Origin of the sequence: Streptomyces sp. NPDC026589 (genome assembly GCF_040638385.1) — a bacterium.
In the GTDB taxonomy this organism is placed as follows: domain Bacteria; phylum Actinomycetota; class Actinomycetes; order Streptomycetales; family Streptomycetaceae; genus Streptomyces.
This window is the reverse complement of sequence record NZ_JBEZYG010000034.1, coordinates 1-55389: the sequence shown is the minus strand read 5'-3', so window position 1 is coordinate 55389 and position 55389 is coordinate 1. Positions and strand designations below refer to the sequence as shown.

The 55389-nt window shown below is 69.8% G+C and carries 64 protein-coding genes and 3 pseudogenes; 33 read left to right on the top strand and 34 right to left on the bottom strand.

Annotation, left to right across the window (positions count from 1 at the left end):
• Positions 1-258: 258 nt before the first annotated feature.
• The 26 genes and pseudogenes from AB0F29_RS37565 (at position 259) to AB0F29_RS37440 (ending at position 23990) form a co-directional block, all read left to right on the top strand.
• Positions 259-1386, top strand: a complete 1128-nt coding sequence (locus AB0F29_RS37565; RefSeq protein ID WP_361882273.1) for a C40 family peptidase — start codon at positions 259-261, stop codon at positions 1384-1386.
• A 90-nt stretch (positions 1387-1476) separates the two neighbouring features.
• The gene (locus AB0F29_RS37560; protein ID WP_030578070.1) at positions 1477-1785 is read left to right on the top strand and encodes a DUF6112 family protein; all 309 of its coding nucleotides are present in this window, start codon (positions 1477-1479) and stop codon (positions 1783-1785) included.
• Positions 1785-2471 (top strand): hypothetical protein, encoded by a 687-nt coding sequence (locus AB0F29_RS37555; protein WP_361882270.1) that lies wholly within the window; start codon positions 1785-1787, stop codon positions 2469-2471. The genes AB0F29_RS37560 and AB0F29_RS37555 overlap by 1 nt, the downstream gene beginning before the upstream one ends.
• Positions 2472-2498: 27 nt before the next feature.
• The gene (locus AB0F29_RS37550) at positions 2499-3881 is read left to right on the top strand and encodes an ATP-binding protein (RefSeq protein ID WP_361882268.1); all 1383 of its coding nucleotides are present in this window, start codon (positions 2499-2501) and stop codon (positions 3879-3881) included.
• 144 nt (positions 3882-4025) lie between these two features.
• Positions 4026-5498, top strand: a complete 1473-nt coding sequence (locus tag AB0F29_RS37545; protein WP_361882265.1) for an SCO6880 family protein — start codon at positions 4026-4028, stop codon at positions 5496-5498.
• A 36-nt stretch (positions 5499-5534) separates the two neighbouring features.
• Positions 5535-5987, top strand: coding sequence for a DUF6238 family protein (locus AB0F29_RS37540; RefSeq protein WP_361882262.1), 453 nt, complete (start codon positions 5535-5537; stop codon positions 5985-5987).
• A gap of 25 nt (positions 5988-6012) precedes the next feature.
• Positions 6013-7518, top strand: a complete 1506-nt coding sequence (locus tag AB0F29_RS37535; RefSeq protein WP_361882260.1) for an ATP-binding protein — start codon at positions 6013-6015, stop codon at positions 7516-7518.
• A 338-nt stretch (positions 7519-7856) separates the two neighbouring features.
• Positions 7857-8489 (top strand): hypothetical protein, encoded by a 633-nt coding sequence (locus AB0F29_RS37530; RefSeq protein ID WP_339154642.1) that lies wholly within the window; start codon positions 7857-7859, stop codon positions 8487-8489.
• A gap of 133 nt (positions 8490-8622) precedes the next feature.
• Complete coding sequence (locus AB0F29_RS37525; protein ID WP_361882257.1) at positions 8623-9774, top strand: hypothetical protein; 1152 nt, start codon at positions 8623-8625, stop codon at positions 9772-9774.
• 101 nt (positions 9775-9875) lie between these two features.
• Complete coding sequence (locus AB0F29_RS37520) at positions 9876-10643, top strand: hypothetical protein (protein WP_361882254.1); 768 nt, start codon at positions 9876-9878, stop codon at positions 10641-10643.
• 26 nt (positions 10644-10669) lie between these two features.
• Entirely contained in the window at positions 10670-11167 is a 498-nt protein-coding gene (locus AB0F29_RS37515; protein ID WP_361882251.1) for a hypothetical protein, read from the top strand.
• Positions 11168-11371: 204 nt separating this feature from the next.
• Complete coding sequence (locus AB0F29_RS37510; RefSeq protein WP_361882248.1) at positions 11372-12646, top strand: hypothetical protein; 1275 nt, start codon at positions 11372-11374, stop codon at positions 12644-12646.
• 187 nt (positions 12647-12833) lie between these two features.
• Positions 12834-14619 (top strand): annotated as a pseudogene (locus tag AB0F29_RS37505) (TraM recognition domain-containing protein).
• Positions 14620-14847: 228 nt separating this feature from the next.
• Positions 14848-15105: a hypothetical protein gene (locus tag AB0F29_RS37500; protein ID WP_361882245.1), complete on the top strand. Its 258-nt coding sequence runs from the start codon at positions 14848-14850 to the stop codon at positions 15103-15105.
• On the top strand, positions 15102-16271 hold the full coding sequence (locus AB0F29_RS37495) for a DnaB-like helicase N-terminal domain-containing protein (RefSeq protein WP_361882242.1): 1170 nt from the start codon (positions 15102-15104) through the stop codon (positions 16269-16271). Before AB0F29_RS37500 ends, AB0F29_RS37495 begins: the two co-directional genes overlap by 4 nt.
• Before the next feature lie 40 nt (positions 16272-16311).
• Positions 16312-16893 carry a hypothetical protein gene (locus tag AB0F29_RS37490; protein WP_361882238.1) on the top strand — a complete coding sequence of 194 codons (582 nt, stop codon included), beginning with the start codon at positions 16312-16314 and terminating at the stop codon, positions 16891-16893.
• Between the two features lies 1 nt (position 16894).
• A pseudogene (locus AB0F29_RS37485) lies at positions 16895-17077 on the top strand (DNA cytosine methyltransferase); the annotation flags it as partial.
• Positions 17078-17198: 121 nt separating this feature from the next.
• Positions 17199-18095, top strand: coding sequence for a DNA cytosine methyltransferase (locus AB0F29_RS37480; protein ID WP_361882282.1), 897 nt, complete (start codon positions 17199-17201; stop codon positions 18093-18095).
• Between the two features lie 93 nt (positions 18096-18188).
• Positions 18189-18788 (top strand): DUF4913 domain-containing protein, encoded by a 600-nt coding sequence (locus AB0F29_RS37475; protein ID WP_361882235.1) that lies wholly within the window; start codon positions 18189-18191, stop codon positions 18786-18788.
• Complete coding sequence (locus AB0F29_RS37470) at positions 18785-19552, top strand: glycosyl hydrolase (protein WP_361882233.1); 768 nt, start codon at positions 18785-18787, stop codon at positions 19550-19552. Before AB0F29_RS37475 ends, AB0F29_RS37470 begins: the two co-directional genes overlap by 4 nt.
• On the top strand, positions 19549-20019 hold the full coding sequence (locus tag AB0F29_RS37465; protein WP_266399237.1) for a hypothetical protein: 471 nt from the start codon (positions 19549-19551) through the stop codon (positions 20017-20019). Before AB0F29_RS37470 ends, AB0F29_RS37465 begins: the two co-directional genes overlap by 4 nt.
• Entirely contained in the window at positions 20016-20684 is a 669-nt protein-coding gene (locus AB0F29_RS37460; RefSeq protein ID WP_361882230.1) for a hypothetical protein, read from the top strand. Before AB0F29_RS37465 ends, AB0F29_RS37460 begins: the two co-directional genes overlap by 4 nt.
• The gene (locus AB0F29_RS37455; protein ID WP_361882228.1) at positions 20681-21505 is read left to right on the top strand and encodes a large ATP-binding protein; all 825 of its coding nucleotides are present in this window, start codon (positions 20681-20683) and stop codon (positions 21503-21505) included. The genes AB0F29_RS37460 and AB0F29_RS37455 overlap by 4 nt, the downstream gene beginning before the upstream one ends.
• 23 nt (positions 21506-21528) lie before the next feature.
• Positions 21529-22371 (top strand): winged helix-turn-helix transcriptional regulator, encoded by an 843-nt coding sequence (locus tag AB0F29_RS37450; RefSeq protein WP_361882225.1) that lies wholly within the window; start codon positions 21529-21531, stop codon positions 22369-22371.
• Positions 22372-22495: 124 nt separating this feature from the next.
• Complete coding sequence (locus tag AB0F29_RS37445; protein ID WP_361882223.1) at positions 22496-23440, top strand: DUF317 domain-containing protein; 945 nt, start codon at positions 22496-22498, stop codon at positions 23438-23440.
• Positions 23441-23498: 58 nt separating this feature from the next.
• Complete coding sequence (locus AB0F29_RS37440) at positions 23499-23990, top strand: hypothetical protein (protein ID WP_361882220.1); 492 nt, start codon at positions 23499-23501, stop codon at positions 23988-23990.
• Positions 23991-23994: 4 nt separating this feature from the next.
• Here AB0F29_RS37440 and AB0F29_RS37435 read toward each other — a convergent pair whose 3' ends face one another.
• Positions 23995-24285 carry a hypothetical protein gene (locus AB0F29_RS37435; RefSeq protein WP_266399226.1) on the bottom strand — a complete coding sequence of 97 codons (291 nt, stop codon included), beginning with the start codon at positions 24283-24285 and terminating at the stop codon, positions 23995-23997.
• A 215-nt stretch (positions 24286-24500) separates the two neighbouring features.
• On the opposite strand from AB0F29_RS37435, the gene AB0F29_RS37430 reads away from it, so the two are divergent.
• From AB0F29_RS37430 to AB0F29_RS37405, 6 genes are all read left to right on the top strand, one after another.
• Positions 24501-24848, top strand: coding sequence for a DUF317 domain-containing protein (locus tag AB0F29_RS37430; protein ID WP_266399223.1), 348 nt, complete (start codon positions 24501-24503; stop codon positions 24846-24848).
• A 111-nt stretch (positions 24849-24959) separates the two neighbouring features.
• Positions 24960-25304 carry a winged helix-turn-helix domain-containing protein gene (locus tag AB0F29_RS37425; RefSeq protein WP_266399220.1) on the top strand — a complete coding sequence of 115 codons (345 nt, stop codon included), beginning with the start codon at positions 24960-24962 and terminating at the stop codon, positions 25302-25304.
• Positions 25305-25436: 132 nt separating this feature from the next.
• A complete protein-coding gene (locus tag AB0F29_RS37420) occupies positions 25437-25676 on the top strand; it encodes a hypothetical protein (protein ID WP_266399217.1) in 240 nt (79 codons plus the stop codon).
• A gap of 32 nt (positions 25677-25708) precedes the next feature.
• Positions 25709-25921 carry a hypothetical protein gene (locus tag AB0F29_RS37415; RefSeq protein ID WP_032786095.1) on the top strand — a complete coding sequence of 71 codons (213 nt, stop codon included), beginning with the start codon at positions 25709-25711 and terminating at the stop codon, positions 25919-25921.
• Positions 25922-26010: 89 nt separating this feature from the next.
• A complete protein-coding gene (locus AB0F29_RS37410) occupies positions 26011-26340 on the top strand; it encodes an esterase (RefSeq protein WP_266399211.1) in 330 nt (109 codons plus the stop codon).
• Positions 26341-26589: 249 nt separating this feature from the next.
• Complete coding sequence (locus AB0F29_RS37405) at positions 26590-26913, top strand: hypothetical protein (RefSeq protein WP_266399208.1); 324 nt, start codon at positions 26590-26592, stop codon at positions 26911-26913.
• Between the two features lie 324 nt (positions 26914-27237).
• Here the strand turns inward: AB0F29_RS37405 and AB0F29_RS37400 are convergent, their stop codons facing one another.
• The 9 genes from AB0F29_RS37400 to AB0F29_RS37360 all read right to left on the bottom strand — a co-directional run bounded on the left by AB0F29_RS37400 (position 27238) and on the right by AB0F29_RS37360 (position 34268).
• A complete protein-coding gene (locus tag AB0F29_RS37400) occupies positions 27238-27642 on the bottom strand; it encodes a hypothetical protein (protein ID WP_361882213.1) in 405 nt (134 codons plus the stop codon).
• A gap of 106 nt (positions 27643-27748) precedes the next feature.
• Positions 27749-29521 carry a relaxase/mobilization nuclease domain-containing protein gene (locus AB0F29_RS37395; RefSeq protein ID WP_361882210.1) on the bottom strand — a complete coding sequence of 591 codons (1773 nt, stop codon included), beginning with the start codon at positions 29519-29521 and terminating at the stop codon, positions 27749-27751.
• On the bottom strand, positions 29521-30186 hold the full coding sequence (gene mobC, locus AB0F29_RS37390; RefSeq protein WP_361882207.1) for a plasmid mobilization relaxosome protein MobC: 666 nt from the start codon (positions 30184-30186) through the stop codon (positions 29521-29523). The genes AB0F29_RS37395 and mobC overlap by 1 nt, the downstream gene beginning before the upstream one ends.
• On the bottom strand, positions 30183-30407 hold the full coding sequence (locus AB0F29_RS37385) for a hypothetical protein (protein WP_361882204.1): 225 nt from the start codon (positions 30405-30407) through the stop codon (positions 30183-30185). The genes mobC and AB0F29_RS37385 overlap by 4 nt, the downstream gene beginning before the upstream one ends.
• A gap of 80 nt (positions 30408-30487) precedes the next feature.
• A complete protein-coding gene (locus tag AB0F29_RS37380; protein WP_361882201.1) occupies positions 30488-31531 on the bottom strand; it encodes a DUF2637 domain-containing protein in 1044 nt (347 codons plus the stop codon).
• Positions 31528-32094, bottom strand: a complete 567-nt coding sequence (locus AB0F29_RS37375; RefSeq protein WP_361882198.1) for a WhiB family transcriptional regulator — start codon at positions 32092-32094, stop codon at positions 31528-31530. The genes AB0F29_RS37380 and AB0F29_RS37375 overlap by 4 nt, the downstream gene beginning before the upstream one ends.
• A gap of 119 nt (positions 32095-32213) precedes the next feature.
• Positions 32214-32921, bottom strand: coding sequence for an ATP-binding protein (locus tag AB0F29_RS37370; protein WP_361882195.1), 708 nt, complete (start codon positions 32919-32921; stop codon positions 32214-32216).
• Positions 32921-33940: a hypothetical protein gene (locus tag AB0F29_RS37365; protein ID WP_361882192.1), complete on the bottom strand. Its 1020-nt coding sequence runs from the start codon at positions 33938-33940 to the stop codon at positions 32921-32923. The genes AB0F29_RS37370 and AB0F29_RS37365 overlap by 1 nt, the downstream gene beginning before the upstream one ends.
• 1 nt (position 33941) lies before the next feature.
• A complete protein-coding gene (locus tag AB0F29_RS37360) occupies positions 33942-34268 on the bottom strand; it encodes a transcriptional regulator (protein WP_361882189.1) in 327 nt (108 codons plus the stop codon).
• Between the two features lie 388 nt (positions 34269-34656).
• On the opposite strand from AB0F29_RS37360, the gene AB0F29_RS37355 reads away from it, so the two are divergent.
• Entirely contained in the window at positions 34657-35550 is an 894-nt protein-coding gene (locus AB0F29_RS37355; RefSeq protein WP_361882186.1) for a helix-turn-helix transcriptional regulator, read from the top strand.
• A gap of 47 nt (positions 35551-35597) precedes the next feature.
• Here AB0F29_RS37355 and AB0F29_RS37350 read toward each other — a convergent pair whose 3' ends face one another.
• From AB0F29_RS37350 to AB0F29_RS37235, 24 genes and pseudogenes are all read right to left on the bottom strand, one after another.
• Positions 35598-36785, bottom strand: coding sequence for an amidohydrolase family protein (locus tag AB0F29_RS37350; protein ID WP_361882183.1), 1188 nt, complete (start codon positions 36783-36785; stop codon positions 35598-35600).
• Positions 36779-37927 carry an MAB_1171c family putative transporter gene (locus AB0F29_RS37345; RefSeq protein WP_361882180.1) on the bottom strand — a complete coding sequence of 383 codons (1149 nt, stop codon included), beginning with the start codon at positions 37925-37927 and terminating at the stop codon, positions 36779-36781. The genes AB0F29_RS37350 and AB0F29_RS37345 overlap by 7 nt, the downstream gene beginning before the upstream one ends.
• Before the next feature lie 3 nt (positions 37928-37930).
• Positions 37931-38344 carry a hypothetical protein gene (locus tag AB0F29_RS37340; protein WP_361882177.1) on the bottom strand — a complete coding sequence of 138 codons (414 nt, stop codon included), beginning with the start codon at positions 38342-38344 and terminating at the stop codon, positions 37931-37933.
• A gap of 1756 nt (positions 38345-40100) precedes the next feature.
• Positions 40101-40979 carry a glycosyltransferase family 2 protein gene (locus tag AB0F29_RS37335; protein WP_361882174.1) on the bottom strand — a complete coding sequence of 293 codons (879 nt, stop codon included), beginning with the start codon at positions 40977-40979 and terminating at the stop codon, positions 40101-40103.
• A 39-nt stretch (positions 40980-41018) separates the two neighbouring features.
• Positions 41019-41486: a hypothetical protein gene (locus tag AB0F29_RS37330; RefSeq protein ID WP_361882172.1), complete on the bottom strand. Its 468-nt coding sequence runs from the start codon at positions 41484-41486 to the stop codon at positions 41019-41021.
• A gap of 128 nt (positions 41487-41614) precedes the next feature.
• Positions 41615-42268, bottom strand: a complete 654-nt coding sequence (locus AB0F29_RS37325; RefSeq protein ID WP_361882169.1) for a class I SAM-dependent methyltransferase — start codon at positions 42266-42268, stop codon at positions 41615-41617.
• A gap of 88 nt (positions 42269-42356) precedes the next feature.
• Complete coding sequence (locus AB0F29_RS37320) at positions 42357-42854, bottom strand: hypothetical protein (protein WP_361882166.1); 498 nt, start codon at positions 42852-42854, stop codon at positions 42357-42359.
• 83 nt (positions 42855-42937) lie between these two features.
• The gene (locus tag AB0F29_RS37315) at positions 42938-43810 is read right to left on the bottom strand and encodes a hypothetical protein (RefSeq protein WP_361882163.1); all 873 of its coding nucleotides are present in this window, start codon (positions 43808-43810) and stop codon (positions 42938-42940) included.
• Positions 43807-44550, bottom strand: coding sequence for a dTMP kinase (locus AB0F29_RS37310; protein ID WP_361882160.1), 744 nt, complete (start codon positions 44548-44550; stop codon positions 43807-43809). Before AB0F29_RS37310 ends, AB0F29_RS37315 begins: the two co-directional genes overlap by 4 nt.
• A gap of 51 nt (positions 44551-44601) precedes the next feature.
• A complete protein-coding gene (locus AB0F29_RS37305) occupies positions 44602-45015 on the bottom strand; it encodes a DUF6302 family protein (protein WP_361882158.1) in 414 nt (137 codons plus the stop codon).
• The gene (locus AB0F29_RS37300; RefSeq protein ID WP_361882156.1) at positions 45012-45242 is read right to left on the bottom strand and encodes a hypothetical protein; all 231 of its coding nucleotides are present in this window, start codon (positions 45240-45242) and stop codon (positions 45012-45014) included. Before AB0F29_RS37300 ends, AB0F29_RS37305 begins: the two co-directional genes overlap by 4 nt.
• Positions 45239-45464: pseudogene (locus AB0F29_RS37295) on the bottom strand (hypothetical protein). The gene AB0F29_RS37300 and the pseudogene AB0F29_RS37295 overlap by 4 nt, the downstream one beginning before the upstream one ends.
• Positions 45465-45935: 471 nt before the next feature.
• Positions 45936-46415 (bottom strand): hypothetical protein, encoded by a 480-nt coding sequence (locus tag AB0F29_RS37290; protein WP_361882153.1) that lies wholly within the window; start codon positions 46413-46415, stop codon positions 45936-45938.
• 46 nt (positions 46416-46461) lie between these two features.
• Positions 46462-46914 (bottom strand): hypothetical protein, encoded by a 453-nt coding sequence (locus tag AB0F29_RS37285; protein ID WP_361882150.1) that lies wholly within the window; start codon positions 46912-46914, stop codon positions 46462-46464.
• 86 nt (positions 46915-47000) lie between these two features.
• Positions 47001-47837 carry a helix-turn-helix transcriptional regulator gene (locus AB0F29_RS37280; RefSeq protein WP_361882147.1) on the bottom strand — a complete coding sequence of 279 codons (837 nt, stop codon included), beginning with the start codon at positions 47835-47837 and terminating at the stop codon, positions 47001-47003.
• 9 nt (positions 47838-47846) lie between these two features.
• Entirely contained in the window at positions 47847-48578 is a 732-nt protein-coding gene (locus AB0F29_RS37275; protein ID WP_361882145.1) for a DUF6879 family protein, read from the bottom strand.
• 174 nt (positions 48579-48752) lie between these two features.
• A complete protein-coding gene (locus AB0F29_RS37270) occupies positions 48753-49898 on the bottom strand; it encodes a hypothetical protein (RefSeq protein WP_361882142.1) in 1146 nt (381 codons plus the stop codon).
• Complete coding sequence (locus AB0F29_RS37265; protein ID WP_056697600.1) at positions 49895-50800, bottom strand: NAD(P)-binding domain-containing protein; 906 nt, start codon at positions 50798-50800, stop codon at positions 49895-49897. The genes AB0F29_RS37270 and AB0F29_RS37265 overlap by 4 nt, the downstream gene beginning before the upstream one ends.
• Positions 50797-52002: a hypothetical protein gene (locus AB0F29_RS37260; protein WP_210992715.1), complete on the bottom strand. Its 1206-nt coding sequence runs from the start codon at positions 52000-52002 to the stop codon at positions 50797-50799. The genes AB0F29_RS37265 and AB0F29_RS37260 overlap by 4 nt, the downstream gene beginning before the upstream one ends.
• Positions 52003-52136: 134 nt before the next feature.
• Complete coding sequence (locus AB0F29_RS37255) at positions 52137-52559, bottom strand: ATP-binding protein (RefSeq protein ID WP_361882138.1); 423 nt, start codon at positions 52557-52559, stop codon at positions 52137-52139.
• Positions 52560-52648: 89 nt separating this feature from the next.
• The gene (locus AB0F29_RS37250; RefSeq protein WP_361882135.1) at positions 52649-53161 is read right to left on the bottom strand and encodes a hypothetical protein; all 513 of its coding nucleotides are present in this window, start codon (positions 53159-53161) and stop codon (positions 52649-52651) included.
• A 99-nt stretch (positions 53162-53260) separates the two neighbouring features.
• On the bottom strand, positions 53261-53404 hold the full coding sequence (locus tag AB0F29_RS37245) for a hypothetical protein (RefSeq protein WP_361882132.1): 144 nt from the start codon (positions 53402-53404) through the stop codon (positions 53261-53263).
• Entirely contained in the window at positions 53401-53817 is a 417-nt protein-coding gene (locus tag AB0F29_RS37240; RefSeq protein ID WP_361882129.1) for a hypothetical protein, read from the bottom strand. The genes AB0F29_RS37245 and AB0F29_RS37240 overlap by 4 nt, the downstream gene beginning before the upstream one ends.
• Positions 53818-53973: 156 nt before the next feature.
• Positions 53974-55212, bottom strand: coding sequence for a helix-turn-helix transcriptional regulator (locus AB0F29_RS37235; RefSeq protein ID WP_361882126.1), 1239 nt, complete (start codon positions 55210-55212; stop codon positions 53974-53976).
• Positions 55213-55389 lie beyond the last annotated feature (177 nt).

The window sequence follows — 55389 nt, the reverse complement described above, 5'->3', positions numbered from 1 at the left end:
GCCTGAGATTACGAGCGCGGCTGGCTGCCGCGCTTGACCGGAGACCGGTGTCCGGGAGCTACCAACTCCCCTGACCTGGGCCCGCCCTGAGAGGCGGACGCACATCGGCGCGGTGCCGACGGCTTTGCACGAGAAGTCGGCACCGCGCCTCCTACGAACACGAGGAGCCGCTGCGATGCAGCATGCCCTGATACGCCCGCACCCCTCCACGCCCACGTCGTTCGGCGTACCCCGCCCCGCTGCTGACCGGCGGTCGCGATGAAGAAGGCCCTGGGAGCCGTCGCCGGTCTCTGCGCCACCGGATCTCTGCTGGCCCTCCCGCTTCTCGGCTACGCCGCCAGCAACGCATCGGCGGCAACCTGCCCCGTCGGCGGTGAGCAGTCGGTGGACAGTGCGGCCGTCGCCAAGCAGGTGAAGGCGATTCTGGACGGGGGCGAAAAGGACTCGGTGTCCGTGCCGGGTCTGGACGCGCCCGCCGAGCAGATCCCCCACGCCAAGACCATCCAGGCCACCGGCGTCGCGATGAACGTCCCTCCCCGGGGGCAGGTCGTTGCCCTGGCCACCGCTCTGCAGGAGAGCGGCCTGCGGAACTTGAACTACGGCGACCGTGACTCGTTGGGGCTTTTCCAGCAGCGCCCGTCCCAGGGCTGGGGCTCGGCGACCGAGGTCCTCGACCCGGTCCACGCGAGCACCGCTTTCTACGAGGGGCTCAAGAAGGTCTCGGGCTGGGAATCCCTGTCCGTGACCCAGGCCGCCCAGGCGGTGCAGCTGAGCGGTTACCCCGAGGCGTACGCGAAGTGGGAGCCGCTGGCGACCGCTCTGCAGCGCGCGATCGAGCCTCTGCTCACGAAAGGCGACGACACGTCGTCCGCTCCCTCCGGCCCCGGAGGAGTTCCGGCCGCTGCGGGGGGCTGTACGACCGGTTCGGACGGGAGCGACTTCGGCACCATCCCGCCCGGATCGGTACCCGACGAGTACCAGATCCCGGCGGACGCTCCGGCCAAGGTCCAGACGGCGATCCGCTGGGCTCTGGGCCAGCTCGACACCCCGTACCAGTGGGGTGGGAGCTGCGCCGACTCGCACGGCAAGGACCCGATGGGCCGGTGCGACTGCTCGTCCTTGATGCAGGGCGCCTACAAGGCCGCCGGGGTCTCGCTCACGCGGACGACCTACACGCAGGTCAAGGAAGGCAAGCCGGTAGCGGTCGGCTCCGTACGGGCGGGGGACCTCCTGTTCACCGAGGGGTCCGCCGCCACGCCGGAGCACGTCGGCATGGCGATTGGCCACGGGCTGATCGTGCACGCGCCGAAGACCGGTGACGTCGTGCGCATCACGACCCTCGCCTCCTGGAAGCCGCAGATCCTCGCGGCCCGCCGCGTCGTCTGACCCGGCCTCTCCCTCCCCTCTTCTTCTCCTCTCGCGTCGTCGCTCCACCTCTCGGGCTTCGGCGTGCACTAAATCGAACTGGAGTTCGCTATGTATCTGGCCGACAAGGTCATTCAGCTCGCCTACGACCCCGGCATCAAGCCGAACGAGGGCGGACTTCCCGGCCTTTCCGTCCTCAAGCAGGTGATGGGCTCCATCAACTTGTTCGGGCTCGTGGCCATCGTCGGCGCGCTCGCCGTCAGTGCGGGCGTCTGGGCCTGGGGCCATCACAGCGGTGGACACCAGGCGGAGGCGAACGGGAAGAAGGGCGTGCTGGTCAGCTCTGGAGCGGCCCTCCTGTTGGGGGCGGCGAATGGGATCGTCGCCTTCTTCAGCACGTTGGGAACGCAGGTCCGCTGATGCCTGCCCACTTCTCCAACCCCGGCGGCGCATCTCGCGTGCGCCGCCGGGCGCTGCTCGGCACCGCCGTCCTGGTGGTGCTCGTCGCCCTCGCCGGCCTGCTCGCCTTCCTCACACGCGACGCCAGGGGCCCCTCCACGCCCGCACCACACAGCAGTTCGGCGACACCGCGTCCTTCCAGCGCGGCGCCGTCGGCATCGCCGCCTCCGCAGGAGGATCACCGGGCTCTGCCTCGCCCGCCGAAGACGCACGACCCGATCGCCTACGGGAAGGCGGCGGCAACGGCGCTGTGGTCATACGACACCCGGGCCTACTCCCAGCAGGCGCTGCTGTCCGCGCTGCGCGGGTGGATGACCGGAGAGAAGAAGTACGTCGACACCGCCTCGGTCGCCAAGCTCGTCCCGTCGCCCGCGCTCTGGAAACAGATGGCGGACAACGGTCAGCGCGCCAAGGGGGTTGTGAACGAGGGGCACTTCCCCGACTCGTTTACCCGGGCTCTCCAGGACGATCCCGGAGCGATCACGCAGACCTACCTGTACGCCGTGACGGTCTCCGGCAAGCAGTCGATCGCGTGGAAGGGCTCCCCGGCCGGAGGCGCGGAGAGCCGCGTCACCACCCTCGCGGTCCAGTGCCGCCCCTCCTCTCCCTGCACGCTGGCCGGTGTTCTGCCGGCCGTCGCGCCCTGACCCCACCCTCAGAAAGGAGGTATCGCCATGGGAGTCTGCGACTTTCCGCTGATGGACAAGGTCTGCGGCGCGGTCGATTTCGCCAGCAACCCGGCCGGGGCCGTCACCGACGGCATCGGGGCGTGGATCGCGAAGTCCGCGGGTGAACTCGCGGCGAGCGCGGCGGATCTCGCCGCCGACGCCGTGAACTCGACCACCGCGATCGACCTCAACGCGCAGTGGTTCAGGACCAACTACGAGCTATTGCTTCCGATCGGCCTCGCGCTTACCGTCGGCTTCTTCTGCATCGCCTTGGTGTCCGCCGCCTGGAGGCGGGACGAGCGCGCGCTGGCGCAGGCTGCGGTCGGCACGATGACCGGTGTCCTGTTCAGTTTCTGCGCCGTAGCCTTCACGTCCGTCGCGATCACGGTCGTCGACGTGTTGTCCGACGGTCTGTTCCAAGCCGCGAACACCTCGGTGGACGACGCGATCCGCCGCATCATCAACGTGCAGCAACACGGAGCGATGTACGGCCTGGGCTGGGGCGTCCCGTCCCTGGTGGCGTTCGGCTGTGCCATCGGTGCGTTCATGTACTGGTGCGTGATGGTCGCGCGGAAGGTCGGCGTGCTGATCCTGGTCTCCCTGGCGGTCTTCGCCGGGGCGGGCGGCGGCTGGGAGGTGGCGAAGCGCTGGCGTCGCGGCTGGATCGAGGCCACCGCAACGCTCGTCGTGTCAAAGCTCTTGATGACCGTGGTCTTCCTCATCGGCGTTTCGGCGATGGGCAAGGCCGACTCGCAGGACGGCATGGCCGCGCTCTCCGACGCACTGGCCGGACTCGTCGTCATGATCTTGGTGTTGCTCTGCCCCTACGCGACGTACAAGTTCATTCACTGGGCCAGCGACGGCGGCGGCAACGACGATCTGCACCGCACCGGCGTCGCCGGAGTGGCGGTTGCCGCAGGCGCCGCGAAGACGGCCGGCACCCTCGCGATGCAGGCTGGCACCGGCACTCCCGCCCCGCAGGGGCCCAGCGAGGTTCCCGGCGCGGGGAGCGACGGTGTCACCTCTGGCATCAGCCCCACCGGCGGGAATCTGAGCAAGGAGGGCATCGACTCCGGACCACCGAAGGCACGGACGAACTTCCGGTACGGCGAAGACCCGGACGCCTCCGGTGACAAGGGACGGGCCCTCATCCAGCGGCCCGGCATCCCTCCGCTGATCAACCGGCCCGGCGGCACGGAAGCCGCCGATGGCGAGGACGGCTCAGCAGCCCAGCCCGCTGCGGTCCCGATTCCGGGCGGGAGCATGCCCCGCGTCGGCTCGGCGTCCCCGGGCGGCCCCGGGTCTCCGCCCCCGACCGGCGCCGGTCCATCGCCCACCGGGTCCGAGACGAACTGGGTCTTCCCGACCCGTCCGCCGTCCGGATCCTGACCCGCCACGAGTACGGGGGCGGGCTGCCACCCAGCAGTCCGCCCCCGCCTCCCCCGATCACCACCGAAGGAGCCCTGCCATGTCCTCCAGAAGAGCGCCGCGCCCTCCGCCCTGCCGCACTCGCACCCACTGTCTGGACCCGCCATGTCTGCCCGATCCCAGGCCGAAACCGCCTCGGCCACCGTCAAGTTCCCGCACCGCAGTCGCCGAGGCGTGCTGCTCGGCCTGACCGTCCCCCAGCTCATCGTCGCCGGGCTCACCGGGCTGCTGTTGCTCGCCGTGATCATGACCCGTGGCGTCGTCGGCGCGCTCCAGCTCATCCCGTTGTGGAGCGCCATCGCTCTGCTCGTGTTCGTCCGCAAGCGCGGTCGGTCCCTGGCCGACTGGACTCCGATCGTCCTCCGGTACGCGCTGCGCCGGATGCGGGGCCAGTTGATCTGGCTCGCCCGCCCCTCCCGACGTCCCGTACGCGAGGGGCACCTCAATCTGCCGGGCACCTCCGCCAGCCTGCGTGTGGTCACCGCGCCCGACCGGCGGTACGGCGCCGTGCACGATCCCCACACCGGTTCGCTGACCGCCGTCGTCAAGGTCTCCTCCCGCGCCTACGCGCTCCTCGACCCCGGCACGCAGAACGCGAACGTCGCCGGGTGGGGCCGGGCGCTCGCCGCGCTCGCCCGTACCGGGCACGTCGCCCGCATCCAGGTCGTCGAGCGTACGGTCCCCGACAGCGGGGACGCCCTTCGCCGGTACTGGGAGGAGCACGGCCGGCCCGACACCCCGCTCGCGGGCGCGATCTACACCGAGCTGATCCAGAGCGCGGGCCCCGCCGCCGCGCCGCACGAGGCGTACGTCGCCATCAGCCTGGACGCCAAGGCCGCGCAGCGGCTGATCAACCGGGCGGGCGGCGGCCTCACCGGCAGCTTCAGCGTTCTGGCCCAGCTGACGTCGACCTTCGAACAGGCCGCGCGAACCGCCGGTCTCAACCCCACCGGCTGGCTCACTGCTCGCGAGATAGCGGCCGTCGTGCGCACGGCGTACGACCCCAAGGCCCTGCCCGCGCTGGACCGCTGGTCCGCCTCCGGCCGGCCCGAGGCCGAGCCCGCTGCCGCAGGCCCCGTCGTGGTCGTGGAGAAGGGCGACCACATCGTCTCCGACTCCGCGTTCCACTCCACCTACTGGGTGGAGAACTGGCCCCGCACCGCCGTCGGAGCCGGATTCCTCCACCAGCTCCTGTTCACCGCAGGCGTTCGCCGCACTCTCTCGCTCGCCTACGAGCCGGTGAGCGTGGACGCCGCCCTGCGCGATATCCAGCGCAAGAAGGCGAGCGTGGTCGCGGACGCCGCCGAGCGCGCCCGGCGTGGCCAGGTGGAATCCGAGGCGGACGCGATCGAGTACCAGGACATCCAGGCGCGTGAGCGTCAGCTCATCGCCGGTCATGCGGATGTGGCCCTGACGGGTCTGCTGACCGTCTCCGCCGACTCCGAAGAGGAGCTGCGTACCGACTGCGCGGCGGTGGAAACCGCGGCGGTCGGTGCCGGACTCGACCTGCGTCCGCTCACCTGGCAGCAGGCCAGCGCCTTCACCGCTGCTGCGATGCCGCTCGCGCTCACGGCCTGACGCCCGCGCCTCCCCGCGTCCGGAAAGAGCACCCTCATGTCCCGTAACCCTGCACCGCCCGCGCAGGACTTCGTACCCTTCGCGACCGCCGCGCTCGACTTCCACCGAGCGCTCAACCTCCCCGCCGGCCCGCTCGTCGCGTCCCGGGACGAGCTGGACGCCCTGCACGCCCACCTCGTCTCCCTGCACGGGCTGCTCGACGCGCACACCTCACGCACCGGTCCCCTCGTACCGGTCGAAGGCGACCACCTCCACGGTGCCCGCACCCGCATCTGGCAGGCCGCCGACCACATCCACAGCGCCTACCACGCTTCCCCCCGGCCCGGCTCCGGCGACCTTCCCGCACGGGAGGCGTGCCGGCCCGGCCTGCCCGAAGGCGCTCCGGAACTCACCATCTGCCAGCGCCACCAGCGCACCGCCCGCCTGGTACGGCGCCAGTCCACCCCCGCTGACCTGCGCGCGCCGTTCACCGGCCTGATCCGCCACTGACCACTCACCCTCTGGAGAAACGTTCATGCCTAGGACCCGCGCCAGCGCCTCCCATCTGTTCGTCCCTCGCAAGGCATCCCGCGCCCAACAGCGCGCGGCCCGTGCCGGTTTCGCCGCCGCCCGCCGCCAGGCTCAGCTGGCCGGGGCACCGCCCAAGCACCGCAAGGAGGCAGCCCTCGACCCGGAGCTGCGACCGGTCTACCCGGCGTCGGGGCGACCAGGCCCTGCCTCGGCGCGCGGCAGCAAGCTGCGTCTGCCCGCTCACCGGATGACGACAGCCACGGTCAGCGGCGCTTACCCGTTCTTGGCCGAGGGCGGTCTCGGCTCGTCCGGGATCTTCATCGGCAGGGACGTGCACGCGGAGGCCGCCTTCTGCTACGACCCTTTCGCCCTGTACAACAGCGGGCGGATCGAGGGCTTCACCAACCCCAACGCCGTGCTCGCGGGAATCATCGGCATGGGGAAGTCGGCGCTGGCGAAGTCGATCGCGACGCGGGCCGTCGCCCACGGGTACAAGATCTATGTGCCCAGCGACCCGAAGGGTGAATGGTCGAACGTGGCGCAGGCTCTCGGCGGCCACACCATCGCCCTGGGACCGGGGCTCCCCGGACGTCTTAATCCTCTGGATGCCTCGGCGCGGCCCGCGTCGGTGACCGAAGAGGACTGGTCCGCCGAAGTACGCAAACGGCGTCTCGCGCTGCTGGCCAGTCTTGCCCGCACCGTGCTGAACCGCGATCTGCTGCCGATGGAGCACACGGCTCTCGACCTCGGCCTGGACCTGGTCGTCGCCGAGGCCAAGGTCCGCGGCACGGTGCCGCTCCTCGGCGACATCGCCGATGTCATGGGCTCGCCGGACCGCCTCGGCCGCGGCTTCGGCAGCCCCGCCGACGGGATGGGTCACGCAGCTCAGGACCTTGCCCACGCCCTGCGTCGGCTCGTGCACGGCGACCTCAGTGGGATGTTCGACGCCCCCTCGACCGTCGCCTTCGACCCGACGACGCCGATGCTCTCGATCGACCTCTCCCGGCTCGGTAACTCAGGCGACGACACCGGCCTGGTGCTGGCGATGACCTGCGCCAGCGCATGGATGGAGTCCGCTCTCGCAGACCCTGCCGGCGGACGACGCTGGGTGATCTACGACGAAGGATGGCGCGTCCTGAAGCACATCGCGCTGCTGGAACGGATGCAGAGCCAGTGGAAGCTCAGCCGAGGGCTCGGCATCGCGAACTTGCTGGTCATCCACAGGCTTTCCGACCTGCTCAGCGCGGGCGACGCCGGATCGCGCGGCCGGGTACTGGCCGAGGGGCTCCTCGCGGACTGCAGCACACGCATCATCTACCGGCAGGAGAGCGATCAACTGGCGGCAGCGGCATCGCTGTTGGGGCTGACCGGAGTTGAGACCCAGGCCGTCTCCTCCCTTACCAAGGGCAGGGGCCTGTGGAAGGTCGCCGGACGGAGCTTCGTCACCCAACATCTCCTCCACCCTTCCGAACGCGAACTCTTCGACACTGACGCACGCATGTCGGGATAGCTCAACCGCTGCTGGCCGCAGTCGATTTGCTGACCTCCACGGATCGCCCCCTTCCCGAGGCGGGCTGCACCCCGGCGGCGATTCTCAGGGTCGGCGAACCGCCGGACGACTGGAAAGGGCGGCCCATCCCAGCTCACCACCGGGCCGCCGTGCCGAAGCTCGCGTTCGGACGCGGTTCCGCCGGCCCGCAGAGGAACCCGTCGGCGTCCACCCGCCGCCAACCCCCTTCGCTGCCGCATTCGCGGTGGCGCCGCCACCGGAACCAAGGACTTAACGTGCCCACTTCGTCCAGCTCTCCCTCACCCAACGAAGATCAGTCACCGGCAGGCAACGACCACATGGCGTGGCGGCAACACGTCCCGGCACTGGCCTCCGCTTCTGCCGGAATCAAGCAGGCAGAGGACGCCTGGGACGCCGTCTCGGACTACTTCTGCGACCACGACGGTTGGCCGGTGGACGAGAAGGGCTACGCGGACGGCAAGGTCGTACGCGACGCCCAGGCGTGGAAACACGTCGAGGTCTTCCTCGCTCACGGCCCCGAGGTATTGGCCGGGGTCCGCGCCGCAGCCACCGGTGCCGATTACCTCGGGGGGCCGATCAGCGAGGATCTCCGGCGCCTGAGCAGCATCGATGCCGCCCTGAAACGAGCCGGACAGATCCAGCGCGAGTGGGACGACGTCATGACGATCATGGACGGCTCCCTCCCCGGCACCCGGGCGCTCTACGAGAGCCGGGCCCAGGAAATCCGCAACGCCGAGGGCTGGCACGACGCGCACGAGCTGTCGCTCCACGGTCCGGCGCTGGTGCGGGCCGCTGAATACGTGACCGCTCGGCCGGAACCCGAGCAGCCCTCGCAGACCGAGCGGGCGCGGGTGGCTCTCAAACGATCCGCCTCCGGCACCAGCACAGCTCCATCAACCCCGCCCCCTGTGCCTCCGGCGTCGCCGACGCCTCCCCATCGGTCCCGCTGACGCCACTACCACCGCATTCCGGCTCGGCCAAACCTGCCGATCCCCGGATCCTCATAACACCGGTACCCATACACGCGCCCCTCACGTTGACCCGCGTCGTCGACCATGGGGCGCTCGGCCACGGAGACCATCGATGCCCCCCGATCAGCCCCTGGTTACCCTCCAACGGGAGGGCGCGCGTATCACCGCGCGTACAAGCGGGCCCGCTGCCTCACGGGCGCCGGACAGCACCCCGGAGCACGAACGCGGGTACGGGCACCTCACCTCCCCCCTTCGGCAACGCGGCCTGGTCTGCACCGTCGAGTACGGCCTCAGCGACTACTTCGTCCACGCCTCGCTTCCAGACTGCAGCGACGTGATCATCTCGCCGCCGCAGGAACCGTCCAGCGAGCACCCACCCGGGTATCCCGAGAGCTGGCTCGTCACCCGCCACCGCAGCGATGAGCCAGCAGCCTACGAAGTGATCTACGACTCGGAGCCGGTCGGCCCGCACGCCCGGCACCGCGGCGACGTCACAAGGTTGCTGGCCGCCGTCGACACCCGTCTGGATCAGCTCGGCGTACCTCCACGAACAGAGCCGAAACGGTTCGCTCACGGCGTCGCCTCCGACGCAGTTCTCCACCGCGCAGGCTTTGTCCCCGCCGTCGAGTTCGGCGGTGAGCACTACCACCGGCTGCCCTCGGCCATGACCGACCCGGAGGAGCAGCGGCTGGTGGTGACCCGGGCCTTCGACATGCTGCAGACCGACGGCTTCGATGTCTCGTGCGACCCTGACCTGCTGGAACACAACATGCCTCCCCCCTGGATCCCGGAGACGAGCCTCGGCGACCGCCTCGGGTTTCTGGCCAAACACATCGAGGCGTCGACGCATACGCGCGACATGGTCGCCAACCTGAGCGAAGTGACCGCCCCGGGCGACGGCGTTCTTCAGCGGGTCGTGGAGATCCTCGACACGACGGCCGAGTGGTGGGAAGGGTTCGGCGAACCGGCCGATCACCGGTACGCACAGCGTCTGCGTACCATCGCTGAGAGCCTCGACTCCTACGCGATCGAGCTGCGCGCGATACGCGGCGATCTGGCCGACCGCCATGCCGTGCACCCCAGGAAGAACCGGGTCCCCGAGAACCAGGCCGCTGCGTCGACGCCTGCGCCACCACGGGTACGTGCTGCTCTCGCGCCCTCGCCGACGGCTGCGCAGCGCCGTGCCTCCTCGGCGCTCCCTGCCACGGCGGCGGGCGTTCGTCCCGTACCTCCGCCCCGCCCCTCGTCCGCCCCCGGTCGCTGATCGCCCCCCCCCCCTCTTCTCGGAGTCCTCCGTGCCTCGTACCACCAGAACCATCCCGGACCTGGCCCCTGCCCTGCACGCCCACACCGGATGGATCAGCCATGCCCACCCATTACCAATCACTTCCCGATGTCGCCTTCGGTCACCACCCTGACCACGGCATCGTCGCCGCGAACCCGAAGCAACTCGTCTCCACCGCATGGATGTTGGCTCGGTTCGACTTCCACTCCGTACCGGACCAGCCGACGCTGTACGCACTGGCTGATCAACAGCGTGACGGACCGGGGCGTACCTCCCGGGCAGTCGCGCTGCTGCGCGAGGCCGGCTACCGGGTCGACGTGGACGCCGCGTACGACCCCTCGCTGGCCTCCCGTGCGAATTCCACCCGTGACCGGGCCCCGCGCACAGATCCCGAGGTGGCGTTCGCCGAGCATCCGCAGCTCGGCATCGTTGCGGCCACCAGCGACCACTCCTCGGCGCTCGGCGGCCAGCTCATCCTGGAGGAGCACGGCTGGCGGCTGGACCCGAATCTGGACATCTACACGCTGCCCGTCACCGCCGACCGCACCGAGTCCGTGCAGAAGGTCGCCAGCGCCACGGTGGCGATGCAGCGGTCCGGTCTCCAGGTCGCTGTTCATCCCCGCCTCGCCCACGACGCGGCGCCGCGCCGCGCTCCCGCGCCCACGAGCGCCGAGCGCCTCCTCCCCGGTCAGGGTGCCACGCCCAACAAATCTCGCAACGCCGCCGCGCTCGCAGCGAGCCCAGCGCGCTCGGGCCTCCGGGACAAGGCGCCGACTCCCGCCGCCGCTGCCTCCGGAGCTTCGGGTCGCCCCGTCGACCCGCGCATCGCGTTCTCCCGAAATCGCTAACTCACCTTCCATAAGGAGCAGTTCTCATGGCCGTGAAGACCATCTGGCCCATCACCCACTCGTGCGGCCACCACACCGCGCGCGACCTGTCCGGCCGGGCGGCCGATCGCCGCGCGGGCTTCGCCGAATGGCTCGCCAAGCAGGAGTGCACGGACTGCTGGCGGACCGCTAAGGAAGGGGACGAGCAGGACAAGGCGGCCTGGCTGGAGGCCAAGCGAGCCAAAGAGCAGGCCGAGTCGGAAGCCTGGTCGGAGCAGTACCGGATGCCTCCGCTGGAGGGGACCGAGCGGGCCGTCGCCTGGGGCGTGCGCTGTCGTCACCAGGTCCTCGCCGCTGCCTACACCGCCCTGGTACTCGAAGGGGAAACCGATGAGAGGGAGTGGGAGGCGATCGAGGAGGCCGCGCGCCTCGTCACTCGCGCCGGTTGGTGGATCGACCAGCGCTCCTCCGAGCCCGGAGACCTCGCCGAGCTGCTCCAGGCCGCCACCGAGGCCGACCGGCCGACGGAGAACCCTCACTTCTGACGCCCCCGCCACCGCTCCTCGCCACGTACCAGCGGCAGCCGGGCGCACTCGAACGTGTCGCCTCACGTGGCCCCGATGCCTAGAGATAGGCGGCGGCATCTACCAGCGAACTCCGGCCGGTCCAAATCGCGGTTTCTGCGGATCCTCTTCGTCTGACGGCCCGAACGCCCGGCTCGTGTCCACTACTCCTTCGAGGTAGACGCCGTGATCGCTCACCTGCAGCGTGCCAGCAACACCGTGGGGCTGCTCTCGTACCTGTACGGTCCCGGCGAACGTGGCGACCACGTCAGCCCTCGGCTGATCGCGGGCGAAGGTCACGGAGCCCCGATCGAACTGCTGGCCGAGCCCAGCTCGCTGCCCTACTTGGCGCACGCCCTCGACGCACCCGTCGAACGGCTCGGTACTCGTGTACCCGCGCAGCCGACGTGGATCTGCTCGGTTCGCTCCGATCCTCGGCAGCTGGACCTCACCGACTCGCAGTGGGCCGCTGTCGCCCGGCGATTGGTGGACGTCACCGGGATCGCTCCGGAAGGTGATCCGGATGCCTGTCGGTGGATCGCCGTACGTAACCGGCCACGGCAGGTGCACGTCGTGGCCACCATCGCTCGCGAGGACGGAAGCCTCCACAACGGCTATCGCGACGCCTTCCGTCTGCAATCCGAGTGCCATCTTCTCGCCGCCGAGTTGGGCCACCTGCCCATCGCTCCGCAATCGACGCCCCGCACCCAGGAGCCCCGCATGCCTTCTCCCTCCATCACCATCACCGCCGAGCCCAGCGGCAGCGTCTCGGCCAAGGGCGCCAGCGACGACCTGTCCGCCACGCTCCTCAAGCACGCCGGCTTCCAGCAGATCGACGACTGGTACGGCCGACGTCACCGCCTCCCCACCACTACCCCGACCGATGACCGGGCGGCCATCGCCACCCACGCTGCCGAGATGCTCCGCGCCGCTCGCTACGGTGTCGACCTCACCCCTGCCCTGGACACCACCAAGGCGTTCACCTCGGCGAATCCGCTCGGGCCCTACGCCGCCGGAGCGGAACTCCTCCGGCTCACCGAACAGATCAGGTCTGCCGAGACCGGCGCCGACCTGAAGCAGGCTCTCGACCACCTCCTTGATCCCGAGCACGGCGCGCTGGAGCGCATCCGGGAGGCGCTGGAGGCGGCAGGCGAGCAGATCACCGATCTCGACGATGAGGCGTTCCAGCTCGCCGACCGGTTCGGCTTCGCCGAGGACTTCGTCCACTCGGCGATGTCGGAACTCGTAGATTCGGACGACGAGTTGCTCGGCCTCGGCCATCCGCAACAGCCCTCGGACCAGGCGCAGACGCGCTCTCGATGGCTCCCCCAATTCCGAGGCGCCGCCGTCGCCGCTTCGCCTGCAGCGGCCAAGGCTCAGGTCTCCGCGTCTCCCGACTCTCGATCGACGCAGCCCAGCGCGGCCAGCCTCCCGCCGCGCGCGCCAGGCCCCCGACTGTGACTCAGGTCGTCCTGGCCGACGTCGAGACCAGTGCCCCGGCGCCCGCCACGCCGCCCCCGCCCATGGCACGGCCTGCCAGCCACCAGCGCTGAAACATTCCCCTCCGGCCGTCAAGGAGCAGACCCGCGAACGACACGAGAGCCGAGCGCGCCCCGCCGTCGCCCGCTCGCACCCTCAAGGAACCGCCGTGCCCCCACGTACCAGTGCGCCCTCGACCACCACCGGGTCGGACGCGCTCCTCTATCTCCTCTTCGGCGTCCTCGGCGCCGCCATATCCTTCGGCTCCCTCGCCTGGCTGACCGGCAACGTCACCAACTCCCTTGTCGGCAAAGGGCCGTGGACCCCGTTCCGCGCGACGGACGCCCTGCTGCACCCCGAGATGCTGTGGCCGACCCTGAACACCACAGCGCTGCTGGTCGGCGTGCGCCTCGTCCCCGGCCTGATCACTCTGGCCCTGGCCACCACCGGCCTCGTGCTGTGGATGCGCTGGCCCTCCGGCTCCAGGACCGGCCTCGCCCGGAAGGGCGAGCTGGCACCGCTGCTGGACAAGGAGAGCACCGCGAAGGCGAAGAGCCTCCGGCCCTCCCTCAGCGACCGGGAGCGTAAAAGAGGTCGCGCCCGCCGACCGCGGCATCCTGCTCGGCACCCTCGACCCCGGTCGTGCCGAGGTCCGGGCTTCCTGGGAGGACGTGATCGTCGCGATCATGGCTCCGCGCAGCGGGAAGACGTCCGGACTGGCGATCCCCGCGATTCTCTCGGCTCCCGGCCCGGTCCTGCTCACCAGCAACAAGGCCGCGAACGACGCCTTCACCGCGACGGTGGACGCCCGCGCCGAGGTCGGCACGGTCTGGACCCTCGATCCGCAGCAGATCGCGCACCACCCACGCGAGATGTGGTGGGACATCCTGGCCGACGCCCGCGACCTGGCCGGGGCGAAACGCTTGGCCGGGCACTTCGTCTCCGCGAGCGTGGACGAGTCGTCGGGCTCCGACTTCTGGTCCACCGCCGCGAGCAACACCCTCGGCGCACTGTTCCTGGCCGCCGCCAGCCACCGGCGGCCGATCACCGACGTCCTGGCCTGGCTCGCCACCCCGGCCGACCGCACCCCGGTGGACCTGCTCACCGACGCCGGCCACGACGCGGTCGCCGCCCAGCTCCAGGGCACCGTCTCCGGCGCAACCGAAACCCGCGATGGCATCTTTGAGACCGCGAGGCAGTACGCGAGCTGCCTGCTCGACCCCGACGTCGCCGCCTGGGTCACCCCGAACAAGGACCTCCCCGAGTTCAAGCCCTTCGCCTTCGCCACGTCTCGCGACACGCTGTACCTCCTCAGCAAGGACGGCGGCGGCAGCGCGAGCGCGATCATCGCGGCGGCGGCCGACGCCGTCATGCGCGCGGCGGTCATCGTCGCCGAGCGCTCCGGCGGGCGACTCGACCCGCCTGCACTGTGCGTGCTCGACGAGGCCGCGAACGTCTGCCGCATCTCCGATCTCCCCGATCTCTACAGCCACTTGGGCAGCCGGGGCGTGATCCCGATGACGATCTTGCAGAGTTATCGGCAGGGCCAGCGGTGTTGGGGCGAGGCCGGTATGGACGCCTTGTACTCCGCCGCCACCGTCAAGATCATCGGTTCGGGCATTGATGACGCCGACTTCGCCGACCGTCTCAGTCGGCAGGTAGGTGACCACGATGTCCAGACCACCTCGGTGTCGACCAGCGAGGGTGGCAAGTCCACCTCGGTGAGCATGCGTACCGAGCGGATCCTGCCGCCCGACGCGATCCGCGCCCTCCCGAAGGGCAAGGTGCTGCTGCTGGCCACCGGGATCCGGGTCGCCATGCTCAACCTCAAGCCCTGGTACAAGGAGCCCTCCGCCAAGGTCATCGGGCCGGCCTCCGCCCGTGCCACGAAGGCGATCACCGAGCGAGCCCTCGCCAAGACCATCGGCCACGACGACTTCGAGCTGTCGGCATGATCGCCCCCGTCCCCGAGGCGCTTCTGCATCGCAGTCGGCGGCCTCTGGATCAGGCACCGATCGACCGGGGCACTGTCCACGAGCGGTCGGGGCGACGGTCGACGTCTTCGACGCCGTCGCAGACGCCACCCCGGAGAACAGCAAGCCGGACCGCTGTTCCCTGCCGATCCGGCGCCCTCGTCCAGGCAGTCGGGCGCCCCCCACCTCTCCGCGTTCAGGAGTCCCATCGTGTCCCCGCGCAGTAACTCCTCCTCCGTGCCCTTCTCCGTGCCTCGCTCCGGACGGCTCGCCGGGTCGCCAGCCGTACGGCGTGACGGCAAGTGGTGCCTAGTCTTCGGTTCGGGTTCGGTCATCGCTACCGATCCGGCCTTCACCGGCGAGCTGGACCGCTTCGCCGCGTTGATGGCCGCCGCCGACCAGTCGGTCGCCGTTCTGCGCACCGCGCAGGGCGATCCGCTGGCTTCTCGTAGCCGAGGGCGACGATGAACCCGCTGTTGCGGGCGGAGCAGGCAGTCCTCGGCTCGGTACTGCTCGACCCGAACCAGCTCGCGCACCTGGACTGGCTCGCGCCCGATCACTTCGACCGTCCGGTTCACCGGGCCTTGTTCACCGCGCTGCGGAAGCTCCGACACGACGGTCACCCGGCGGCAGCGGCTGATGGACCGGTGCCGCTGTCGTGGGTGACCGACTCCGTCGTCGAGGCCGACCGTCACGTCCGAGGGCTGACCGCGGTGTACGCCCACACTCTGGTCTCGGCCTGCCCGCGTCCCGAGCATGCACCGGTGTACGGCCGCATGGTGCTGGAGGGGGCGATCCACCGGACCGTTGCCGAGCACGCGATCCGTCTCCACCAGGCGGCTCGGGTCGACGTCCTGCGGGGAGAGGTCGAGGGTGCGCTGCGGTCGGCGGATGTCCTGGCCGGGGTGCTCACCGATCTCGCGCGGCGCTGGGGTACCGAACCGCGTCCGGTCGCGCCGCCTGCCCCGCCGACCACCGTTCCGACCACGCCGACGGTTCAGGCCGACCAAGTTGCCGAGGACGAGCGTTTCCTGCTCGCCGTCCTCGCCGAGCAGCCGAAGGGCATGGAGGAGGTGGTGGGCTGGTTGCGGCCGGGGGACTTCGCCGACCCGGGCCACGGGCGGCTCTACCGGTGTCTCGGTGCCCTGCACCACCGGGGCGAGCCCATCGACCGGATCACCCTGCTCTGGGAGGCCCAGCGGCGGGGCCTCCTGGCGGACGGCACGATGTCGGGCGAGCAGCTCACCGCGATCTGCGACGGCGTAGGCCCCGGCAGCGCGGAATGGCTGGGTGAACGGGTCATGCGGTCCTCCGTGACCCGCACCGCAGCCGCTTCCGCGCGCGCCGTCCGAGCCTTGGCTCAGGACGAGGCCCTGGGCCCCGGGCCACTGATCAACCACGCGCTCTACGTACTCGGTCCGCTCGACGAGGTGCGCACCCGCTGGCAGTTGGCGACCGGCGACCCGCCTCCGGCGCCGAAGACCTCAGCTTCTTCGGACAACGTGCCTCGCCCCGCCCAGGTGCAGGCCGCCCTCGCCCGCAGCTCACCGAGCCTTCCCTCGCCACCCTCGGCACTATCCCAAGGTGCGCCCAGGTCAGCCGCCGTACGACCACGGTCCCTCGGCCCCAGCTGAAGCCTCCCTCCACGTCACTCCCTCTCCACTGGAACTCACCGTGAACACCACCCCCATATCCGACGCCCGAGCCCTGCGCACCGCAGCCGAGAACTTCGACGCCCTACGCGGCAAGCTCCCCTTCCCCGGAGATCCTCACCGCGGACCGGACAGCGTGACGGTCGCCAAGCAGATCTCGGAACTCGGCAAGAGGATCACCGCCCTGGGCGACGAGATCCTCATCCGCACCGTGTCTCCGGACCTGGACGCCCACACGGCCAGGGTCATCAGCGACTTCGCCGCCGCTGTAGAACCCGCCGGGGAGGTGGCCTCCGCGCTCGGCTCGGTGGCCCACCAGCTCTCCTTCCTGGAGCGAACCGAGCGCATGCGCGACCAGCCCGACGCGATGGATGCGCGCGAAGCGGCCACGCTGGTGATAGGTGACGCGCTCGGTCTGGCGGACGCATCCCTCCGGGACGCCTCCTACTCCCTTTACGCTGCGGCAGCAGCGGCGTCGCCTCCGCCCCGGCAGCTCCGGGCCGCCCGCAGCCGGTCCACAACCGCAGCCCCGCTTCCCGCCGCAGCGCCATCCACCGTTCCACCGGCTGCTGCTGCCCCGAGCCGGACCACACGGGGGCGGTGACATGGGGACCACCATCGTGCGCCCTCCGCTCATCGGCTCGCTCTGCTCGGGGTACGGAGGGCTGGACCTGGGCGTGCAGTCCGCCCTCGGCGGGACGCTGGCCTGGCACGCCGAGGTTGATCCGAACGCCTCGCGCATCCTGGCCCGCCACTGGCCGGGCGTCCCGAACCTGGGCGACATCACAGCCGTCGACTGGTCCCTCGTTCCCCGGGTGTGTGTCCTGACGGCCGGCTTCCCCTGTCAAAGACGTCTCCGTTGCTGGCCGCCGGGCCGGACTCAACGCCCAGACCCGCTCCGGGCTCTGGCTGCACGTCGCCCGTGCGGTCAATGCCCTCCGACCCTGCCTGGTTGTGATCGAGAATGTGCGCGGCCTCCTCACCTCACCCGCCGGTTCCCCTGGCGACGTGGAATTCTGCCCGTGGTGTCTGGGAGACACCGCAGGTCAGCCTCCTCTGCGGGCACTCGGTGCCGTACTCGGATCCCTGGCCGACCTCGGGTACGACGCGAAGTGGCTCGTGCTTCGTGCCTCCGACGTCGGGGCCCCGCACCGCCGCGAACGGACCTTCCTCGCCGCCTGGCCCACCGGAGACCCTGCTGAAGACGCCGACCAGCAACATCGGGAAGAACGGCGGCTCGCAGCATCCGTCGAAGCGGAAGAGCGGGGGGCACGGTCCGAACCTGGCCGACGAGGTCGAGTGGCTGCTGTTGCCGACCCCGAAGGCGTCGGACGGAATCAAGGGCTCGCCGCACCAGCGGCACGGCAACGGGGACATGACCCTGCCCAGTGCGGCGGCGTCGCTGCTGCCCACGCCGAGGGCCAGCGACACGGGGACTCCGGGCCGCCGCCCGGGGAAGGGGTGGCGTCCTCCCTTGTCGGCGGTGGTCCTGCCGCTCTGGACGGAGGAGTCGACGGAGTCCGCGGAGCGGACCGGCGATGGGGGCCGTACGCAGCAGCGATCACCCGATGGGAGATGCTCACCCGTCCCGTCCCCGAGCCCACCGATGCGGCCGGTCGGCTCCGTGCCGACTTCGTGGAATGGATGCAGGGCCTCGACGACGGCTGGGTCACCGCCACGCCGGGACTCGGACGACCGGCGCAGCTCACCGCGCTCGGCAACGGCGTCGTCCCTCAACAAGCGACTCGGGCAATGCAGTTGATGGCACCGCCCTTCCCTCGCTGTCCTCGCTGCGCGGGCGGATAGCCCCCTACTACCGGACCTTTCCGGCCGCGCCAAACTGCGGATTCTCCGGATCCTCTCGGGCATGTCGCCGTCTCACAGATGGAGCACGCCCCGATGTCCGACACCAACCCGACCACCCCCAGCCCCGAGCCGTTCCGCATCCCCGACGGGGATCTCGACGACCTTGCCAGCACCCTCGCCAAGACCATGGCCGAGGTCAGGCAGCACGGCGCCCTCCTCGACCGCCTCGGCTCCGACCCCGTACCCGTTGCCAGCCAGCACACGGATGACCTTCCGGAAGCCGAGGCGGCCGACGCCGCGCAGGGGGAGGGCCCCGCCTCGGTGTTCATCCTCGCCCTGGGCGGGGAAGCGTACGCCGCCGAACTCACCGCACTCAGCGACTGGGTGAACTACCTCTTCCTCCCCGTCTACGGCCGAGAGATCAGCTCCTCCCGTCCGTGGTGCGCGCGGTGGGACAAACACCCGGAGGCCGTCGCCCGGCTGCACGCGCTCTGGCTCGCGTGGCAGCAGCTCACTGATACCGAGGCCGGCCTGTCAGGTCCTTCGACCTGGCACCGCGACCACCTGGACCAGGCGCTGGTCCACCTCCGGGCCCCCGACGGCCCCTTCGCCGCGTGTACGACGAGCCCGACCCGGCCGAACCACCGAGTGCTGGTCACCCCGGCGCCCGAACAATCGGGAGCGACGGAATGAGCACGGAACTCGACTTTCACCTCGACGATCTTGCACCCGCCGACGCTGACTCCGAGTACGCGGAGCAACAGTTCTGGTCAGGCGACCTGACGGTCCTGACCGAGCACCACACCGCTCCTCACGGCTCACACTCCTACGTCGTCGCTCACGACGGGTCGGTCACGTGGGGTGTCCCCGGCGAGCCGCAGGTAGCCGCGATCAAGGTGGCGCGGGATCTCAGCCTCAACACGTTCACCATGGAGACGGCCTACCACGCCACGGTCCCCTTCGCCCAGAACTGGTTGATCGAGCACGGCTGCCCACCCGAGCAGATCACCGAAGTAGGCGCCGGATTCTCCACTCCCGCCGACGATCTCACCGTTCGTATCGAGGCACAGATCCGGGAGTCAGGCACGCGGTACGAGGTCATCGAGAGCCAGACCTCAGACTACGACCCGTGCGAAGCATGGACGTTGACCCGTGACGGTGAGGCCGCTCAGGCACCCGTTCGCCTCTTCCTCGAAGAGGGGGACTCCAACGCCCACACGTACACGCTGCGCGAGGGCACCTTCCCCGATGAGGAGACCGCTCTCCGCTGGCTGGACGACCGCAGCACCCCGCTGCCGCAGCCACCGGACCACCTCGGTGAAACTGCCGCTCTCCGGACCCGTGCCGCCCTCGCCCGCTCGGCCGGCAGCTCCGAGATACCGAAGACCGCCCCTGGAGCCCACCAGTCCGCGGCAGCCGTACCGGTACAGCGTTCGGTACAGGGGAGGCTGCTGTGAGCGCACGCTTCGCCTTCGCGGCGCATCCCGACGCCATTGAGGATCTGCGGAACCTCCCCGATCGCATCCGTGATCTGGCGCTGCTGGAGCTGCAGAACCTGGTCCACGGAAGCGACGACTGCCTACCCCTGAAGGGGCGTCTCGCCGGATACCACAAGGTGTACGTGGATCCGTCCGTCGCCTACCGGATGGTCATCCAGTTCCGCCCGGCCCCGCCCAGCTCGAACCACAAGCGCGAGGTCTACCTCGTTGCCGCCGGAAGCCGGAAGGACTACGCGGTCTACCGCTCCGCTCACCTCCGTACCGGCCCTGAGCGAGGTACCGAGGCGGACTCCCGTACGGCGGCCCGGGTGCAGGCCGCCCGCGCCCGCTCGCCCCTTGCGATCCAGTCAACGGCTGCTCCGTCGACCTCTCCAGCAGCAGTCCAGTCTCCGGCCGCTGCCTCTCGAAAGGCTCCCCAGCGATGACATCCGATCACGCCCCGCTCACGCGTACCGAACTGGCGAGCCTGCTCACCGATGCTGCGCACCGCGTCTCCGGGATCCTCACCGCCGACTATCCGACGGCCGCCAGCCGCTCCTACCTGCATCCCGTACTCGGTGCTCTGTCTGCCGGGCCCCAGGTGATCTGCGAGCTGAACGACCGGCTCGAAGAGTTCGTGGCCGACGATCCGCTCCCCACGACACCGGCAGGTCTCTTCACCCTGGCCTCCTACGCCTCCGCCCTGGGATGGCTCACCGAGTCCCTGGCCGAGCTGACCGCTTCGGTCGACCGGGTCTGCACACGCGTCGGCATCCCCACGGAGCCACCGGACTCCGCCTTCTCCGCCCCGGCCAGCATGAAGCAGGGCCATGACTTCGACTTCAGTTTCAGCGCGCTGGAGTTGGAGGCGATCCGTACTGCGGCCGACGCCGCCGGTCTCGCGCCGGACGACTACGTCGAGGTGCTCTCCGAGTCCTTGCTCGCTGCCTCCCGGATCACCGACGCCTGTATGGAAATCTCCGGCGGCCTTCTCGAAGACGCCACGTACGTCCTCGACGAGGTGACTGACCACGTCCGGCTCGGCGACGGTCCCGACAGCCTTCCCACCCTGGTCCGCTCCCTGCTCGCCCGGATGGAGACGGCCAAGTGAACCCCTACGACCCGAACACCGAGCCCGGTACGCACTTCGTCGCCGACGCGCTCGGTATCTCGAACGTCAACATGCTCAACACCACGTATCGTCCTGCCGATCCGCTGTACCGAGCCTCGACTCGGGTGATCACGTCCGCGTACGAGCTGAACGAGCAGCACGACCGGGTGACGGTTGCGGCCAGGGATGCCTTCCCGCTCCTCGAATCCATCGGGCGCGGCGAACTCGGCAGGGCCCGCACTTCGTACGCGTTCCTGCGAACATCGGTCCCGAAGCTCGGAGAACTCCTCACCAAGCAGGATCGGGCATACGACCAGCTCATCGAGGCCGTCTCCGCGTACCAGCGCCTTCTCCCCGGTCCGGATACCGAGCCCTCGGCGACGAAGGCCCACGAGGAGAACCGGGAACAGCGTGTCGGCCGGGACGACGACTGGGCGATAGAGGTGAAGCGCCAGATCAAGGCGCTCGAAGTGGTCGAACTTGGCGATCTACGCCTGTGCCGGACCGCGCTCGGTGAGGAGCCCTTCCTCTCTGACGGGACGGGCCGACGTCCCCAGGTGCTGCCCTCGACCGTCCGGCGGATGATCGCCGACGGGCTACTGCACCAGGACACCAGCGAGAGCCCGTACCGGCCGGGGCAACTCCTCTCGCTCACGTCCCGCGGCGAGGCCGCCCTTGGTGCGGCTCGTACGGCGACGTCGCGTGTGGCCGCTGCCCTCGGCCGCAGCGGTGCCCCGGCGAACCTTGGCCGCCCTGCCCGCCCAGCTGCAGCCCCCACCGCCGGTATCTCCAGCACGGCTTCCCACCCCCGCTCACGATGACCCCTACCGGAGAGAACGCACTCATGCCCAGCCCCACGCAGCCCCCCGCCTTCTCCTTCGACTCGGTCGACCCTCAGCGCATCGACCACGCGATTGCCCGGATCGGGCCAAAGTGGACCACCTGGTCGACGATGATCCTCGCCCAGGAAAACCGCCCCATGCGGGTGCGCGAGATCGCCGCCCAGCTCCCCTTCGTCGGCGAGCAGTCAGTAAGCCAGCGGCTGATGTACATGCACGCCGACGGCTTGATCACCCGTTCCGATGTCCGTCGTCGGGGCACCTACCAGCTCAGCGCGCTCGGCGAATCACTCGCCCCCGTGCACCACACCTTGTCGGACTGGTCCCGGGCCCACTTGCCGCTCCAGACGATGGCCGAAGCCGAACGCGTCGAGGACGCTCTGGGCCGTCTAAACCTTCGGCACACGACCGGCGTTATCCAGGCCCTCGGCACCAACGGCCCTCTGCGGTTCAGTCACATCGCCGAGGAGATCGGCGTGGACCGACCCTCCGCCCGGCAACGGCTTCTGCGGATGCAGGCCGACGGCCTAGTCGGACGCGCCGGTTCGCACCACGGCGCCCCCTACGTCCTGACCGATGCCGGCCAGTCGCTGGGGGCCGTCTACGCAACCATTGAGCACTGGAGCGAACCCTTCACCGCGCTCAAGACCTCGTCGAGCCCCGTCCACGTCGCGGCGGCCACGCGGACTCACACGAATGTCCCGCTGACGGGGGACGGTGCCCGGACCGCAGCGGCCCTGCGCCGGAGTGCCGCCGCGCCGAACGACCTGTTCAGCCACGCGACGCAGCCGCAACCGCGGGTGTCGGCGGCTGTCACCGCCCGGTCGGCCCCGGGCCGGGGGCGGTGAGCCGGGTGGTGGTGCTGAGAGCCAGTGCCGTCTCGCCGCTGCTACCGCGTCCGCGTGCGCCCCAGCACTTCACCCTCCCGCGCACGCGGGCGCGTTCCCCTCCTACGTGCCCGGAGTCTCGACCATGAGCGTCCAGCAGCCCAACGACAACTATCTGTACCAGGAGGTACTGGTCAGCCCGATGTACCTGGCCGGTTCCAACGGAGCCGGAGACGCCGGCTTCGCCCCTGTCGCTCACTGGCCGCACCACTACCTTGATGACGGTCCCTGCCAGCTCCTCGTCACGTCGCCCGACCAGAGGATCCGTATCGGCTGGTTCGGCGACGACTTCGAGCTGTGGAAGATCGCCGCATCCGAGGAAGCCGTCTCCTCACCCCGCTGGACAGCGACCTTCAACCATGTCACCCCGGCCGAGATCGTCGCCGGGCTGACCACCGCTCTCGCTCACGACTACGCCGAAGCCGATGCGTACGAGGGCAACGGGCGCTTTCTGGCGAGCCCCTCATACCGCTGGGCCGACGCCGTCCAGCCGCTGACCGATGCCGGCTGGACCCGCCACGGCGGGGCCGAACTCGGCACCGTCGAGATCACCGCCCCGGACGGACAAGCAGGCGTCCTCATCGACAACCGCCTCTCCCGTCGTGATGACGAAGCCGTCACCCTCTGGTCGGGTCCACCCGGTTGGGGCACCCGTGCGGAGGCCATCTTCTCGGCCCGTACGCCCACCCACTTGATCGCCGCGACGGCAGCCGTCATGGCCGATCCAGCCCCGGTGATACGCGAGCGCCACCAGATCCACCGTGAGGTGGCACACCTGGTCTCGCTCACCACCGTCACTCCGAGCACGCCCCAGGTTCCCCGGGCGCCCACTCCCCTCGACGTACGCCGCACTGCTGTCACGCAGGCCGTCCAACGCGCCGCGCGATTCCCCCGGACGGCCGCTGACCTCAGGGTCATGGCCGCCCGAAGCCGCACGTCGGCTTCGGCCCTGAACCCGTCCGGGAGTCCCGCGCCTGCTCTCGCTGCCAGGCCGTCGGCCAGCGCGTCGCCCCCGCGCCGCAGCCGCTGACCCCTGCTCCTCTTCCGGAACACCGCCTCTCCCCCCTTCGAATACCGGGAGTTCCGCCATGCCCGACGCCACCGCACTCGACCAGGCCACAACCATGATCGAGGAAGCCTGGGGCCGTCCGATCGAAGCTCTGGAGTCGATCGCGGTCCGCCGCCCGACCGCCGACCCTCTCCTACGCTCGGTCATGCACATCCGCTCGGCCCTCCTGGTCACCGCGGACAGCTCCGTGGCCGTGCACCAGGAGCGCCTGCACGCCCTCACCCGTCCCGGCCACGCACCGGCCTTCTACGACCTGCAACGCATCACCAGCTCCGCAGCCGACCTTCGCGTCGCCCAAGCCGAAAGCCGTACGGCCCTTCAGGCGATCAGCCATGTGGTCCAGGCGCGTGAAGCCGCCGCGACGGCGGACCGGGCCCCATCAACCCGGTTGGCTCAGGCCGCTGTTGCCCGCTCCAGGGGCGATCAACACGTCCTCGGCCAGGTACCGGCCCAGGCCGCTCCTTCGGCCGTCGTCGGGCCGCCGGCGCCTGGCCCGGGGCCACGTCGCTGATCGATCAGTCGTGGTCCTCGTCGCGGTGGGCGGGATCGCTCTGGCCCACCGTGCGCATCCAGATGCCGGAGCCCACCGCGCGGGCCAGCTCCTCCACCGTCAACTCGACGCGATATCCGTCAGCGCTGCGGTCCAGAACCACCTCGCCGTCGTCCCACCGCGCCTCAGGCTGGACGCCGACAGCCCACTGGCCATCGGCGACCATCGCGATATCGCCCACCGTCCACGGTCGCCCGGCTGCGCGGACCTTGTGCTCCAGCCCGGTCCCGACCTCGTGTCTGCTCGGCTTCGCCATCCCTACTCCCCCTTCGGCCCCGTGCGGCCCTTTGCCGCAACCCCAGTACGACAACTCCCTTCGCCGTTCCATTCCCGGCGCACGGCCCTGATGGCGTCGGCCAGTTCGCCCACGGCAGACGCCGCTTCCTGGGAATCGACTACGTACTCCGCCACACCTCATGTCAACGTACGGGTGTTGGGAAAACCGCAGGTCAACGAAGGGATCGTTCAACGGTGACCACCTCCGCCACCCTCCTGCCCGCCGTCGTCCGCCCGGCCCAGGAAGACCGCTGCTGGCTCTCCTCCGACCACTGCGCCGGCCCTGTTCTCGACCTCCTCAACAGCCTCGGCTGGGCCGTCGTCGACACCCCGGAGGCCAACGTCCACGCAACCAGCCCGGACGGTCACGTCTACGTCGGCTGGCTCCCCGAAGACCCCGCCGCCTGGAAGCGCGACATCGTCTGGCGCGTCCAGGTGCTGCCCGCCGACGGCGCTCCGTGGGTTCAGGAGTTCGGCATCCACACCCCCTCCGAAGCCGTCGCCGGATTCCTCGCCGCCCTCGTCGCCCACTCCTCGCACTGACCGCCGAACGACCAGAGCGAGCCGACAACGACCCGCCCACCCCGGCAGACCCGCCGATCCTCTTCTTCCTGACCGAAAGGCGTTGAAATGACGTTCTACTCCGATGACCTCGTGAGAATCGCGAACCACATCGTCGGCTCCGGCACCGCCGTCTTCGCGGCGTACGACGCCATCGCGGGGTCCGGCATGGCCTCGCGCGGTATCCCTCAGGTCTGCTGCGGGGTGTTGCTGGTGTACACCGCCGGGATCTTCCAGGACTACCTCCGCCGACGCGACACCCGTGTCGTCGCCTGCCTGTCTGCGAACCCCAACGCACCCCTCTCCAAGATCAGTTCCGCTACTGGGCTGAACCACGATCGCGTCGCCAGCTCGCTTCAGCGCCTGATCACCGACGGCCTGGTCATAGCGGAGACCGGACCCTCCACTCCGGCCCGGCTCTACCGGCTGGCCCACTGACTCCTCCGTCACCGGGCCGCCCATCGCGCCGTGGCACGCCAGCGGCGGCGCGACGCCTTCGCATGACGGCGCGCTCCCCACACCTGTCACTCCGGATGCCCGTCTACACCTCCCACGAGGAGCCGCCTCACCATGACCTTCCGCGCCCCGCTCACCAACCATCACGCCGACGGGACTCTCTGCCCGGCGGACCACAAGCACACCAGCTCCGGCAAGCCACTCCACACCGACTGCCCCGGCCGCGCGTACACCCGCGCCGTCTGCTCCTGCGGCTGGAGGAAGGAGGAGTCCGGCAAGGGCTACGTCAACGAGTGCCGCAAGCGGCACCTCGCCAGCCACGCCGAGGGGCAGAACGCCCCCTCGGCATCCTGACCCCTCATCCCGTACCGCTCTCGGAGGTCCTCTTGCCCCACTACCTGACCGTCGGACACCTGCTTCGCCAGCTCCAAGACCTGGACCCCGGCCTGCCGATCCGCCTCGCCATCAACCCCGACTTTCCTTTCACCCACTACCTGGGAGCCGAGATCGTCGTCCGGGACGGCAAAGCGTTCATCGCCGACGACGGCCAGGAGGACTACCTCCCGCCCTCCGTCAGCGATGCCCTGGCCTGGGCCTGACCGTCACACGAACCACCTCGGAGGCTCATATCCCGTCGCGATCCCGCTCACCGCAGACCCTTCCGCTGCACCGCCTTGCCGTACGCCCGATGCCAGACGACGTGCGCGGTGCGCTCGTCCAACGCGTCTCCGGCCTGCCCGACGGGCCGCTCGACATCTCCTGGCTCGCCGCCGGTACCCCGAGACTCCCTCAGGGCCGCGTGCGCCTGCACTGGGAGCCCGCCTCCCACACAGGTTGGGACGTCACCGCCCACCTGGGCCTGGCCACCACCGAGGTGCACCTCGCTTCCTGGCCCGCCGCCCCGGACGACTGGCCGCACCTGGTCCGCCCCACCCTCCACGAGGTGCTCGGCCTCTGCGCCGCCCTCGCAGTCGCGACCGCCGCCCTCGACCTCTCGCACCGCCTCGCCCACGTCTGACCGAACCGCAGAAGGCCGCCCCACGCCGATCAGGCAGGGGCGGCCTTGCCGTACGCCCAGCCACCTGATGCGTACTCTCGTCCTGACCGACATGGAGGATCCGATGTCCGACGAAAAGCGGCTCTGGGGATATTGAGGAGGCGCTGCCCACCGGGGCATCAGCGTCCGCACCGCCCGGAACCGGAACCGGAACAGCCTGGGCAGCCTGTCTCCCTCTGGCTCAACACCGTCTCCCGCACGAGGAAGCTCATGAACAGGCTGTTCATAGGCTCGGCGCTGCTCAGCGCTGCCGGGGCGGTCACCGCCATCGTCGCCGCTGTCCAGGACAACTACGCCGTCTGCAGCGTCGCTCTGTTCGCCGTGGCGTCCGGTGGCATCGGTGCCTACGTCGTCAGCCGGTACCAGGATGCCGCAAACGACCGCACCGTCCTCCACCGACTACGAGTGTCTCCCCACCAGCCCGTCGACGTTCTCGCGAGCGAACTGGGGCTTCGCCCTGCTGCAGTTCGGCTCAGCATCTACCGCTTGACCAGTTCCGGCGAGCTTCGCTCGAACGCCGGTTCCTCTGAATAGGGCAGGTTGGGCCTCTAGGCTCAGGGCATGACCGCCTCACCCACGCCATCGCCACCCTTCCCCTCACTGGACAGCGCCGTGCTCCGACTGGTCGTCGGCAACGCCATCGCGTCGGTCAGAAGCGGTGAAGCCTCGGTGGAGGAGGCGATCCTGCACGCCGCTGTCCACGGATGGTACGAGGGCCATATTGAGGGCGAGGACGAGTGCCCTGGCTGCAGCTTCCGGGGTCAGCTACCGAGAGACGGAATCGATAGCTGACCAGTTATGACGAGAAGGGGCGACACCCGTCGGTGTCGCCCCTTCTCGTTCTGCGCTCGCGCTCGCCTAGTCGAGGTACGTGCCGGCGAAGGCCCCGTCGAACCCCAAGGCGGCCAGGCCCTGCTCGACGCTGGAGTAGATCGTTCCGTCCGGGATCGCGATTAGGGCGTCGAAGTCGGCGCGGCTGATCTCGGGTTCGAGCCACTGGTTGCTGCAGCGGCAGCAGACCCAGACGTCGCGCCCGTGGTTGATGAGCAGCCAGTCGCGCCGGGCGCGGCAGGCAGTGCACGTCACCGGGATCCCGCGAAGGGCGAGTTCGCGAGGGTGGCTGAGGCAGCGCGTCGCGCCGGGGCCGCTGGGCGGCTGCGTCTCGTATGCGAGTTGCAGCAGGGGATCGGTGCCGGCGGGGAGGACCGGCTGCGCGGGTGTCGACTCCGCGGGTCGGTCGGTGGTTCTGAGCACGAGCGTCATCTCCCGTTCGAGGTCCTTCTGTTTCCATCCGTAACAGCCGGTGGAACCGGTTGTCCAGGGACTTCTCGGTGTCCGGCGGGCCGATGGCCAGCCCGCCGGATCTTCGTCAGCGGCGTGGTGGGCGGTTTCGTGGAGTAGGGGCGACGGGGCGAACTCCGGTCGCTGGTGTCGTTCGGTTGCTGGTGCGGTTGGCCGAGGATTTCGGGTTGCTGGTGCTGTCCTTCGGGCGGCGTGGAGTCGCGCCCGGGTGGGCGGGGAGCTGGGCGATGCGGCGCAGGCGCCAGACCAGGACGTCATTGACGTCTGTGGCGGTGTCGAGTTCGCGCATGTCGATGGCCTGACGAAGGAGAGCTTCGGGGTCGTGGCCTGCCTGCTCGGCCTGGGCGAGGGTGGCGGCCAGGGCGTCGGTCTTCGCCGGTACACCGTCCTCTCGTACGCCATGGTTCGTTAGGGCGGCGCGAATGGTGGCCTCGTACGCCCGCCGTTGGGCGTCGGGGAGGGCGCGGCCTTGCTCGTGCAGTGTTCGCATCGGGGTGGTGGCGGCCTGTCGGTAGGCGGTGCGCAGGTGCTCGGCGGTCTGCCGGGAGGCGTGGGCCTGCTGGGCATGTCCCCGGGCGGAGTGCCAGTGGGCGGCGGCGAGGGTGACCAGGACGAGGGTGGAGAGGAGCATGGCGGTGGTGCCGCCGTCCTCGCCCCGGCCGAGCGCGCCGCCGGCCCGGATGATTCCTCGTGCGGCGGAGCGGAGTGCTCGGGTGTCGGCGCGTTCCGCCTGGACGTGGCTGCGGGTCGCCCGTTCGAAGGTTCGGGCGGCGGCGGCCAGCTCGGTGCGGGTCGCGGCCGGTGAGGTCTGTGCGACGGCGTCGAGGAGTTCTCCGACGCCGACGAGCTGGGCGGCGGCTTCTCCGTCGTCACCCTGGTCGAGGAGGACGGTGGCACGTTCGGCGATGGCGGTGGCGCTGCGTCGTTCTCGGGCAGGTGGGGACGAGTCCGCTCGTCCGCCCGAGGCCGGGGTCGCCGTGTGTTCGACGGTGCCGTCGGCCAGCCTGCGTCGGATCTTGGGGAGGGACAGGTCGGGGGAAAGTTTGGAGCCGGGGTACCAGACCGGTTCGGCGTCGCGGTTGCGGTCGCCGGGCAGGGCGACGTTGTAGCCGAGCGCGTCACCGGATGGGGCGTGGCGCACTTTCACCCGTAGGCCGGCCTCGTGGAGACGGGTGAAGAACTCCTTCTCGTCTTCAGCTCCGGCGAGGGCCCGGCGTACGGCTTCGCGGAGCGTCTCCCGGGGGGTTTCGGGGCGGCCGGTGCGTTCGGCTTTGAACTTCTCGGCGCTGGTGGGGTTCTTCGCTGCGGTGCCGTCTCCGGCGTTGAGGCGCCGCAGGCCCATCTCTTTTTCGATGCGGCGGCATTCGGCCTGGGCCTTGTTGAAGTCGTAGTTCAGGCGTGGGTTGCGCAGGTCTCCTCGGACGAGGGTGGCGACGATGTGGATGTGGTCTGCCGCGTGGCGGACCGCGATCCACCGGCAGCCGTCGGGATCCCCGTCCGGTGCGATGCCGGTGGCGTGGACGATGCGCTGGGCGACGGCGTTCCACTCCTCGTCGGAGAACCGCCGGTCCCCGGGGGCCGTGCGGACCGAGCAGTGCCAGACGTGCTTGGCGGGCGCTCGGTCTCCGGCCTGCTTGACCCGCAGGTCCAAGGCGGCGGTGAGCCGGGCGAGGGTGACCTTCGGATCGGGATCGGGGCTGGTGTCGCGGCCGGGATCCGGGGCGAAGCCGTCCCACGAGCCGACGAGGTGGGCGTCGGTGTGCTCCTCCCGTCGCCCGGGGCCGTACAGGTAGACAAGCAAGCCGTGGGTCCGGGAGCCGCGTCCGATGTCGGGAACCATCACAGCCGCCTGTTCACCAAGTTGTTCGCCGCGTCGTCGACGCGGGCGAGGAGCCGGAGGAGCCTGCTCAGCGCGTGGTCGAGTTCGCCGGGGCGGGGCTGCCCGCCTGCATTGAAGACGTAGGCGATCTGGTTGATGTTGTTGCCGATTCGGGCCAAGGCCGTTCGTAGCGCAGCGAGTTCGTCGATTGCCGCGTCCCAGCGTTCGTTGGTGTGCAGGGCGGTCGAACCGCGGGCGGCGGCGAGGCCGGCACCAGCGAGGAAGCGGGCGACGGTGATGCCGCGCTGCGTGGCAGCGGCGGCGATCTCGGCTTTCTCGGTGTCGGAGAGGCGGGTCGTCGTCTTACGGGTGCGCTCGCTGGGGTTGCGGGTGCGGCGGCGCGGTTTGCGGTCGGGGAAGGTGGGCGTGCTCGGGCTCGGCTGCTCGCGGTGGTCGTCGCGGTCGGCTTCTCCTCCCGTGACCGGCGCCCCCTGGTGCCGGTTGCCCGGCTGGTCCCCGTGCGCCCTCGCTCGGGGACCAGCCGGGCTTCCCCCGCCCTCCTGGGCGGGGGCAAGTGCGTACGACGGGCCGTAGGACCGTCGTACGCGATAGCTTGCTCCGCCAGGAGCCGTGGTGAGGTCACGCTGCTGTCCAGCGGGGGTGGCCACCGGGTCGTTGGTGTTCACCGGCTCGTCTCCGGGTCCTGCTGCTGGATTTCGTGGACGAGGTCCGCGATCCAGTCCATGGCCAGGACCGGATGGTGCAGGGTCCAGGGCCGGTCATTCTGCGCGCGTTGCACGATCCAGGTGGTGTCGGGGCCGGACTGAGCGCGGTGGAGGTGGCCGCGCTGGTGCAGGACGGTCAGCCAGGAGTCGACTTCAGCGGGGGTGGCCGGGTGAGTGCGCATCAGGTGTACACCGCTTCTGCTCGGGGGAAAGGTGGGGCGGCCGGGGTGAGCTGCTCGGTCACCCGCTCCGTGAAGTCCGATCAGGTTCGGGCGGAACTGACCGGCTGACCGTGCTGTTTGCGGAGCTGGGCCATCAGGGTGGTCAGGGTGTCGCTGGAGAGCGGGATCTGCTGACCTCGGATCGCCTCGGCGACCACCTTGCGGGTCAGTTTGTCCTCGGCCCTGACCGCTGACCGAGCGATCTTCAGTAGCTCCTCGGTGTCCGGGTCAGGTCGCCGGTCACTGGCTGTCCGGGCCTGGCGGTCAGTGGCCGACGGGCCGGTCACCGTCGGAGTGACCGGTAGGGCGGCGGCGACCGGCCCCGGGCTGTCCAGGTCACCGGTCACCAAGGTGGTGTCGTCGGAGCGGTCAGTGACCGGCCGCGCAGTGTCCGACTGTCCGGCCAGGTCAGCGGCCTCGTGCGGCTGACTCCGGTCACCGGTGACCGGGGCGCTGCTGTCCGCCGGAGCCCTGTCCCCGCTCAGCGACCGGGAGGCGGAGATCGGCTTGTCCAGGGAGAGCGGCAGCCGGTCGGTCCGGGCCGTGACCGGCTGACCGGCCTCCGGCTGTTGACCGACCCGGTCGGTCCGGGTGACCTCTGCGCCGCTCCGGTTGGCCTGACCAAAGTCCTCGCGGTCACTGTCCTTGACCGGCCCCCGGGCGATGAGGATGTAGAGGTGGACAGCTCCGGCCAGGGCCAGCGGGGCGATGGTGGACAGCACCGCGACCACCGTGTCTCCGAGCCGGAGGCCGGTGCCGGCGACCGCATCCTGGTTGATCCGCACCGCGTGGAGCGCGTTGGCCCAGATGCTGGCGGCGGTGGCCGTGCCGACGAGCGTCCAGACGTAGAGCCGGGCGCGCAGCGGGGCGTCGCGTAGGACCAGGAGCGCGCGGACGCCGTAGGCGATGAACCCATCGATCACCAGCGGGAAGATGAAGGTCAACAGGCCCCGGACGTGGATGGCGACGGCCATCTGCTGGAGGGCGTCGTACGACAGCGCGCACCCCGCGCCACCCAGAGCGATGACCACCGTGCGGTCCCAACCGGATATGTGCGCCGCCTTAGGCGCGCTCGCGGTGCTCATGCCGCCGTCCCGAAGTCGTCGCGGCGCAGGCGCTCGCCGCTGGTCTCGGGTGGCGGGGTGTTCGTGGCGGGCTGGTTCAGGGTTCGGTTGCGCTCGGCCCGCCGGATCTCGCGGTATCGCTTCTTGGCGTGCTCCTCGGTGACCTTCAGGAGCCAGGCCAGGCGCTGCTCGCTCACCCCGTGGCGGTAGGCCGCGTGCTCGACCGCGCGGCGCTCCGTATGGGTGAGGTGCACGTCGCGCCCGGCGATGGTGGCGTTGACGCGACTGTAGTCGAGGCGGCTGGCGAGCTTCTCGTGCAGCGGCCCGCGCTCCTCTTCCGTCAAGCCGCCTCGGATCCCGTCGGTGTCACCCCCTTCGAGAGCGGCGTCCAGGCAGGTTCGGCGGACCGGGCACTGGCCGCACAGGGCCTTGGCCGTGGCGATCTTGGCGGTCTCGTCGGGCTCGGGGAAGAAGACTTCGGGGTCCACCGGGTTGTGCTCGGTGCCCTGACAGACGGCGTCGGCCTGCCAGGTGTGGTCGCCGAGCTGACGGTGGCGGACAGGGCTGTTCATCGTGCTGGTCATGCGGGTTGCTCCGATCGCTCTCCGTGCGCAGGGGCGTCGGCGGAGAGGTGCGCTGGTCGTGAAGTTGCTCGTGGCGGCGCGCAGAGGGGCGCGGCCCGGAAGTGGTGACCTGCGGCAGGTCAGGCTGCTGCGCGGTAGCGTCTGCGGTCGAGCGGCTCGAACTCGACCCGGGTGGTCATCTCCGCGAGTCGGGAGGCGACGCGGTCACCGAGGTAGGAGCGGAGGTCCTTGATCGCCAGGTTGGTGGTGATCAGGGTCGGGAGCATGAGGTTGTACCGGCGGTTGATCAGCCGGTACGTGATTTCCTCGACCCATTCGCTGGCCTTGGCCGCGCCGAGGTCGTCGATGATCAGCATCGGGCAGCGGCTGACGGCCGCCAGCTCCCGCTCGCTGTCGACCCCGGGCCGGGGGCGGAGATCGGCGTAGAGGTCGGCGGCGGTGGTTGCGCGCCAGCGCACGCCGACCCCGCTCTGCACCAGCGCTCGGACCGCGCCGTACGCCTGGTGCGTCTTGCCCGCGCCGACGACTCCGGCCATCAGGAGGCTGGGCCCGGTGGTGACTTGCCGCCGGGCTCCCCGGCTGGGGGCGACGGCCGCCTCGGTGACCTTCCCGACCCAGTCCAGGACTGTTGGGTGGTCGGCGACGGCTGCCTGATAGCGCGGGGGCATCCCGGCCAGGAGGGCGTCGAGCGGGGAGTACGGCTCGGGGTCGTCGGGGAGCGCGGCGGCGTCGGCCGGGTCGATGTTGCGGGCGGCCAGGATGCTGGCCATGCGCTCCAGGGTGCCTTCATTGCCGAGGAGCTGCGGTTCGCGGTGACGGGTGTGCATCACAGCTCCTCGGCGTAGGCGGCGGAAGCGTTGGCCGGGTTGGTCCACGCCTGGTGGGCGGGCACGTTAGGCCGGATTCCCGGCCGCGCCAAACCGCCGGGACGAGCGTTCATCGCCTCGTTGACCATGCTGGTCAGCACGCTCGGGTGCCTCGGGTTGGCCGCGAAGTTCGCCAGCCCGGCCCGGATGTGCTCCGGTGCGATGCCCTCGTCCAGGAGCTTCTTGGTGATCCGCCCAAGGTGTCCGATCACGTCGTTCGGGGGGCGCTGGTCGCACCCGGCGACGTACTCGCCGACGAGGTCCTTGGCGGAGACGCCGGCTGCGGGCGCTGTGCGCCCTGTAGGGACAAGAGATCCAGGATCCAAGATCCTAGATCCAGGCGCCGAACCTTCGGAGAGGCTTCGGGGAAGGCTCGGGGAGCCCTCGGAGAATCCGGTCTGACCTGCACTCTTAGCACCAGCCCGCCCCGCTGTGCCGATCGCGCCGTCGGCAGCCTCCTGTCGGTCGGCGACAGGCTCGTCTGCGTGGTCCGGCGTCGTCGAGGCGGGTACGGCAGGCAGATCGAGGGCTCGGGGTTCCCTCCTGGAGGTCTCGGCGAGTCCTCGGGGAGCCGTGGTCGCCCCCTCGGTCCGCCGGGTACAGGAGCCCTTGCACGGTGCGCACCGGTCGGCAGCCTGGTGCTGCGGGCACGAGGGCAGGCGCGACTGGCTCGCCTTGTCGATCTTCTGGTGCTCGGACCAGGTGACGATGTGGAGGTAGCGGCGGCCGTCGCATCCGGTGTATCGGCAGATCAGACCGGCGTTCGCGAGCTGGTGGAGGTCGTCTTCTACATGGACCGAGGTGTGCTCGGCGCGCAGAGGCCAGAGGAGCCCTGCGATGATCGCGGCGTTGTCCCGGTGGCGACCGTGGTCGTCGGCCTGGGTGAGCATGCCGAAGAAGGTCCGCTCGGCCGTCACGGTCACTTCGGCGAGTGACTCGGAGGTGAACGCCTCCGGCTTGATCGTTCGTATCCTGGGCACGTCAGCGGCCCCGCTCGGCGGCGACCGAGTCGCTGCGGCTGAGGGTCGCGTCGGCCAGGCGGAAGGTGTGCGGGCGGGTCCAGTCCTCGTCGGGCCAGACCCTCAGGATCCAGCGGGCGGCGACCCTGGATGTCGTCCGGCCCAGCTCCATCGACCTACCGGCCTCGTCCTGCACGATCGTGTGCGGGTGGGGCCACACCTGCGCCGGGTCGGTGAGGCTGACCCGGATAGTGGCTGCGCCCGGCATCATGTCGGCGAGTTGGGCGGCAAGGCGGTGTCGGCGGCTGGTGTCCGGGCAGGCCGGGATTCCGCTCGGCATGGCAGGCATGCGATACTCCGTGGTTTGTAGGAGCGCGGCGCGGTGGTTCTCGTGCAAAAGCCCGCCGCCCGCGAGATGTGAATCGGCGCCCTTCGGGGTGCCGGCCCGGCGCTTGGGAGCTGGTAACTCCCGGGCGCCGGTTCTTCGTTGCTTCGTCGTGTTACGGGCCGTTGGCGCGCATCCCCGCCCCCTCCCCGACCCGTGTTCGGTCGGCACCCCCTCGTGCCGGGCGCGCGAAGGAGGTGTTCTCCTCCCCAGCCTCACGCCCTCGGCAGGCACGCAGCCTGGCCGGGAGGGATGCACGGCATCCCGTTTTTCGGTAGTCTGAAGCTATCCCGGTTCGCGCGAAAGGTCAACGAGCCGATAGTTCTTCGACTCGCACGAAAAAGAGGTCTCGATGCCAGCTCGCCACTTCGACAGAACAGTGGTGCGCGCCGTGCGACGGGCTGCAGAGATCCCGCAGGCCGAGGTGGGCGCTGCCGTCGACGCTGCGGACTCAACCGTGGCGGGGTGGGAGTTGGGCTCAAGCGTCCCGGACCAGGAGAAGCTGCCGGGCATCGCGCGTGTACTCGGGAAGCCTCTGGATGAGCTGTTCCCCCGTAAAGGCACGCCCGACCTGATCGACTTGCGGTGCGACGCGGGCCTCCACCGGTACGAGGTGGCGAGGTTCATCGGCACGAAGAGCGACGGCCCGGTGGCTGCGGCCGAGAACGGCGTACGGCGGCTCAAGGAGAAGTACGTGCCGAAGCTGGCAGCGGCGTACGGCGTATCGGAGAAGGCGCTGGAGGAAGCTCAGGAGCGCTCGTTCGGGAACACCGTCGAAGAAGCCGGGGACGAGAGCATCGCTGGCGCCGAGGCCGAGGAGTCTCCCCGTACGCTCGGGGAGAAGATCAGCTTCCTGTTGGAGCACTCCTACCCTGCGGGCGCGGCTCCAGGGGACGAGGAGATCGCGGAGGCGGTGAACCGGCATGCCGGGTCAGAGGTTGTCAGGGCCAATGAGGTTGAGGCACTCCGAACAGGTACTGGCGTCGCCGACAGCCTTCCCCCGGTTGTCCTGGAGGGGCTTGCCGAGTTCTTCGGCGTCGAGCGCATGTACTTCGAGCCGGACGAGGCCGTCGCCCGTCAGGTGTACCAGGGGATTCGTGTGTTGCTCGCATCCCGGAACGGGAAGATCGGACGGGTTCGGGCTCGTGGCCTCGGCCCGGAGGGCCTGTCGCCCGAGGTTCTCTCGCTCCTGACGGATTTGCAGGCCGAGTTCGAGAAACAGGTCGGCTCCGAAGACGCCAAGTAGGACCCTGCCCTCCGGAGCCTCCGGAGGGCAGGGCTCGGTCAGCCCGATTACTCGGCTGGTGCGTTCGGTTCGTGTCGCCGACCGGAGGCGAATACGGCCTTGATGTTCTTGAGGGCGTCGAGATCCGAGAGCGGGTCCCCGTCGACAACGACGAGATCCGCTCGGTAGCCGGGAGCAATGCGGCCCGTTGTGGAGCCGAGCCCCAGGGCTGTGGCTGCTGCGGTCGTCGCCATGTTGATGATCTCGGCGTTCGCCAGGCCGAGGTGGGCGTAGAACGAGAGGGCAGGTACCAGGCCGCTGAAGGTGGCACGCTGCACTCCGGCGTCCGTACCGGCGATCAGCTTCACACCCGCGTCTGCCATCTGACGTACCAGGTCGAACATCGCGGCGGCGCGCTCCTCGCCGAAGATCGCGGGGAGCATCCGCCAGTGGGGGCTTACCGCTGGGCAGACGGTGATGTCGCGGTCGATGATCTGCTGCACCACGTCCCGGCGGAAGTCGAGGCCGTCGCCGGTCATCCACGTGCAGTGCTCGATGGTGTCCACTCCGGCCTCCACGGCTGCGGCGATGCCGTCGGCTCCGTGCGCGTGGGCCGCGACGGGGACGCCTGCCGCGTGAGCCTCATCCACGAGAAGTCGCAGTTCCGCTGCGGAGAACTGGGATTCGTGACTTGCGGGCCCGCCCCGGGTAAGGCCGCCACCAGTGACCATGCACTTGATGACCCCAGCGCCTCGTTCGAGGTTGAGGCGGACGAGGGCGCGGATCTCGGCTTCGCCCGAGACCTCACCGCCGAGGAAGTGGCAGTGTCCGCCGGGGGTAGTCAGGGGCGTGCCTGCGGAGACGATCCTCGGTCCCGGCGTGCGCTGGTCGGCGATCTCCGAATCCAGGCGAAGCGCCAGTCCGTTCCGGTCTCCGAGATCACGGGCCGTGGTGACGCCGCTGAGCAGCAGTTCCTCCGCACGGCGGCGCATGTCCATAAGCAGGGCCTCATCCGTCGAGCCCTGGAGAGCGGACACCGGGTCGGGGCTCCCATCGAAAACGAGGTGTACGTGGGCGTCGATCAACCCGGGCAGAAGGGTGCCGTCGAACACCAACCGCGGCACGTCGGCGGCGGCCTGCTCCTCGATCTCCTTACGCGGTCCCACAGCCGCGATCGAGTCGCCCTCGATCAAGACGGCGCCGTCGTCCAGATACGTGCCCGCGCCGACGAGCACACGTCGTCCGCTAATCAGCATGGTGCCTCCTTGATCGTGAGGGGGGTCACGCGGTCTACCACCAGCGCGTCGGACACCGCAATCAGTTGTTTCACATCCGCCGCCCGATCGCTCCCCAGCGTCATGGCCAGGGGGACCGCCCGGCGGGGCGCGGGGGCCCCCTCCTTGATCCGGACAGAAGCGCGGCGAAGCCGGGCCGCCAGCTCATCCGAGTCGACATCGGGCGCTGTCATGCCGGTGTCGTCTACCAAGAGGTACGGGCTGATGGCGACCAGGCCGTCTCGGATCTCCACGATGCGGCGGTGGTAGCGCCGGTGAACTCCCCGGGCACGCCGTCGGTCGTGGGCGGACGAGGATGCCGGCGGCAGCACGTTGTCGGGGAACGCTTCGGCCAATAGCTCCCAGAGGGCGGCGAGGCGGCGGTGATCACATCGGTGCTGGAGCCAGAGCTTCGAAGAAGCGATTCGGGCGCGGACCCCCGAGTAGGTGATGCCGGCCGTGAACAGAAGTATGGATGCGACCAACAGGAACGCGACGGCGGCCATCAGGCGCTGGGGTACGTCGATATCCGCCCAGCGGACGGCCACGATGACGGCCCGGATCGCGCAGGCCACGGCCATCGCGCCCAGACCAACAGCCGCCATCCACAGCCCTGTTGCGTGGGGGCGCCGGGACATTCGGGCGTAGGTGCGGGTCCACCGGGAGGCGAGGCCCAGGACGTACGTCAGGTAGCACCCGGCTCCGCCGTAGAAGATGGCGATCTGCGGAATCGTCATGTCCGCGGTGCTGAAACTGCCGGCGAAGACCTCGTGCGGCACCGATACGGCCGCCAGGGTGATGACTACCACGACGGCCATGACGGCGACCGCCTCCTTGTTCGCCCTGCGACGACTCGCTTTCTCGTCAACGGTGGAGTAGAGGTAGAAGCACATCAGGAAGTACATCGCGAAGAGCAGCAGCACGTTCTGGACCAACTTCGCCGCCCCGTGCCCCGCCACCGTGTCAACGCCGGTCGCGCCTCCCGGCATAGCGATGGGATAGGACAGCGTGGCGCAGAGCAGGCAGAGGGTCACCGACCGCAAAGGCGCGTCATGAGGGGTTCGCCACAGCTTGTAGAGCTTCCAGGCAAGGGCGCCCACGAGCCCCAGGAGTAGGAGTTCCACGGGTTAGAGCCATCCTCGCCGGTCGCCGAGGGCCGACTGCACACGCCGCAGCGACGGGTCCTCCGAGAGGGGAGTGGAGTCGTCCAGCACTGACGCCCACTCCAGGATGATCGTCGCCGCGAGTTCGACGGAGCATTCCTCGCCGTCGTCGTACGAGCAACGACGCGCGATGCGCCTGATCGTCTGGGGGTCGAATACTGGGAGCATGGCGGCCCAGCCCTCCACGAGGACGGCCGACTCTTCTTCGGGATCGAGCGCGGGGGTCTGCTCCGCCGCTTCGGCCGGCGCCTGCTCGGCGCCCTCGGCCTCCGCCACGAGGATGTGCCCTATCTCGTGGAGCTTGATGTGATCTTGATGCAGGCAGGTCGTCTCCTGCTGGTACAAGATCACGTCATAGTCGTCGTACTCGACCCACATCCCCGTCGGTCCAGGCTTCGGCAGCGGTGCTTCCCGCAGGTAAAGGGGCCGCCCACGCCGACGGCTGAGCGCTGTGCACAGCTCCTCAACGTCCAGCGGCGGATGAATACCGAGGTCTCGCAGTTCCCGACGAAGGAAGCGATGCAGGTCCTTCTCCACCGCCCGACGGCGACCCAGTCCCCTTCGGGGCTCTCCGCCCCGGGTCGGCCCCGTGGGCTCAGTGCGAAGGATCTTCCCAGACCACATGACAAATCCCTTCTACCGGTTAGCTCCCCCCGAGCTAGGCGCGACCGCGCCGCTGACTGTCGGTTCCCTCCACGTTGGCCCGGCGCGCGGAGTTGCCCTTCGGCTGACTCCAGCGCAACACCGCCGCAGCCTAAAAGGGGCCTAGGCCACATCGACGTCCATGTGTCGCTGTAGCGAACGAGCAACGCGTTCGCCACTCGCCTCGCCGAGGCTTCGAGAACTTCTTGGACAGTACGCGAAAGATTAAGCAAAGACTGACCGAAACATCACCAGCGGTCGGTTCAACGAACGCACTCACTCTTCGGAATAAACTGCACAAAAAGCCCACGAGAGCGTGTTGATCAACGCCCTGACATGGGGTTTCGTCAATCGCAACCGAGACTGCATCCCGGAGGGCCGACGGCCGCTCCGCTGTCAATCCGAGATACGTCACACCAAAACCCGACACGCGGTCGGTTATAAATGGTGCAAATCTGCCAAATGACCACACATAGATAGCTCCACTATCGGACATGAGGGGTAAATAGCGCTGAACGCTTGAACTGACGTGATCCGGCCAGCCTCTTAACCTCGCTGGACGGTTCGGATGGAAGCCTCAGTCGATCGAATCCGCCATCGTCCCGGCGTTGGACTGAACACCGCCCGCCCGGCCTGTTGCCAGTCGCAAACTTCACCGAGCAGAGGATCGCGAGCGCGAAGGTGCGCGGCGACCGTCCCATGGTCTCGACTGCGGAAGGTCCGCGGACGCTCATGCTTCTTCTGCTTCCATGACCCTTCACGCCTGTCGACGCAGGTCCGCCCAGCCGGTCATCCGCCCGGACCGTGCCGCCCAGCAGGGGTGTGCCGCCAGACGGGCCGAGAGGTACCGCAACCTCGACCTGGCCGCCCATCCCAAGGGAGCCCGTTGTCCGTCGATCAGTTCGGCCTACGTCCGCTCCCAGTCCGCTTGAAGGCGTACCAGGTCATGAGGGAAGGGGAGAGTCGCCGTGCACCCATTAGGCTATTCGTTCGATTTTGGCGGTAAGCGCGACTACCCGACCGTGGCGGTTCGAGAGCGTCTGTGTTGTGACATCGATGCTGGATCGTTCGCCAACGAAGTTGGACGGCCCGGCAGCGTGACGTGGGAACCATCTGGACTATGTCCGGCACGGTCGAGGCTGTGTTGTTCAACGGGGCTCTTGTGGAAGCGAATTGCGCTCCGCATGTCGTCGGTAGACATCGTGTGCTGCATAGGCGGCGACCCCTGTGCCGAAAGCGATCGGGCTCCATGCAGCAAGAGAGGCTCCACGTCGGAAAGCCAGTCCCCCATTGCGAGAACAGCGACAACGTCGAGAGAGCAGAACAGGAGCAGCGCTCCTGCGCCGAGCTTCATCATCGCCCATCCCCCTGTGGCCGCCACGCTCCTCCCATGGCATGCCCGGTCCGTCGTGGTCCGACACTGCGGGCCTTTGAGCTCTAGGCGGTCCGACTTCAGTGGCAAACAGTCCAACATCGATGTCGCTGGACAGCGTCAGAAGACGGGCGGTCGCCCGGCCGTCGTGAGCCGGAGCACGGTTCGCCAGGACATGGGCTGCCTCGGGCCCTGTCCACCGGCGAGCCCTTCACGGAAGCCGGCGAGCGTGACGCGGAAGGCTTTTCGGTCGCGGATGCGCCACAGGGTGATCAGGCACCAGGTGAGGAGGTTGAAGGGGACGAGGAGGCGGGGCAGGTTGCGGCGGGCCACCCAGACGCGGTTGCGGGCGTTGAGCCGGTAGAAGGTCTCGTGCCGGGCCGGGTTGGTGGCGGGGTGGTGGACGACGACGTCGGGCAGGTACCTGCCGGTGCAGCCCAGATTCCACAGCCGCCAGGCCAGCTCGACGCCTTCGTGGAAGAGGAAGAAATCACCGGGCCAGCCGCCGGCTCGGTCGTAGGCGTCGCGGCGGACCATGACGACACCCTCGGCCATGACGGTGACGATACCGGGCCGGGTGGGGTCCGAGGCCCGGAGGCGGGGTACCCAGCGGCGGAGGGTCTCACCGCTCACGGGGTCGCTGATGCGCGGCTGTACGTACGCGAGCTGGGGGTCGCGGCGGAGTTCGGCGACGAGCCGGGCGAGGATGTCGGCGCCGGGCAGGTGGGCGTCGTTGTCGAAGAAGAAGAGGTAATCGCCCTTGACGTTGTCGGCCCCTACATTGCGGCCCTCGGGGATGCCGACGTTCTCGGGCAACGTGACCGTACGGACACCAGCGGGGATCTGTTCGGGCGCGCAGCCGTTGCCGACCACGACGACGTCGAGGTCCATGCCCTCCTGCGCGAGGAGCGAGGCCATGGCCCGGGGGAACTCCTCGGGCCGGTCGTTCATGGTCAGGACGACCGCGCCGACCGTGGGACGCGAGGCGCCGGTGCTCACAAGGGTGCCCTTCTGCTTCTGTTCACGAGGAGTTCAACCCTAGTGTTCGCCGGCGGCCGGCGGTGACGCCGTCGAGGTGTGAAGCGCCTGCACCGCCGCGACCAGCGCCGTCTGGAGGGCGTGTTCGGTGTCTGGCGAGTGGTGGCGCGGGCGGCGGTCGACGAGGGAGTCCGCGATGGCGGCAATGGTGGCGATGGCGACCGTACGGCAGTGGCCCACGGCGAAGACGGTCCAGATCGGCCCGTAGTTGACCGGTAGGTCGTACGGGGCCAATGCTTCGGTCAGGTACTGGGTGAGGGCGGGCGATGATGCGGCCGTCCGGCCGGGTGGCAGGTAGTGGTGAAGCCCTTCGTCGCGCAGCGCTCTCGTACCCACGACCAGGGCCCCGGAGCCGAGGTCCTGCTGGAGGGAGGCGGCGGTGCCGACGGTGATGACCCGCCGGGTACCGAGCGCGGCGAGCTGCTCAACGACGAGGCGACCGGGGCGCCGAGGCCGAAGCCGCCGCACAGGGCGAAACTGCGGCCCTGGTCCTCGACCAGGTGCAGGCCGCCTCGCACCCACCCCGGGCAAGGGCGGGCGCGGTACGTACGCAGAGCGTGCTGCCCCTCAGCCCCCCTTCTGCAGCGGGCACCGGGTCAGCGTCGGGCGGTCACCAGGAGCGTCCCGATGTGCCCTGCCTCCGGGGCGTCGAGGATTCGGGCGTCGACGTCGCGGAAGCCTGCCCGCTCAAGGAGGCCGGTCCACCGGCGCGGGGTGTAGCTGTACCGGTAGGTGTACATGGCCTTCCCGGCGAACCCGCCCTTGTACATGCCCTGCGGTCCGTACGCCCCGGGGATCGCCGGAGGGTGGGAGAACGCGAACACCCCGCCCGGCCGCAGCCGCGCCGCGACGAGCGGAAACAGCCGCGCCGGGTTGGTGAACCAGACCGCACCGAAGATCGAGTAGACCGCGTCATAGACCGTCTCGTAGGCGGCGAGCGTCTCCAGCACCTCCCCACAGACGAAGTCGGCCCCCGTACCGGCCCACCGCTCGGTCACCTTCTTCACCATCGCCGGGGACAGGTCGACGCCCGTCGCCTTGATCCCGCGCCCGGCGAGGAGGGCGAGCGCCCGGCCGGTGCCGCAACCGATCTCCAGCGCGGTCGCCGGGTCGCCCAGGAGTTCCGGCCCCGGGCCGTGACCGGCGTACTGAGTCCAGCAGAAGGCCGGTTCCATGTCGTCCTGGAACGCGGATCCGGCGTAGGTGTCCCAGAGTTCGGTCTCGGCTGCGATGTCGTGTCGTGCGGGCACAGTGCCTCTCTCGGTGGTTGACGGGGGCTGGCCCCTGCCCTCCGCGCGAGAGGAGGACAGGGGCCAGGGTAGGGGCAGAAGCCCGGGATCAGTGGCTGTCGGGAACCTTGCTGTCGCACGGCGAGCAGTTCGCCCCGTCGATCGCCCACAGCTCGACATCGACGTCCCAGCCGTCGGCAGCGAGGAAGTCCGCGGTACGCAGGCACAGGCCGTCAGACCGGCGCGCGACGAACGGCGCGTGGTGCTTGTATGCCCCGGCGTTGTGGACCGTGCAGAGCGCCCAGTACACCGGGGTGTCGAGGATCAACTGGTGCACGCCGATGTCCACCAACTTGCCGACGCCCAGATGGACGCCGGGGTTCTCCATGGCGCACACGGTGTACGCCACGGCCTGGCCGAGGATCCGCTCCGCCATGGACCGGACCATGGTGTTGTCGCGGAGCAGGAGGGCGATCTCCCGCTCCCACAGAGGGCCGCCGTCCGCGACCTGGACCGTCAGGTGCTCGATGTGCGGCGCCAGGGCATTGAGGATCTGTTCCGGATCGCTGGTACGGGCGAGGGTGGGCGGCTGAGCTGCGATGGTCATCCTGTCCTCCGTCGATCGTTGAGTCGTGCGATGGAACCCCGCACCTCGGCCGATCGGGGTGCGGGAGATTGTGAGGCCTGCCGTCAACGGGGCGATGGGAGCCGATAGACGAGGAACTCGGCGGTCTCGTCCTCCGGCTCCCAGGGGTGCACACGCGTGCGGATGAGAAGACCTTCGTCAGCCACGGCCTTGCGCAGGCGGTCGAGGCACTCGCGCCAGTGCTCCACGGCCCTCTCCGGTACCAGGCCGGACTTCGGTGAACGAGCGAAGTCGTCGGCCGGCCGCCAGGTCACCCAGGTGCACCGGTCGGCCTCCGGAGGCCACACCATCTGAGTGATGGGGTGCGCACCGGCCCATCCCGACCGTGACCGCGGGTCCTCGACCCACGGACGCCACCCCGCCTTGCGGAGCACGGGGTTGACGACGTCTTCCGGAGACCGGTCGGAGTACCGCCAATACGTCTCCTGGTGGTTCGGTGGCACCGGTTCCGACAGCGCCCACGCCGTGTCGGCGGGCGTTTCCCTCGGCGCCACCCCGTCGGGCATCCGGTAGACGAGGAGCTCCGCGCCAGGGTGGTGGTGGGGCGAGGACCACCGGCTCGGCTCCACGACGTACCCCAGGGACTCCAGGGCGCGGGCGGTCGCAGCGATCCGCTCCCGCCAGTGCTCCAGCGCCCCATCCGGAAGCGCGCGCTTGTGGTGGTCCCGGCGCATCGCCGCGTCCGGCGACCAGTTCACTGTGACGCACAGCTCCGCGCTTTCGGGCCAGGCGGCTTCGGTGAGCACGTAGGCGCGGCACACCCCCACGTCCTGCGGCAGCACGTGCCGAGCGATGCGCTGACCGTGCTCCGAGACACCGTGCACCCAGCTCTCGCCGATACCCAGCCGGAGAAGGTGGTAGTTCACCAAGGCACGCCCGCTCTGCGGGTCGGCTGCATCGTAGACGGGCTCGGTCATCGCAGGTCCCAAGTGGTCTGCTCGACCTCGCCGCAGACCAAGGAGAGTGTGCCGTGGCCTGCTCGAAGACGTCGGGTAATAGCAACCGCTGCTGTACGGGCAACCTCGGATGTATCGACGTGGGAAGCGTCTACATCCAGGACGCGTACACCCTGGTGCCGGAGGAATCTGCTGGCCTGCGCGAAGTAGGCGCACTTGATGCGGCTGCTGTACTCACGCTCATGACGGCTGTGCGCGCCCCGGGGCGCGGGCCGCTGCGCCAGGACGTCCGGCTGGGCACCGAGCATGATGACCAGGTCCGGCCGGATCGTGTGCCGCTGGACCACCGCCCACGCGACGTCCTGGTCGACCCCGCCCATGCGCTGGAGAGCGAGCGAGGTGGCGACGTACTCATCGCACACCATCACAGTCCCTCGCTCCAGCGCAGGCCGGATCGTCTCGGCGTGCCGAGAACGGTCCGCGGTTGTCAGACCCCGGTAGCTGCCTGCGCCCGGCCGCGCCAGATCACTCGAAGGGGTGCGAAACGGCCCCTGCGTGGCGACAGCGGGCAGGCCCCCGGAGCGCAGCCGCTCCACAACGAGCCGGGTGACTGTGGTCTTACCGACGCCGCCCGGCCCTTCGATCGCGATCAGCCGGCCCGGCTTCACGTTCTGATTCGGGGCACTTCGGTGAGGATCGTCGACCGTCGCGCGGGAGCAGGACGAGGCCGGCTCTCCGGTGATGATCGGGCGTGCGGTCATGGGGACCTCCACGGTAGAAGGGGACGGGCAGCGCCAACCGGACGGCGAGGGTCAGATGAGGTAGCCGTATGTCTGCGCGAAGGCGGAGAGCGCCGCCCTGCTGTAGCCGTAGAACCGGCCTTCCGCGATCGGGTCGTCCTCGTAGGGGACGCGTGCTCCCCAACGGACGACGTGACAGCAATCGGGGTACGGGGACCAGCTCAGCCGCACGTCGGGAAGCCCCGGTCTGCCGCGAAGGAGCGACCGTGCCGCCAGGCCCGCCACGACCTCGGAGACCGACAGGTACCCGCCCTTCCGGCAGCCGCCGACGGGGACGGCCAGGAAGACGGAGCCCTCCACCTGCACGGCGAACGCCCTGTCCAGCAGGCTCGGGTCGTCCAGCCGCTGCCGGTAGTAGTCCGTCTCCGGCTCGTCGGCCGCGTCCGGCGGGAGCAGGGAGGCCAGCGGGCACAGGTCAGCTCTCACATCAATCCGCCGAGTGCGACGGCAGCGTTGACGACGAGCACGACCAGAATGGCGAAGGCCGCGAGGTACAGGGCCGCGGCTTTCGCGATTCCGGGATGCTCCCGGCAGATGGTCCGCCAGGCGGCCAACCCGGTGCGGCCGTCGGCTCGGGCCCGGACGCCGCCGAACCCGATGTCGATCGACACGATCTGAACGGGCTCCGGGCCCTTGGGGGATTCCTCGGTCAACGGGGTGCTTCCTTCTCTTGAGAATGCAGGGGCGCCGGACGCCGCCGGGGCAGGCCGTACAGGCCGGACGGCGGGAACAGGTCGACGCGGCGCGGGTAGTTGCCGTCCGCGCACTCCGCGCACAGCAGGTCACGGCCATCAGGGGCATGCCGGGCGGCGGTGACAGGGGGCCTTCCAGCAGACCTCACAGATACGGACGTCGCTCGCGGAGAGGCTGATTATCGGGGCGCCGGGCACCGCTGGCTGGGCGCGAGCTCCCGGCGCAGGGCCAGCTTGGCGTGCCCCTTTGGCTTGCATTCCGGCGATCCCGCCGGGTGTGCGTGCATGTCCGCCCTCGCCCCGGACATCGAGTCCCCGGTCATCAGCAGTTCAGCCGGTCCGACGATCGCCCGGTCGCAGTCCACGCATCTCACCGGGTCCGCTTCCATGCTCTCTGGAGCCGCCGGCGGGCCGGGCATTCGACGTCCGACTTGCAGTCGGGGCAGCTGAGCGTGTGACCGAGCAGAGCCCTGTAGGACACGTCGGGCCGGGCCTGCCTGAGCCGCAGCGTCGTGATCGCCATCGGTCTTTCCCCTCAGTAGATGTAGCCGCGGCCCGTCGGCTTCGGGGCAGGTTTCGGCTCGGTCTTCGGTGCCGGGGGTGCCTGACCGCTGCTGTCCTGCTGGCCCTTGGGGGCCGGCTTGTCCTTCGCCATTACCGGCTCGCCCCCTGGATACCGGCGGTGACCGTCCCGGTCACGGCAGCGGGGTGGCACAGCATCCCGGGCGAGTCCATCGGCACCGACCAGTAGACCCGGGCGTCGGAGGCCGCGGTCGTCCCCGGCCGGGGCACACCAAGGGACGCTCCGATCCCCAGGCAGGTGCTGCCGGAGACAGTCCACCGGCGGGCGGTGCTCGCCGGGACAAGGGCGTAATACCAACTGGCGGCCCGGTCGCAGATCACCGGCCCGCCCTCCAGCCGCTTCGCGAGGTACTGGTCGATCTCCTGCGGCTCGGCGCTGATCGCGGCGGCCTGGACGCGGGCGGCCGGGATACGAGCGGCGGCGAAGGTCCCCCCGCACCGCAGTAGCGCGAGGCCGCCGCCCGCCCACGCCGTCACCGCCTGGTGGCGGTCCTCGGCTGCCGCGAGGAGCCAGTGCTCCGTGGCGAGGAGCCGCTCGGCTCCAGTGGTCACGATCACAACTATCCTTCCGTTAAGCGGAGTTCGGCCGCCGGGCTTCTCACACGAACGCGGAGACCGGCAGGCACAGCGGCCCGCCCGGACCGAACGCGGCGCCCAGCGCAGTCGGGGCGGTCAACCGGCCCGAACCGTCCGGGTTCTCCAGCCAGCCGCGGCCGTTCAGGTATTCGTGAGCCGGCGGGCACAGCAGCGTCCACGGCTCGGTACGGATGGTCAGGACTCGGATGTCGTCGAGTTCCTGGTCCGCGTCGAGCGGGACCAGCCACCACGCGAGGTCGGCTTCCAGGTGGACCAGGACTGGGCCCAGGCGGTCGGAGCCGACGCGCTGCATCGCGTCCATCGTCCGGGTCAGGGTCGTCTCCGCGACCAGCCAGGACCGGCCTACGGGTATCGGAGCGAGCTGGGCACCTGCCCACCGCCGGCGCACAGACGCGGGGTCCGGGCCGCAGTTGGCGAGCCAACTCGTGCCCGCGTGCTGAGTTCGTTGGGCCATGATCAGAATGTAGGGAGCACCGAGAATCAGCGGCGAGTCTGATTCTCGATTATTCGCCGGGCCTGGTCAGTGATTCGTGGTGATGCTCACGGGCGGTCTACCTGTGCCCGCGCCCTGCTGATCAGCCGGTGCGCCGTCGACCCGTACACGGCCGCCGAGTTGAGCGCGTCCCACACCCGCTGGTACACGTTCACGCTGTCCGGGTCGTCGAGCCACAGCTCCGCGTGCCAGTCCTCCACGATCGTCAGGCGGTCGTCGTACAGCCAGAAGGAGTTGCCGGGCGGGACGGCGACCTGGGCGCCGTACGGGACGATCCCGAGGCGCACGGTGTCCAGGCCGAGGATGCCGACGAGGCGGTCGAGCTGCGCGGCGAGCACGGCGGGCGGGCACACGCCGGCGTGCAAAGCGGCCTCCCACATGACGATGTGGAACACCCTGCCGGGCTGGTACAGCAGCTCCTGCCTACGCATCCGCGCACGCACCGCATCGTCTATGTCCCGAGGAGACTGATGCAGGTCGGCGAACCGGGTGAACACGCTGCGGGCGTAGTCCGGGGTCTGGAGCAGCCCGACCACCATGGATGACTGCCAGGCCCGGAGTACCGTCGAGCGCTCGTACTCCACCAGCAGGGCGTCCTGGACCGGACGGTGCCCGGCCCTAAGCTGCCGACGCCATGACCGGGTGTGGGACTCCAGCCCCTCCAGCCGCGACAGGAGTTCACCGGCGACCGCCGGGTGCCCGGTCGCCTCGGCCCAGGCCTTCAAGTCCTCGGCGGTCGCGGTCTGCCGCCCGGTCTCCAGCTTGGACACCTTGGACTGCGTCCACCCCAACCGGACGGCCAACTCCCGACCCGTGACCCCGGCACGCAGCTCACGCATCCGCGCGCCGAGGGATTCCCGGGCCTTCTGATAGTCCGTGCTCACATACCGACGCTACCGCTGCGCCTGGTCGTGCGGGACGGCATGGTGCCAGGCCGCCTCGCGGACCTGCGCGTACCGCAGCACCTCGACCGGGTTCGTGATCAGCTCGACTCCAAGGAGGGTGTCCTCGCCGTCGTGGAGCAGCAACGCTACGACCCGACTGTCGAAGATCCAGAAGTCCTCAACCGGCAGACGCAGCGCCTCGGCCCGCGAGCGGGGCAGGATGCGGATGTCCTCGCCGACCGCCGTGTTCCGGCGGGCGTTGTCCAGGAGGTACAGCTGCCCCGGCGTCGGCGGCTCGTCCAGGATCCGCACTCGCTCGAACCGAACACCCTGTGCGGTCCGCTCGCGCCGGTTGGTGCACCACGGGTCGTTGAGGTCCCACGTCACGGGCTCGCCGGCCGCGAACTGGCGGTAGGTGTCCGTGTCCTCGTCGGACGCGTACCGGAGGCGGGACTCCAGCCTCCACGCGGAGTGCTTGACCTTGGCGAACATGGCGCCGAAGCCCTCGAAGCCGATCATCTGCGGAACGCGGATCGGCTCCTTCGGGCCGAAGTTCGCGAGCAGTTCCCGGGGCACAACGACTGCCCCCTCCTCCTCGGTGAAGTTGACAAGCTGGGCAAGCTCACCGGGGTCGGTGACGCGGTCGCCCTGGACCACGTACCGGCCCCCTTCCACTTCGTAGAGAGTCGGGCATCCGTCGTTGCCGGAGTTGGTGCCGACCTTGCACAGGTGCCGGGTCATGGGTCCTCCTGTTGATGGGACCGGCGCACCGTACCGAGGCCGCAGCCACGGTCAACAGTGCGCCGGAATACGCTGGTTGCACCGCCTCGCCGCTTTTGTGGTGGCGCCGGATCGAGCACACCGGTGTTCTCCGGTCCGCCGCTCGCTCCGCGCCAGCGGCCCGCTGGGGCCGAATCAAATTGTCGCGGCGAGCTTGCCCAGCACGGCGGCGCTCGCCGGGACGTCGTGGCTCAACCGGACGGCCCGGTGCGGCAACGTGGCAAGTCGGGATGCGACCTCCGCACGAGCGCTCGCCCGGCCGCCACCGTCCACCCCCTGAGCCAGCTCGAAAATGTCCGGGTATCGGTCCTCCGTCTTCCCCGACATGAAGTCCGCCTCGGCGAGCGTCCGGGCACCGTCGACGACGGCCGGTGCCGCATCGGCGTCGACCTGAGGGAAGAGGAGGCCGGCCACGCGGCCGCCGGTGGCGAGCTGCACATCGAACAGGTCAGGGAACTGGTCGGGGAACACCTGAAGTTTCCGCTCCCGCTTCCGCCCCTCCTCCCACAGCGGCGTGCAGTCGCCGGCGGCCAGTGCGTCCGTCACCGACTGGTGCTGCGTCGGGTGGAAGTCTCCTCCCGCGCGCAGGTGCTCGCGTGCGCTGACGTCCCAGCCGAGCGCCTGGACCAGGCCGAGGCCGAGCGCGGCGGCCGACGGCCACGGCACGACCTCGACGTCCTCTTCCCCGGTCGGCCGGACCAGGACCCGGTCGTTGGCGAGGAGCTGCCAACCGGTCGAGGCGAGGAGCAGCGCGGTCGTCGTCTTCCCGGCTCCCTTGTCGCCGAAGGCGAGCAGCGTTGCCCCGTCGGAGGGCCGGACGACGGCGGAGGAGTGGAGCACCGCCCATCCGTCCCGCAGGAGCTGCCCCCGGATCGACTCCCGGGCCAGACGAGCAGCAGCCAGCGCCAGCGGCATCAGATCGATACCGGCGAGGACGATGCGCCCGGACGACGGGGTACTGCGGTACGCAATTCCCTCGTCAGGCGACAGCGCGACGATGTCCTCGCCGTCGCGGGCGACGAGCATCCTGTTCTTCGCGTAGTCGATCTCCTCCATGGGGCGGCCGTCCTGGACCAGCTCGGCCAGCTCCTCGTACTGGGCGCGGTCCATGTCCGCCACGACTACGGCTTCGGTTCCGGCGTCCACCGCGTCCGCGTTCACCACGTCCGCGTTCCACCAGGGGCCGAAGTACCGCAGGGACCAGCCGGCCACGGACGCCCGATCGCTGAGCACGGTGACCGCCGCGGTGGCGGCCTCAAGGCGGGTAGCACTGATGATCATGTGGGGATCCTCTCGGTCTGTGCAGGCAGGTGGGTGTAAGCGTCGCGGAGACTGCTGGCCGCAGAATCCAGACACAGGAGCTCGTGACGAGTGAGCGAGGGAAGGCACGGGGCGGCCACACCCCCGGTGAAGTGCATCGGGATGCCGAGCCACACGTCCCCGTACGGGACGGACAGCTCCTCGATGCCGTCGACCAGGCCGAGGACCTTGCGGAGCGTCGACAGCACGGCACCGGCAGGGCCGCAGCGTGTGCGGCCGATCCCGGCCCGGATCAGCGCCGGCCGCTGCTGGAGTTCTTCCACGATCGCGCCGGCAGGGGCCGTCACCGGGCGGCCGTCCACGGTCGTGGTGGACAGGCACGGCACCGCGAGGTCGCCGTGCTCCCCGATCACGTGGCCTTGGACCCGCTCCGGGGAGACCTGGGCGTACTGGGCCAGGAGCAGCCGGTACCGGGCCGAGTCGAGGTTCGATCCGATCCCGTAGACCCGAGCGCAACCGGAAACCTGGGCGAAGCGGCGGGCCATCAGGTCCACCGGGTTGGTGACAACGAGGACGGCACCCTGATACCCGTGCAGTTCCTTGGCCAGGATGCCGACCGCGGGTGCGTTCGCCGTGGCACCGCCGCGACGTATGTCCCGCGCGTTCGTGTTCGTGAAGTCGGTGCGCAGGGTGACCACGACGGCGTCGCACTCGTGGAGATCCGCAGTGTCGCCGGCCCCAACCGAAGTGCGCGACCGGGCGGACACGGCCAGATCCTGGAGATCGGCGACCAGCCCGCGCGTCTGCTCCTCCCGCCGGGACACGACAACGAGCCGCTCGGCAAGCGCCACCGACACCAGGCCGGTTGCCAGGGACTGACCGACCGCACCCGCGCCGACGACTCCCACCACCGGCCCGGTCACCGCAGGTCCAGCGTAGTGTGCTCAACCTCGTTGAAGATGGCGTCGATCAGGCCGAGCCCCGTCATCGACCCGATGAGGAGACCGCTGACCCGGTCCACGACCGTCGCGATCCGACGCCCATTTGAGATCAGCGCCCGCTGATGGGTTGGCAGGGGAAAGCCGGGCGGCGCGCTCAGGCACGACGTCAGGTAGTTCGTGGTGTCCATCAGCCACAGGACCATGACCTCACGCAGCCGATCGGCCCGATCCGTCCTGGTCAGCCCTGCGAAATGTCGGCTCAAGGTGTCCAACACCCCCTGTGTGATCTGCTGTTCGGCGCGCAGCTCGTGGTGGCACAGGGCCAGCATCAGAGTTCGGCCGCAGAGCTTCGCCACGTCGGGCTGCGGTCCAGCCGCCCACTGGAGCGCCGGGTCGATGAACGTCAGCCGGTGGCCGCCGAGAAAGACGTGCTCGGGCTTGAGGTCCCCGAACACGGCAGTCCTGTGCCGGGCAGGGAGCGCGGCCGTGAGCCGCAGCAGTCGGCGTACCGCGTTCTCGACCAGGCCGACGACCGCCAGCCGCTCATCCTCCGGAAGCCCGCTGTCCCGGCCGAGGTCGGCGACGTACCCGGCTGCGGCCGGTCCCTTGAACTTCCGGAAGAACACGTCCACGATGTTGCGCTCGTTGATCGGCCACGCCCCCTGCAGATACCGCGCCCCCAGCTCGCCGTGCAGTTCCTTCAGCGACAGCAGGACCGAGTCCAGTAAGGCGGCCGTGTCCCAGGGGCACGCGGTGATCATCTCGGCGATGGTCATCCCCGGCACCGCCTCGGTGAACAAGACGCCTGCGCGGAACGCGGGAGCCTCGCACACTCGGGGGCGGCCCAGCTCCCGCAGGAACTTCAGGTGCTGGTACTCCCTTCGCGTCACCAAGTCGGCGCTCTTGGTGTAGGGGTGCTGCGCCTCCAGGACGTCCTCCCACGTCCCTCGCGCGCCGCGCAGGATCGACACCAGCGACGAACCCAGCCAGCTGTACTTCGCGTACATGGCCTCGCCGTCGACCGTCACCGGGCAGACGTAGGACGTGATGCTCGGGCACTGCGGCCCCAGCACAGCGCTACTCCCGGGCCACAAATTCTCGACCGTGAGGGCGATCGATCTCCGGCTCGCCTCATACAGCTGCTCTGCGTTCACCACCGTGTTCCCGCTCGTGGTCAGCGTCATCACCGCTCCATCCTCGGGTCGCGTTCAAGGTCGGCCGCGCTCGGCCGGGTCAGGTCGAGTCCTTGGAGATGCCGAGACAGAGCGCCGTGAGGAGCGAAGCCAGGGCCACCCAGTAGAGGAACTGCGCCGTGCGCTCACTCACCGGGCACAACCTCCGCGCCGACCGTGGCCCACACGCGCTTCCCCCACGGCAGGGGGTCGACACCCCACTGGCCGCCGCTCAGCGCCTCCACGATGCCAAGGCCCCGCCCGGACTCCTGGTCGCCACCGGCATCACGCGGCACCGGCTTGTCCTTCGACAGATCGACCACGGCGACCCGGATCCGCCCCTCCCCGAGCCGGGTCACGGTCACCCGGACCGAGTCCCCCCGGCAGGCGTGGAGCACGGCGTTCGTCAGCAGCTCGCTGACGACCAGCTCTGCGTCGACCTGCACGTCGACCAGCCCCCACACCTCCAGGGCCAGGTGCACCAGGCGCCGCGCCCTCTGCACGGAGCCGACGACTCTAGGCAGCGTCTCTGTGTACGCGGGCATCCGACCCGCTCCGGTCTCGATCATGACGAGCGCTCCGATCCTTCTGGACGAGCGTCTGCGGGCCGCCGGGGAAGTCGACACCACGGGCGCGGCCACGGGCAAGGTCTCAACCATCACGGCCGCTTCCCCAACGTGCCGGTGAGGACGCCGTGACCCTGGCTGACCAGGGTGGCGAGCGGCTGCGGGTCGCACAGCACCCCGGGGCCGTCCAGGGGCACCACCCACCACGCGGGACCGTGATCGGGGCGGACGTTCTGCGGGGCCGGGACCTCCAGCGTGGCCTTGCGGTAGTGCGCCACCGAGCCGGGCACGCTCCATGTCATGGCCACTGGCGTCGGGACCAAGGCGACGTATCCGGCCTCGCGTCCGAACCGCCGCTCCGCGTAGAAGACCGGCCCGCCGCCCAGGAGCGTCCGCAGCGGGGCGGCGCACCGCTCCGGGTCGTCCAAGAGCAGGGAGGCGTGCACCACGGAGGCCTGAATGATGACGGCGCCGAACAGGGCGCCGGGCGTCAGAAATGTGGTGCCGCAGTCCGCCCAGTCGGAGCGTGCCCGCCGGACCGAAGCGGCCGCGCCCAGCAGCCAGTGCCCTGATGCCAGCGAGCGCTCGGCTCCCGTCGAGACCACGCCAGGGACTGTGGACCCGCGCATATCAGCTGTGCTTGTCATGCTGAACTCCCTTGCTGTGCATGATGGTTAACTCTTGCCTCTCGTCCCACCGGGCCCTCATATGGCGAGGTCGTGGGCGGCGCAGGCGGCGATCAGCAGGCAGATGAACGCGAGGAAGCCGAAGCAGCTAGGGCTCGCCAGCGTGGTCAGGCAGCCCGGGCCCTCGCCGGACGGCTCCGCATCCTGCGGACGAGCCGTCACAGGGCGATCTGGGACGCGCGGGCGTCCACGCCCGCCGGTGCCCCGTCGATGCACGCGACGAACGCGTGCCGCTCCCGCAGCCACGCCAGGAGATCGCCGTCGTCAATGGCCCACGAGGACGTCACGACTCCACCGGCCTGCCCCGACTCGATCAGCTCGGCGACGCGCGGCCAGAGCGGGCACGCCCTCGCCAGCGTCTCCAGAGGCGCCGTATCGGCGACGGCGGCGACCACGGTCCAGTCGCGCGCCTCGGCGAATACCCGGTGCGCGGGCAGAGCCAGGGACCCTCCGCGCGCCGGCTGGCGGTCGTACAGCACCACCCGGACCCGAGCGATGCGGGCGACGCTATGGCCGCCGCTGGCAGCGTCGACCAGGGCCGCACGGCGGGCCTGCTGCTGTGGGGTGTGTCTCATGCCAGACACCGTCCCGCGCGCGGACAGGGACGTGAAGAAGCGCCCCGTACGACTCTGCCGAACCTTCCGACAGGCAGTCATACGAGGCGTGATGATCGAGCATGACCCAGCGTCAGGACTCTTACGTGGCGTACGAGTCCGGCGGCACGGGGGCCTCTACAGGGCGGTCCTCGTGGTTGCGGGCATGAAGCCATCGGCACCGGGCGGCACCGCGCCGATGAGCTTCGACACCCGCCGCAGCCGAGCGGTGCTCGCCCGCCCAACTTTCTGGACGATCACGGACGGCAGAGCCTGGTGACGCGCCCAGTCCGGCGCGGCGACCAGCGCGCTTTCGAGGGTGTCGAGCGACGCGTCCCACATCTTCGCGTCGGCCTGCGCCATCGCCTTGTCCATCGCGTACCGGCTCTGCGCCGCCTCTGACAGCGTCGACACGTCCTTGATCGACTTGATGAGCGTCAGCGCCTTCCCGGTATGACCGAGCGCCACGTTGATGCCGACCGCCTGCGTCGTCGCGGACACGGGCCCGAAGAGAGTGCCGTGCGCCCTGTGCTCCGCACCCATACGGGCACCCGTCGCGTGCGACTGCGACAGGTAGTCCGTCGCCCGCTCCTTGTTGCCCATCCTGCTGGCCACGACGGCGGCGAAGTTCACGTGGGAGCCGTACGCCACCAGATGCCCCATCGTCGCCGTCGAGAACCGCGGTTCGATGTCGACCGCCGACTTCTCCGCCAGCGCCAGCGCCTCGTCGAGGCGGGCATCACGCAGGTAGATCCACGCCCTCCCCGACGCGACCAGGGGCCCGCGCATGTCGTCCGCGGTACGGTCCGCCGCCTGCTGCGCATGACCGATCGCCGCGTACGCCAGGTCGCGAGACCCCATCAGGTTGGCGACGTACGCGGACAGCCGGTAGGCGTCGCAGAGGTAGCTCCACGCCTCGGCCTGGGCATCCGCCGGCTGCCCGTGAAGGTGGGCGCCCGCCTCCGCAAGGAGGAGCGCGGCGACCCCGCCAGCTTCCACGTAGCGGCCCTTCCAGTACAGATCCCAGCACCGGGCGATCGACTGCCGAAGCTCGTCCGAGCTGGGCGGGACGATGTCGGCGGGCAGCAGCCCAACCGCCGTGTCGTGGACGGCGACCGACAGATCCCGCATCGTCGTACGGTCGCCGTGCTCCATGGCCCGACGCGGCTCCTGCTGCCCGAGGATGACCGAGGTGTCCACTCGCAGCGCGGACGCGAGCGCCATGAGTGTGGGGAGGGTCAGCCGCTTGTCCTGCTCCACCTGCTGCACCGTGGGCAGTGACAGGCCGGTCATTTCTGCGAGGTCCGACTGCCGGATGGTCTTGCCGCGCAAGATCTTGATGCGCTCTCCGGTCGTGTACTCACTCCATCGTGGCATGATTGGTCTCCATTCCTAGCCACCACTAGGAACGGTACTCGCGTCAAGCGAATCGGTATCGGCGAAGGGCCCAACGGCACTCCTTGAGTTCTAGTGGTTGTCGCAACACCCCAGTTCAGGGGATGCGATGGACTTCAAGATCCGGGACCGGTCCGTTATCCAGGGGCGCCGTCCCTT

Coding starts and splice junctions, on each gene's coding strand:
- AB0F29_RS37320 (WP_361882166.1), bottom strand. CDS start 42,854: ATGACCATCGCAGCTCAGCCGCCCACCCTCGCCCGTACCAGCGATCCG.
- AB0F29_RS37450 (WP_361882225.1), top strand. CDS start 21,529: ATGCCCAGCCCCACGCAGCCCCCCGCCTTCTCCTTCGACTCGGTCGAC.
- AB0F29_RS37240 (WP_361882129.1), bottom strand. CDS start 53,817: ATGAGACACACCCCACAGCAGCAGGCCCGCCGTGCGGCCCTGGTCGAC.
- AB0F29_RS37525 (WP_361882257.1), top strand. CDS start 8,623: ATGCCCCCCGATCAGCCCCTGGTTACCCTCCAACGGGAGGGCGCGCGT.
- AB0F29_RS37550 (WP_361882268.1), top strand. CDS start 2,499: ATGGGAGTCTGCGACTTTCCGCTGATGGACAAGGTCTGCGGCGCGGTC.
- AB0F29_RS37530 (WP_339154642.1), top strand. CDS start 7,857: ATGGCGTGGCGGCAACACGTCCCGGCACTGGCCTCCGCTTCTGCCGGA.
- AB0F29_RS37275 (WP_361882145.1), bottom strand. CDS start 48,578: ATGACCCGGCACCTGTGCAAGGTCGGCACCAACTCCGGCAACGACGGA.
- AB0F29_RS37380 (WP_361882201.1), bottom strand. CDS start 31,531: ATGAGCACCGCGAGCGCGCCTAAGGCGGCGCACATATCCGGTTGGGAC.
- AB0F29_RS37340 (WP_361882177.1), bottom strand. CDS start 38,344: ATGTGGGTCGAGTACGACGACTATGACGTGATCTTGTACCAGCAGGAG.
- AB0F29_RS37435 (WP_266399226.1), bottom strand. CDS start 24,285: ATGGCGAAGCCGAGCAGACACGAGGTCGGGACCGGGCTGGAGCACAAG.
- AB0F29_RS37400 (WP_361882213.1), bottom strand. CDS start 27,642: ATGACGCTCGTGCTCAGAACCACCGACCGACCCGCGGAGTCGACACCC.
- AB0F29_RS37555 (WP_361882270.1), top strand. CDS start 1,785: ATGCCTGCCCACTTCTCCAACCCCGGCGGCGCATCTCGCGTGCGCCGC.
- AB0F29_RS37375 (WP_361882198.1), bottom strand. CDS start 32,094: ATGACCAGCACGATGAACAGCCCTGTCCGCCACCGTCAGCTCGGCGAC.
- AB0F29_RS37235 (WP_361882126.1), bottom strand. CDS start 55,212: ATGCCACGATGGAGTGAGTACACGACCGGAGAGCGCATCAAGATCTTG.
- AB0F29_RS37350 (WP_361882183.1), bottom strand. CDS start 36,785: ATGCTGATTAGCGGACGACGTGTGCTCGTCGGCGCGGGCACGTATCTG.
- AB0F29_RS37255 (WP_361882138.1), bottom strand. CDS start 52,559: ATGATCGAGACCGGAGCGGGTCGGATGCCCGCGTACACAGAGACGCTG.
- AB0F29_RS37445 (WP_361882223.1), top strand. CDS start 22,496: ATGAGCGTCCAGCAGCCCAACGACAACTATCTGTACCAGGAGGTACTG.
- AB0F29_RS37475 (WP_361882235.1), top strand. CDS start 18,189: ATGTCCGACACCAACCCGACCACCCCCAGCCCCGAGCCGTTCCGCATC.
- AB0F29_RS37460 (WP_361882230.1), top strand. CDS start 20,016: ATGACATCCGATCACGCCCCGCTCACGCGTACCGAACTGGCGAGCCTG.
- AB0F29_RS37405 (WP_266399208.1), top strand. CDS start 26,590: ATGAACAGGCTGTTCATAGGCTCGGCGCTGCTCAGCGCTGCCGGGGCG.
- AB0F29_RS37360 (WP_361882189.1), bottom strand. CDS start 34,268: ATGCCTGCCATGCCGAGCGGAATCCCGGCCTGCCCGGACACCAGCCGC.
- AB0F29_RS37440 (WP_361882220.1), top strand. CDS start 23,499: ATGCCCGACGCCACCGCACTCGACCAGGCCACAACCATGATCGAGGAA.
- AB0F29_RS37270 (WP_361882142.1), bottom strand. CDS start 49,898: ATGATCATCAGTGCTACCCGCCTTGAGGCCGCCACCGCGGCGGTCACC.
- AB0F29_RS37520 (WP_361882254.1), top strand. CDS start 9,876: ATGCCCACCCATTACCAATCACTTCCCGATGTCGCCTTCGGTCACCAC.
- AB0F29_RS37260 (WP_210992715.1), bottom strand. CDS start 52,002: ATGACGCTGACCACGAGCGGGAACACGGTGGTGAACGCAGAGCAGCTG.
- AB0F29_RS37410 (WP_266399211.1), top strand. CDS start 26,011: ATGCCAGACGACGTGCGCGGTGCGCTCGTCCAACGCGTCTCCGGCCTG.
- AB0F29_RS37370 (WP_361882195.1), bottom strand. CDS start 32,921: ATGCACACCCGTCACCGCGAACCGCAGCTCCTCGGCAATGAAGGCACC.
- AB0F29_RS37515 (WP_361882251.1), top strand. CDS start 10,670: ATGGCCGTGAAGACCATCTGGCCCATCACCCACTCGTGCGGCCACCAC.
- AB0F29_RS37395 (WP_361882210.1), bottom strand. CDS start 29,521: ATGGTTCCCGACATCGGACGCGGCTCCCGGACCCACGGCTTGCTTGTC.
- AB0F29_RS37315 (WP_361882163.1), bottom strand. CDS start 43,810: ATGACCGAGCCCGTCTACGATGCAGCCGACCCGCAGAGCGGGCGTGCC.
- AB0F29_RS37470 (WP_361882233.1), top strand. CDS start 18,785: ATGAGCACGGAACTCGACTTTCACCTCGACGATCTTGCACCCGCCGAC.
- AB0F29_RS37310 (WP_361882160.1), bottom strand. CDS start 44,550: ATGACCGCACGCCCGATCATCACCGGAGAGCCGGCCTCGTCCTGCTCC.
- AB0F29_RS37495 (WP_361882242.1), top strand. CDS start 15,102: ATGAACCCGCTGTTGCGGGCGGAGCAGGCAGTCCTCGGCTCGGTACTG.
- AB0F29_RS37560 (WP_030578070.1), top strand. CDS start 1,477: ATGTATCTGGCCGACAAGGTCATTCAGCTCGCCTACGACCCCGGCATC.
- AB0F29_RS37535 (WP_361882260.1), top strand. CDS start 6,013: ATGCCTAGGACCCGCGCCAGCGCCTCCCATCTGTTCGTCCCTCGCAAG.
- AB0F29_RS37565 (WP_361882273.1), top strand. CDS start 259: ATGAAGAAGGCCCTGGGAGCCGTCGCCGGTCTCTGCGCCACCGGATCT.
- AB0F29_RS37285 (WP_361882150.1), bottom strand. CDS start 46,914: ATGGCCCAACGAACTCAGCACGCGGGCACGAGTTGGCTCGCCAACTGC.
- AB0F29_RS37540 (WP_361882262.1), top strand. CDS start 5,535: ATGTCCCGTAACCCTGCACCGCCCGCGCAGGACTTCGTACCCTTCGCG.
- AB0F29_RS37385 (WP_361882204.1), bottom strand. CDS start 30,407: ATGCGCACTCACCCGGCCACCCCCGCTGAAGTCGACTCCTGGCTGACC.
- AB0F29_RS37420 (WP_266399217.1), top strand. CDS start 25,437: ATGACCTTCCGCGCCCCGCTCACCAACCATCACGCCGACGGGACTCTC.
- AB0F29_RS37545 (WP_361882265.1), top strand. CDS start 4,026: ATGTCTGCCCGATCCCAGGCCGAAACCGCCTCGGCCACCGTCAAGTTC.
- AB0F29_RS37355 (WP_361882186.1), top strand. CDS start 34,657: ATGCCAGCTCGCCACTTCGACAGAACAGTGGTGCGCGCCGTGCGACGG.